Source organism: Capnocytophaga sp. HP1101 (assembly GCF_054772415.1).
This window is the reverse complement of the sequence record NZ_BPUU01000022.1, coordinates 1-57,671: the sequence shown is the minus strand read 5'-3', so window position 1 is coordinate 57,671 and position 57,671 is coordinate 1. Positions and strand designations below refer to the sequence as shown.

The following is a 57,671-nucleotide window of genomic DNA, read 5'->3' as shown; positions in this document are numbered from 1 at the left end:
ATTGCCGAAGCCTTAGTACCTTTTAAAAAAGAATTAGCCGTAATCGTCGCTCGTAATGTCAATGACGAAATACGCACCTACCCCGTAGTAGAAATGGAGTTTCACCCCGAAGCCAACCAAGTGGAATACGTGCTTTGTCCTGCCCGCATTGATGAAACTGTCGCTCAAAAAGCGCGTACCGTTGCAGTGCAAGTAGCCCAAGCCTTTGAAGTAGTAGGGCTTTTAGCCGTTGAACTCTTTCAAACACAAACCGATGAGATTTTGGTAAATGAAGTCGCCCCTCGCCCTCATAACTCAGGACATTATAGCATTGAGGCTGCTTATACCAATCAGTTTGAACAACACCTGCGTGCTATCTTAAACCTGCCCTTAGGAAATACCGAAAATAAGGTCGCTGGTGTAATGGTAAATCTGGTAGGGGCTGAGGGCTATCAAGGAAAAGTCGTCTATGAAAATATCGAACAGATAATGGCAATGGAAGGCGTAACCCCCCATATCTATGGCAAAAAAGAAACACGCCCGTTTAGGAAGATGGGACACGTAACTATTGTAAACACCAATCTAAATAAAGCGCGTCAAATAGCCGAACAGGTGAAAAATACCATACGCGTAATCGCCTAATATATACACCACCTCATATTTCCATCTCTGAGAGGGTTAGTAGGTATGATAGCAGTCTTATATTCCCCCTCTCTGAGGGGATGATGACCATCTCATATTCCCCCTTTGGAGGGGGTTAGGGGGAGGTTAAAATAATCTTAACTCTCGCTTTTACCTTTATTCATTAATTCAATGGGAAGCAAAAACAAACTCAAACGCTTTGAAGAAAATAAAACCTTCGCCAATGTAATCCAGCCCTCTCGTGAAGAGCTCCTCGCTGGTAATTTCGCCTATAAAGGTCATTGGAACGAACGCTTTTTTAAGAATAATCACCCTATCGTCTTAGAGTTGGGCTGTGGTAAAGGCGAATACTCAGTAGGTTTAGCCAAACGTCACCCGCAGAAGAATTTCATAGGCATTGATATCAAAGGCGCTCGCTTTTGGCGAGGGGCTAAAACCGCTATCGATGAAAATATTGAAAATGTAGCCTTTTTGCGCACTCAAATAGAGCTCATCGAATACTGCTTTGCCCCTGGTGAAGTAAGTGAAATATGGATTACCTTCCCCGATCCGCAAATCAAATACAAGCGCACTAAGCATCGCCTTACCAACGCCGATTTTCTCACCCGCTATCAGCGCATTCTCGCTCCTGAAGGGTATATCCATCTCAAAACCGATAGTGAGTTTATGCACGGTTATACTTTAGGCTTATTACACGGTGCAGGGCATAAGGTACTCTATGCCAATCACAATATCTATAACAGCGATGGCGTTCCTGAAGAAGTAACCGAGATTAAAACCTTTTATGAGCAATTCTATTTGGAGCAAAACAAACCCATTACCTATATTCGTTTTCAAGTATAAGATGAAAGTGAGAGTTAGCATTGAGTAACCTAAAAAATCACTTTTGCATCACTGCACTCCCCCTCAGAGAGGGTAGTCAGCGAGTTGGCACAGCTGAGTATGTGTATCAGGGGGAGGTTTCCAATATATAAGATATATAGTTAAACACAATAATATCCAATGAAAAAACTTATTTTCCTTACATACACTTGTCTCATCATCTTGGTGTCCTTCGCAATCATCTCTTGCAACAAAAACAATAACTCTGAGGATACTCCGCCAAACGATGACCCTAAAAAGGAAGAACCCACAAAAGGTGACGCTTCTTTATTAGCCTATACCAAGCCTTTCTATCTCTTTACTGAAACTAAGGCTTATGAAATGACTAAACAAGAAACAGACCCTTACCTAAAGAAACTTTTCTATCAAATAGCTGCCACTCCCACCGCCGAGTGGTTTGAAGGTGTAAAAGAGTACGACAACAGCACCTTAAAACGCCTTGTCGAAGGCGCAAAGGCGCAACAAAAGACTCCTATCATTACACTCTATGGCATTCCTTACAGAGATTGTGGCTCGTATTCATCTGGTGGTCATCAAACTGCTGCTTCTTATAAAGCGTGGATAAATCGCACCAGTGCTATTATTGGCAAGACCCCTATAATAGTAATCGTTGAACCCGATGCCCACAACTTCTGCTTAAAGAAAGGCTGGAAATATAACGATGCTAAGTATAAAGAACGCGCCTAACTCCTCACTTATGTAGGCAAAACCTTTGCTAACAATAACCCTAATGCCTTGCTGTATTTGCATATCGGCGGAACAGAACTAAAACAAGAAGAAGCTGCCCAAGCCGTAATTGATGGTGGCATTCAGTATATGCGCGGCTTTGTTACCAATGTCGCCGACCATAGAGGTACTCCTCGGGCTGAAAAATGGGGCGAAGAGTTTGTGCAAACACTCCAGAAAAAGGGCTTAGGTACAAAATACTACGTGATAGATACCTCCCGCAATGGTATTGATAGCCCTAAACAAACTAATAAAGCTTATTATTACAGCTGTAACAATTTCAATGCGGCTTTAGGAGTGCGCCCTACTACTCAAACCAATGCTCAGCACGCCGACGCTTATCTGTGGATTAAACACCCTGGTCTATCCGATGGCTCTTGTGCCAATGGCGACCCTGAGGCTGGCTCTTGGTATCCCGCAGTAGCAAAATCATTAGTGCAAAAAGCCCTTGAAAAAGGGACTATCCAAGAGTGGAAAGTCCCTAATAACTTTTAAAGATTTATGTATAATTTATCTTACTAACACACTAAACAACTATGTTATACTCTCAAATTATAGGCGAAGGCACTCCCTTCATTATCCTGCACGGCTTCCTCGGAATGTCCGATAACTGGCGCACACTGGGGCTCAAATATGCCGACGCCGGCTTTCAAGTGCATTTGGTAGACCAACGCAATCACGGTCGTAGCTTTCATAGCCCCGATTTCAGCTATCCACTAATGGCACAAGATTTGCTTGCCTACGCCAGTGCTCACGGGTTGAGCGCTTTTCATCTGATGGGGCATTCTATGGGAGGCAAAACAGCAATGCTTTTCGCTACTGAGTACCCCGATAGAGTGCTATCGCTCATCGTAGCCGATATGTCGCCTAAATTCTTTCCTGAGCACCACGAAGCTTGTTTGAAAGGCTTAGCGTCCTTAAATTTCGATGCGATACATTCACGCACCGAAGCCGATAAAGCCCTGTCAGCCTATGTGAGCGATATGGGAGTGCGACAATTCCTACTGAAAAACCTTTATTGGGAAACTAAAGAACGTTTAGGCTTGCGCCTGAATCTCCCTGCTTTAATTGAAAATGAAAGCGAGATAGGTGCCGAACTCCCCGATAGTAACGTGTACGAAGGTAAAACACTCTTCCTAAAAGGAGAGTACTCCGAATATGTGATGCCCGAAGACGAAACCCTTATTCGCACTCACTTCCCACACGCTATCATCGATACAGTGAGCAATGCCGGTCACTGGTTGCACGCCCAAAATCCCACTGAATTTTACACTAAAACCATACATTTCCTATGCGATACCTTATAAGCTTATTCATCTCAGCAGCCCTTGTTTTTGTATTGGGCTACCTAAATGTAGGTGCTCATATCGAGAGCTTCTTCACAGCCCTCATCGTAGCCTTTGTGCTCTCACTGCTCAATGGCATTGTACGCCCTATATTAGAGTTCATTGCCTTCCCTATTACCTTTATAACCTTCGGACTCTTTCTGTTCATCATCAACACCGTGATTGTGCTCCTTGCAAGTAAATTAGTAGGGGGCTTCGTCGTTCACGGCTTCTGGGGCGGACTGATGTTCAGCACTTGCCTTTCATTAGCTCAGGCATTAGCCCTTGCTCCTTTTGAAAAGGCTAAGTAAAAAACTAATTCCCGTCACTACACTCCCCCTCTACGAGGAAGTCTGCGAGAGCAGAGTATGTGAATAGAGGGAGAGGTTTCATCACTTTCCGTCACTACACTCCCCTTCTACCAGAGGACTAAGCGGAGGTAACCTCCTCTTTTTCTCCATCATTCCTTCGGCTTTTGTTCGTTCATTATTCATCTGCCCGTGTGGCTCGTACTATCTTTTGTTCGTCTTTGCATCGCTACAATTCCCCCTTTGGAGGAAGTCTGCGAGAGCAGAGTATGTGAAAAGGGGGAGGTTTCCGTCGCATCTCTCCCTATTGCCTATGGCCTAAGCCCTATTGCCCCTTTCTTTTCTTTCGCCTCAAAACCCTGTTTTCAGCATTTTTGGCATTATTGTATTACAGTATTAATTAATTACTTATATACCCTTTGTATAACAATCGTCCAAGATTCGTATAAGCTTCCTATAAGCTTTGTATAAGCTAAGCATAGTTACCAACAAGATATTTTACAGACAAAAAACACTTTTTCAAATTTCTTATACTTTCCTTTTCTTACCTTTACAAAATTCCTATCTCATACAACCCTCAACTAAAATCCTCATCTTTAAAGCCCACTAAATACACCTTTTCCTTAGCACGCGTGATAGCCGTATAAAGCCACCGCAAGTAACCTTCATCTATGGCGTCATCGGGTAAGTAAGGCTTCTCCACAAACACAGCGTCCCATTGCCCACCTTGACTCTTATGACAGGTAATCGCATACGAAAACTTCACCTGCAAAGCATTAAAATAAACATTTTCTTTCACCTTCTGATATCTTTTATAAGCCGTAGGCTCATCAGCGTAATCAGCAAGTACTTCCTCATACAACTGGTTGCTTTCAGCCGGTGATAACGCAGGAGCTTCACTATTCAAAGTGTCTAATAATATAACCGTATCAAATGCAGGTACTTCGGGGTAATCAATCAGCTGGACACATACTTCTGCAAAGCGGAAACCATAAGCTTCCGTAAAATCATAAAGCTGTAATACCTCTATGGTATCACCATTGGCAATAAAGCTCACCTGCGAATTATCCTTACACCAAAAATAATTATTCTTAACCACCATTAGCAAGTCGCCCGCAGCAATCTCGTCTTCAACATCTAAAATCACCCTGCGTATCTGGTTATTCCAAGCCACCGCACGCTTGTTAGAGCGCACTATCACCGTAGTTTCTTCTGAACCATAATCGTCGTACGCCTCACCGATGGCGTCTTGTATTTCAGCCCCGTCAGTAAGCCGTATCACATCAGGGTGATTGTTTATCTTAAAAACAAAAGGCTTTTCAACATCTGAAGAAAAAATATGCTTGCGCAAACGGGTAGCATTGCGCAATATCCCCGACTTCCGTCGTTGGCGCACCACCTCAGTAAGCGTAACCGTAAGCACTTCTTTTTGAAATTGATATTCTAAATAAGGGATATTTAGCGCAGGGCTTTCAAGAGTATTTACTGGGGGCAACTGTGCAGTATCACCTATAAGTAATAGCTTGCAATCCTTCCCCGAATACACAAAGCGCATTAGGTCATTTAATAATGAAGGGCGCTCAAATAGCTGATAATCGTTATCAGCAATCATCGAAGCCTCATCTACTATAAATAAAGTGTTTTGGAGTTTATTGGCACGCAGTTTGAAGGATACATCAGTACCATCAGCTTTAGAGTAATAAATATATTTGTGAATAGTGAAAGCCTGCCTTTGGGTGAAATAAGTCATCACTTTAGCCGCCCTACCCGTGGGTGCTAATAACACCGCTTGGTGATTTATGAGCGACAAAGTGCGAATAAGACAGTTAGTGATAGAAGTTTTTCCAGTTCCTGCAAAACCTTTTAGTAAAAAAAGTTTATCAGAAGCATCCACTGAGAATAGATACTCCGTAATCTTTTGTAAAGCAATATCTTGCGAAGGAGTAGGCTTGTGTTTAAAAGCACTAATAAGAGCGTTAAAAAAGGCTTTTTCAGTCATATTAAAAACAGTTCAGAGAGCAAAATTATAAAAAAAAGTTAAAATAATTTTTTTGTTTCAAAAAAAGATTGTAGTTTTGCGCAATACCAGTCAAGAAAGTTATTATTAATTTATAGAATTAAAACGATGAAAAGAATTGTAACTATTGCATTTTGGGCATTAGGTTTAGTATTTTGCTACCTAATTTACAGGTCTGTTACAGGACCTATTGAGTTCAACAAAATAAAAGAAGAACGCTACACCGAGGTAATTAAGAAACTAAAAGACATCCGTGCAGCGCAAGATGCTTATTTGAGGCTCAACGGCAAATATGCCGATAATTTCGATGAGCTTACTAAGTTCATTGAAACCGCACAATTTACTATTACTTCACAACGCGACACAAGCTGGAATGCTTTCGATGAGACTTTTAAAATTACGGTAATGCGCCAAGGTGTAGTTATTGATACTTTGGGGCACGTATCAGTAAAAGATTCATTGTTTAAAAACGATACTCGCTATGAGCATTTGCGCGATTTGCCTGCTATCAACGGTAAAATTCCTGGTCAGTTTGTAATGAAAACAGGAGAAATTACCGACAAAAACAATGTGAAGTCTTCTGTGTTCGAAGTTTCTGTACCTAAAAAAGTGGTACTACAAGGTCTTGATGAAGACTTAGTAGAAAAAGAAACTCTAAAAACATCAGTAGAAGATGTAAGAGGTCCTAATATTAAAGTAGGTTCACTCGAAGAGCTTACTGTAAACGGTAACTGGCCAACTTCTTATGACGCAAAAATTGCAAAGCAATAATCAGTTGAAAACGTACTTTAAGGAATTGTCCATTCAAATAAACTTGGATGGACTTTCTTTTTGTGTGTTCAACCCTGTACTCCTGTGTGTAGAGGCTATCTATAATTTCCCTATCAACTTCAACTATAAAAACAAAGAAGATATTGATAGGCAAATCTATTTTGTGATACAAAGTGAAGACGACCTCCGCCAAGACTTCGATACCATAAGGGTTTTACACAACACCCCTTCATTTGCTTTTATCCCACAACCTCTTTACGGCGGTAAAAACGAAATGCTGGAATACCTCAAATACAGTATAGATGTATCCGAGGCGGAACCCTATACCGTAGAAATTGATAGAATCATATCAATTGAAACGGTGAATGCTTATTTGCCTAATACGGTAGTGAACAATGCACTACTATCTTACTACGGCAGGTTCGACTACCAACACTTTGCTACCTCACTACTACGTATGTTCCTCAAACATTACTCTTCACACGCCTTCGAGGTGATGTATATCTATGCTGAAGTGGGCTCTTTTTACTTCGTGGTGTTTAGAGGTAAAAAACTGTATTACTTCAACAGGTTTAACTATGAAACTATTGAAGACTTCTTGTATTACATTCTCTTCTCTATTGAACAATTAGATATTGATACTGAACGAGTACCCCTTTATATCACAGGAGAAGTAGACCCTACTGCTCTGTTCTATAGTAAGGTGAGGCGTTATGTGAGGTATATTTACCTCCTCAAATACCATAAGGAACACTTTGCTGCGGGAATGGACGAAGAACTCATTCGTAGGAATTTTGTGCTCACCCAATCTTTTTAAACTGTTACTATGAATTTTTCTAATATATTACGCGATACTTTTAAACTCTATCAAAGCACCTTTGGGCTACATCTTTTGGGCTCTCTTATTCTATTTGCTGTAGTGTTTATAGTATACGCCTCACTTATTACTACTATCTTCGGAATGCCCTTAGAGAATATTGTTGCTTTGCAAGATGACCCCGAGAAACTTATCGTTTTAGCCAGTAGCCGAAGTTTTGTTATTAAATTTTGGTTCTTCTCTTTGCTTATAGACGGTATCATTACCCCTCTTACAGCAGGTTTTTACAGAAATTATGTGGCGGTAATTCGGGGTGAACGCACTACTTTAGGCAACTTATTCGCTTATTATCACGCTCCTGAAACAAGTGCTATTTTAAGCCACGTTATTCTGCAGATGTGCCTTAAAACACTCCTATTAGTAGGTTTTTCTACCATAGGAATGAACTCATTAGGACTTGCCTTTACCACTATCATCTCGTTAGTATTTGTGCTCACTATCCCGATTATTATTTTCGAGAGCAAACCTCTTTTTAAGGCTATGGGTGAGAGCTACCGAAGAATAATGCTCGCTCCTTTCACTGCCCTTATCGTTACTTTCTTGGGTTGTGTTTTTGTGTTTGCCGGATTATTTTCTTTTGGTATAGGCATTGTGATTACCTTCCCTCTGCTTTTTGCAGGTATCTTTAGTATATACCTCTCAACAGGTAGAAGGTAAGGGGTAAAAGATGAAAGAGAATATACTGTTTTAAAATCTATTATAATTATGTCATTATCTAATATTTTAAATCGCGCAAGTAAATTGTACACCAATACTTTGTCACATCATATAATGGGCACTTTTCTGGCTATTGTGGTGATAAGTGTGCTTTATGTTCTTTTCTTACCCGTAATTTTAGGAAAAGGAATGGGTGATTTTCTCGAGATTATGAGATACCCCCACTACTATGAGAATTTGATGACAACCCCCGCTGTACAAATGAAAATGACGGTGCTTGCTGTACTCATCGTTTGTATAATAACACCGCTATCAGCAGGGTTTTATGAGAACTTCAGAAATTTAGACCGAGGAGAAGCTGCTTCAGCTAACAATCTTTTTGTTCATTACGCTTCGCCTTACACGGGGCGTTTATTAGCCTATGCTATTTTAGCAAGCTTACTCAATTCAGTAATTTCATATTTGGCAATTCTCGTAGGGGTTCCTGTACTGAACTTAGTGATTAACATCTTCATTTCTATGCTACTAACATTTACAATACCGATTATTGTTTTTGAAAATCAACCGCTTTTTAAAGCTATAGAAAGTAGCTGTGTGCGCATTATGAATAACTTTGGTATTGTTTTCCTCAGTTTGCTCATTGGCAGTATTCTGGCTTCGTTAGGAGTTTTGGTTTGCGGTATAGGGCTTATCTTCTCGTTTCCTTATATTTATGCTACGATTTACGCTGCCTATACAGATGAAATAAGAAAAACACAGTCGAAAATTAATAAAACAAATATATGAAAAAAGTAATGCTTTTAGGGCTCTTAACATTGGGCTCTTTTACACTGAATAGTTGTGATGAATTGCAACAGGCTATGGGCAACACTACCCAAGGCGGTAGCGGTTTTAACGTAGCAAGCGGACTAAAACAAGCCCTTGAAATGGGTGTGAGTAGCGGGGTGGATTTACTGAGCAAAGACGGCGGATACTTTAAAGACCAAGCGGTACGGATTCTCTTGCCTGAAGAACTTCAGAAGGTCGATAAAACCTTGCGTTCTATTGGGTTAGGCTCTTTAGCCGACCAAGGGTTAAAAGTGCTAAACGAAGCCGCTGAAAACGCTGTAAGTCAGGCGAAACCTATCTTTTTATCGGCAATACGAAATATGACCTTTACCGATGCGATGAACATCTTAAAAGGAGACAATACCGCAGCGACTACTTATCTAAAGAACAGCACTTACAGTTCGTTGGAGAATGCTTTTGCGCCTAAAGTGCAAGCCTCGCTTAGCGAAGTGGGCGCTGATAAAGTATGGGAGAACATCATCAATAAGTATAACCAAATACCGCTGGTAAAGCCTATTGAACCGAACCTTACTAAATACGTTACTCAGCAGGCTATCAACGGTTTGTTTGTGAAGGTGGGCGATAAGGAGAAGGAAATACGCACGAACATCTCGGCACGCACGACTCCACTACTGAAATCGGTGTTTGCGATGCAGGATAATAAATAATAAAAAATCCCTTTCTCACAGAGAAAGGGATTTTTGTTGTTTAAATGTTAATGTTTATTAAATAGCTAATTTTTCTTCAAAATAGTATTGCTATATCTTTTAAATCTCTTAAAAATACAAAACACTGATATACAACATATTTTTTTACTTCTTATCTTTTAACTCTTACCTACTTTAACCGAAGCTAAGACGAACCTAAGGCGAAGGTAAACCGAAGCTAAGGCGAAGATAAGAGGTTATTATACTGAATATCAATAGGAGAAAAGGTGCTTTTGGATTATTGAATAAAAAATGTTAAAGTTGTAGCAAAATGCATAATTGTATCAACTTTGCCAAAGGTCGTAGCACGACGAGCTGTTAGTTACGTCAACTTTGCCAAAGTTTGGAACTTTGGCAAAGTATGTAATGGGGAGTTGAAACCTTGCCGAAGGTGTCGTAGCACGGTGCGAGGTCGTAGCACGGTGCGAGGTCGTAGCACGGTGCGAGCCGCACGGGCAGTTAGTCGTAGCACGACGGGCGAAAAACAAGATATTCTTATATTTTTAACAAAGATTTAACGTTTATAATTTGCCTGTTTGAGATTGTTTCCTTTCCTTTGCAGTATTAGTAACAATAAAAACAAACTCAATGAAAAAATTAATCGTATTTTTCAGTAGTGCTTTCTTGCTGGCTGGTTGCCAAAAAGAAGACGCACCGTTTCAAGAAAATGAAGTTTCCTTAGAGGAAGCGCAAGCACTGGTAAACACCTAAGCAGGGGGCGATAACCAGTTTAAAGAGGCGTTTACCCCGCAGTGGGAGAGCTTTACGCAACAAGGGCTTAACGAGGAACAACAGCCGTATGCCTCTGTAAAGATTACCTTTAGCAAATACCCCAAGCTAAACAGCGTGTTTGTGATTACCAAGACAGGAGAGGGTGTGAACGGAAGGATTGCTATTGAGTTGCCTAAAATAGCCCCTCCAGAAAAAGAGGCAACACAAAAAGAACATCAGCATTCTCATACGGCTCGTTTTGGTTATTCTTGGGAAGAATTCGAATATGGCTTCTATGATGATAAAATAAACGAGTTAATTGTTGATATAATTCTTAGGGATAAATATAAAAAATGTGTAATTTGTAAAGGAGCGATTTATGATACAACGAATATGGAACAGATGATTCGTCGTTTTAAAAAGATTCCTGTAGCAGGAAATGTTTTCTACCCTAATTTATGTGATACCTGTACACTTTTTACATTAGAAATCGTGCCTTTAGAAGAAGTAGAACTTAAAGGAGAGAGAAGACAAGAGTATTATTATATAAATAATTTTACTCCGATTGAAACATTTAAAATATTAGAAATATTATCAGATCCTTTGGTTACTGAGGGTGCTACAGGTATCCCTCCCTGGAGAGGAAAGAATGAGGGAGGCGGTGGAAATATTCCTATTCCTGAAGAATATATAAGATATAATTGGGATGTTCCTGACCGTATGAAAGACATTATAAAGAATTTAAGTTCTTTTAATAGTCAAGGAATGCCTATCCCGTATGTAAGTAAGAATGACAGTCATCTTACACCTTTTATATTGAACTTGTTTAGACCTTCTACTGCTTATCATATTACTTTTAGAGTAGGACAACTCACCTCGCAATCTGATTATGATTCTGGTCAATTTACTAATGGTTATACCACTAAAATACCAGGAATTACCAATTATGATATTACCTTAGATGAAAGTCTACTAAGAGAAGGATCTGACCTTGCCGTTGCTCAAACAATTATACACGAGACTTTACACGCCTATATGCTGATGCAATTAGATAGAATGAAAATTGAACACCAATATAATGATATGGGTCAAAGGCTATTATTATTGTATCAAAATATTAAGAAAAAAGATACTAACATAACACAACATAAACTAATGACTGAACTTATAGACGCAATGGCAGAGTCGTTAGCACGATATGACCGTGGACAACATACAATGGACTATTACAAACAAATGGCGTGGGGAGGATTACAAGAAACAGATGAGTATAAAGCCCTACCTAGAAAGGAAAGAGAGCAAATTGAAAAAATTTGGAAATATGAGCGTACTAAAAATAAACCATAAAATAATTTTTCTCTTGATACTTTTCTTAATGAGTTGCCGTACTTCAAAAATAGACTCTAACACGGAAAAGATAGCTAATGAAGGTGAGGATTATATCATTGAGAAGTATAAAATGAGAAAAAGACAGACAGGGGGTGCCTATCTTACCTTTGATGTAACGACAAAAGGGTTTGAAATTCCAGCTAAATACTTTTACCTTTCAGTAAATGGCATTTCTTTCGACTTTCCAAACGATAAAAACACATTAGCTTTAAGTGTAGAAAGTGGCAATGTATATAAGGCAAGCATCGCTACACTTGGCTATAAAACAATTTATATCAACAGTATAAAGCCTCGTCAAAGTGATTCTATTGTTGTAAAAGCTCGTTTGTTTGAGGAAGAAAATGTTATTCTGTATTAAATAATCTTACTCCCCACTTACAAGTGGGGAGATTTTTAAATACCTGATATGAAAATCTTACCAATAAAAAAAACTCTTCTCTTTTTTGCATTACTTACGCTCATAAGCTGTTACCATTCCCAACCCCATATAAAGGTACTTGACGGTAAAGGGAGAAAAGCTGTTTTGGGTGAAGACTACACCATTGAAAAGTATAAAAGTAAACAAGTAGCAACACAAATTACTTTTCAAATAGTTGATGATTTAGGGAAAGAACCTGATACTCCCTTTTATATAGAATACAACGGAATGCTTTTTTTTGATAAACCGATTGTTACTTTTAGAGTTTTCAGTGATAGAAAATATAATTTTAGTGTAGGTTCTCGCACTTCTCAAACTATAGAGATATCAAACATTACACCTCAGTTAGGCGATTCTATTATTGTAAAAGTAGAGGTTGTAAATGAGGGGGAAATGGCTCACAAAAAAATACGCTTCAAAAAAAGGTAAGAATAGACAATTTATGACAATAGCTTATAGCTATGTCATCTCATAACACAGCATAAATTAGCAATGGCAGAATCATTAGCTTTATACGACCTTAATAGACAAAGTCAAGAATATTACCGTTTTATTATCGTGGGCAGGTTTGCAAGATACTCCAGAGTACAAAGCATTACCTCAAAAAGAAAAAGATAAAATCCAACAAATCATCAACAATGAACGCTTTAAGAATTGAAATTAGTATATTGTTCCTTTTTCTATCAACTCTAATGGGGTGTGCCTCTTATCAAATAGACCCCTATCAAGAAAAAATAGCTAAAGAGGGAGACGATTATATCATTGAAAGATATAAGACAAAAGCGGCGAGTGTGCTTACTTTTAAAGTAGTAATTCCTTATAAAGATGAAGAAGTTATTCCTTATGCTTTTCATATAAGAATCAATGGGTTACGTTTTACTTATAAAAAAACTGAAATGGTAAGTTTTTATGTTTCTAATAATCAAAAATATGATATTATGATCAATACTCTTAATTATAAGACACTGAGAAATATAAGAATCAAACCACAGTATAATGATTCTTTAGTTATAAAAGCCTATATGAAAGAAGGAATTACTGTGTTTTAGTTAATACACTCAATAAAGTATTGCAGGTAAATTAAAGAGGTTATAATGATGTTATAGCCTCTTTAAAAGTTATAACATATGAACGTGAAAGGAAATCTTAGTTATTTTTGTAAGTAGTCTACTAATATTTTTTAGTGGTTGTAACTCTCTAAAAAGGCAAATAGACCCTACACAAGAAAAAAATAGCTAAAGAAGGAGATTTAATAGTGCTTAATGCGTATTTAAAAGATACCTTGTGGAGTGAGTAAATACAATATACTTTGTCAAAAGTCTTAGGACTTTGACAAAGTTTGTGATATACGGTTTTTAACTAACAACACATAACTTAGCGCTCCCACGGCTATACAAATTGCCATTGCGAAGACCATAGGCCTTTCAGTATTGATAGTGAAGAGGGAAAGCACAGCGCCTATCACTGAACCAATGCCAAAACGCAACATTCCTGTGAGGGAATTGGCTGTACCCGCAACTTCGGGGTACATATCCAAAATGGCGGCATTGGCACTGCTGGACACTACGGATACTAAGCCTACAAACATCGCTACTCCTGCTACCGTTGCCCATAATCCTAAATGAAAAATACCGCAGACCACGAGCCACGCGCCTGCAATCAACTGAATGGTAAGCCCCATTCGCAACGACTTCTCAACACCTATCTTCGTCACAAACTTGCCATTGAGCGAGGTGGCGGTCATCATTACAATCACATTCAAAAGGAAGAAATACCCAAAATGCTGAGGGGCTACCCCAAAGAGTTTGGTATACACTATAGAGCCTGAGGTGAGAAAGCAAAACATTCCTGAATACGACAGCGAATTACACAAAATATACCCCACGACCAACTTGCTGCTCAGCAATCGCTTGTAGGTGCGGAGCACACTGCCTATTTTGAGCGGAACACGCTTGGGGGCGGGTAAAGTTTCGGGAATTTTGAAGCATACCAAAAGCGCACAACAGAGTCCTAAGCCGGCGAGTACGTAGAAGATCACGTGCCAATGAAACCAGTCGGTGAGGTGACCCCCGAGTACGGGTGCGATGAGGGGTGCAATCATTGTAACGATCATAATCATCGACATTTGGCGGGCAAACTCGTTCTTGGCAAAAAGGTCGCGCAAGAGGGCACCGGTTACCACTGCAGGTGAGGCGCCGAAAAACCCTTGTACAAAACGCAAAAGGTAAAAGTGCTCAATGTGTTGCACTTGGGTAATCCCCAAGGAAATGACTGCCGAAATGAGTATCCCGATGAGGATAATCGATTTACGACCGTAGCTGTCGGAGAGGGGCCCCCAGAAGAGCTGTCCGAAGGCAAAGCCAAAGGTAAAAAGCGCCAAAGTGGTTTGGATGCTCTCCTGAGATACGTGTAAATCATTGGCAATGTTCAAGAAGGCGGGTAGATACATATCTATCGCCAAGGGGGTGAGCATCGAGAGGATGCCCATTATGAGGACGAATAAAAAATCGGGTTTGGGTTCGTGATGTTGTTGCATTTCTCTTCAAGAAATTAAATTAAAAAAGAAGTGTGGCAAGCCACAGAAATTAAGCAAAATTTAATAAGAAAATTAAACAAAAATAGAGCAATAGACTTTGTCAAAGTCTTGGGACTTTGACAAAGTGTGTGACGCAAAAGTGACTTTTTTAGAAGTTCTTTATTCTATTTCTTAGGATTCCTAATACGTTCAATTTCCTTTAAAATCTCTTGGTAGTGAAGATGGTTGATGGATGATGAGGATTCTTTGGCAAGGGCATCTTTGGCAAATGCCTCAATAGTGTTCAAATGTTGCAAGGCAAAAAGGCGCACATCCGATACTTTTTGAATGGAAGCACCTACAGTAGCTTTCCCGTCTTTGCTCTCGGGCTCGTTGATGAGCTTATCGAGTTGTGAGAGGTACAAGCGTTCTGCCCCACGGCGGTAGGTGTTTTGGCGCTCATCGGTGCTGTTGAGGGGTTTCCACACGGCTTTAAACACATCGGCTAAATACTCGTTCAGCGGATAAGGATTTGAGGAGCTCAACGACTGGTTGTAGAGTGTATATAGGATAGCATCGCCTAACAATATACTGAGGGTGAGGCTTTGCATACTGAGGATGTTCTTATCGGGGGTAGCGCCGGTTTTCTCTACAATAGCTTGTGGGTACAACCACAAAGGGGCTTCAAAGAGCTCTCGGTCAATGTACGCAATGGCTTCTTTTACCCTTTCTTTGGGGACTTCTTTATACACTTCTTTATCGCCTACAATGCCTACATAGCGGTTGCCAATGTACTTCAACACGTGTCGCAAATAGCGGAAATACTGCTGATAGGCAGCGGTTTGCATTTCGTTGAGATGTTCGTATTTATCGTTGTCTTGTTTTGTCCACTCGGGGAGGTGTTGCACGATATAGCGAAGATTCTTCAGCGCATACGTATTGGCTTTCATCACATTATCCGATAGATCTTCGGTTTGTGCGCGCGGGTCTTCCCCACGACCTTCACCTCCGAACCACAAGCGGGGTTCAGCTTTGAGTCTTTGGGTCACCAAATTAGCCAAAGCGTTTTGTTCGGCATATTCGTCTTTATACTTATTGCCATAATAGCGATAACCCCATTCAATCGCCCATTTATCATAGATACCAATGCGCGGATAGAGCCCCTTGATGCCGATATTGTCCTCAGGCTGTGCTACATAGTTGAAGCGGGCGTAATCCATAATCGATACGGTGTGACCGTTGGCTTCTACCCATTTTTTATCGCGGAGTTTCTCAACAGGCGTCTGACTGCTGGCACCCATATTGTGGCGCAAGCCCAGAGTGTGCCCCACTTCGTGTGAGGAGACAAAGCGGATGAGGTCGCCCATCAACTCTTCGCTGAGCTCCATAGAGCGGGCGCGCTTATCCACGGCAGCTACTTGAATCATATACCATTGCTGGAGGAGCTTCATCACACTGTGATACCACCCGATGTGGCTTTCGATGATTTCCCCACTGCGAGGGTCGGCGATATTAGGTCCATAAGCATTACTTATTTCGGAAGGGAGGTAACGAATGACGTTGAAACGCGCATCTTCGAGGCTCATTGAGGGGTCGTTAGGCCAAGGTTTAGCGACGATAGCGTCCTTGAATCCCGCTTGTTCAAAAGCTACATTCCAATCGTTTACACCTAAGATGAGGTACTTTTGCCATTGCTTAGGCGTGGCAGGGTCAATATAAAAAACGATTTGCTTTTTGGGGCGCACCAACTGACCGCTGAGGTACTTTTTCACGTCCTCTTTGCGGGGTTCTAAGCGGAAGCGGTGAATGTAGTACTCGGTTTCAGTGCGCTGTTGCTTATCGTTGAACTTGATGAATTTACTGGCGAAATACCCCACACGAGGGTCGAACAAACGCTTCTGCATCGGTTCTTTGGGGAGCAATACCATAGAGACGTTCAGCTCTAAGCTTACTGCCCCTGTGCGATTAGCGGACGGAATGGTGCTGGGGGAAGCGTTATAGGTTTTGAGACTGTTCACCTCGACATTGATAAGATAAGGGCGGATATCTTCTACAAACGAGCGATCATTAGCAACCCCGCCTATCTTCTTATCGGTTTTCATTTTTGCCGGTAGTGAAGTGATGGTGTTATCTCCCTTGAAGAAATCGGTGATATCAATGAGTTGGTTTTTGTTCTTAGGGTTGCGACCAATGACGGTGAATGAGGCTACCACAGGGTTGGCGCTGGAATTGGCGACTGCCACTGCGATATTGCTTTCATCGTTTGCTTCTTGCAAGTTCAAAAAAGAGCGCAACAAAAGGGTTTTCTCGTCGCGTTGCTCGAAATACACCGTTTGCTCATTCACCTTTTCGCCCGCATAGAGTCCGAAGTTCTGAGGGGCTGCTTTTAGGCGTGTTACGCACAAGAAATAGCGATTCAGCAGACTATCGGGCACTTCAAAGTACCATTTGTCTTCAATTTTTCGCACCGTAAAGAGTCCGTTGCGTTCCAAGCCTTTTTTCTTGAGGAGTTTGTCATACGCTTCTGCCCGTTTTTCTTCGGGGGTCTTTTCGGGTTTTTCAGCGGTTTTGGTTTTGGTAGTATCTTTGGCAATAGTATCTTTTACGGCAGGGGTTTTCTGCGCAAAAGAAAAAGCCGTGAAGGCTAATAGGAATGTTATGAGTAATGTTTTTTTCATTAGGTGTTAGAGTTCAGGTGTCATACCTGTGGGACGAATCAGAAATGTGGGACGAATCAGAAAAAAGAACTATCAAAGTGCTAGTAAAACTTTGCTACCGGCACAGGAGGAAACTTTTTTCTGGAAATTATTAAATAGTTAAATATAACAAGATTTAGTCATTATAAACTCGTTCCATTTTTACGATGTACTTATACATAAATGTATCAAAGTTAATTTTCTTTTTATTAAAGGAAATTCTACGGACTCCTCCTCCGGGATGTACAGAACCTCCTTCTGCACTTGCATAGATAATAATATCGTTTTTGATACCAATAACTATGGCTATATGTACTTCATCAAAACCTATCAAATCTCCTACTCGGATATTATCAATTCCTTCCTTTAAGCTAACTTTGTAAGTATTAGGAAAAACTGCATAATTCTTTGCATAAGTTTTTTCTAATAAATTTACATCTGTTACTGCTTCTCCATTATAAAGAGCCCAACCTACAAATGAAGAACAATTGAGTCCGTTTTCAAAAGTATCGCCTAAATTCTTTACTGTATGACGAGGGTAACGGGGATGTGTTTCTACTAAAGTTCCCCAAGGTTTATGAGTTGCTCCTCCCTCTTCAAAAGGTCTTAGGAAAAGTCCTTTTTTGGTAAATCTTGCGATGTATTTTTGTTTCATTTCTGAAGTTTTCCATTCATAGGCATACGGAATAGCGTATTTCATACTTACTAAAAAAGCTGCTGCTGCAACAGTTTTGTTGCGAGCTCCTTGTGTGTTTGCCAAAGTAGTAGCAAAAGTTTTTTCGGCTTCTGCGATTTCTTCTGAGGTAAATTGAGCTTGCCCTAATCTCAACCGGCTGTCTTTTTTGTTATAATCAAAAGAAAAATTAATGTCAGCATCTTGAACTGTTACTGTGTCATTATCTTTACTACAATTTGTAAGTACAAGAGCTATGACTCCTACGGACAATAAATGATAAATTTTTTTCATTTTGTATAGTAATTTAGATATCTTTTTTATAACACTTACAAAAGCTAAGTGTTTATTATTTAGCTTTATGATTTTATTCAGTCATTATAGACTTTTTCCATTTTTACAATATACTTGTATGTGAATGTGTCTAAATTTGTAGTTTGTTTATCAAAATAACGATATCGAAGGCCTTCTCCTGGATGTACAGAGCCTCCTTCTGCACTGGCATATATAATGTGGTTACCTTTCACGCCAATAACCATTGCGATATGAGCCTTATTAAAGCCAATCAAATCACCTACTCGTATATTGTCAATTCCTTGTTTCAAGGTTACTGTATAGGCATTGGGGAACTCTGGATAGTTGGCTGCAATATATTTATTTAGTGTATTGACATCTATTCCTTCTACTGCGCCACCATTATAAAGAGCCCAAGTTACAAAAGATGAGCAGTTCAATCCGTTTTCGTAATTATCTCCTAACCCTTTTACTTGGGAACGATCGAACTTTGGATGTGTTGGGACTAATTTTCCCCAAGGCTTATGAGTGCCATTAGCATCTTTAATTTCATTTAAGAAAAGTCCTTTTTTAGTGTATCTTCCTACATAATCATAAATTCCATCACTCATATAATACCGATGAGCATACGGAATGGCATACTTCATACTCACTAAAAAAGTTGCTGCTGCAACAGTTTTGTTGCGAGCTCCTTGTGCGTTTGCCAAAGTAGTAGCAAAAGCTTTTTCGGCTTCTGCGATTTCTTCTGAGGTAAATTGAGCTTGCCCTAATCTCAACCTGCTGTCTTTTTTGGTATAATCAAAAGAGAAATTAATGTCAGCATCTTGAACTGTAACTGTGTCATTATCTTTACTACAATTTGTAAGTACAAGAGCTATGACTCCCACGGACAATAAATGATAATTTTTTTTCATTTTGTATATTTTAAGATTAAAGTAATTTAAAAGTAAAGGTTCCTAAAAGAGGTTCCGTCTGGGTTTAGTATAACATCTTTAAATTTATTAGTAGTAGTGTTTGTGGCAATTGCGTATGTGTCGCAACAGATATTTTCTTGTAGCGAAAGTACGAAAGCTCAACTATAACATTACAAAAAACATATACTTTTAATAGGGTGTTTTACTTTTGAGTGCAAAGTTACGAAGTAATTAGCAAATGAGCAAATTTTAGGTGTTAGTTAGAAACGAAAATAATTCACTTTCTCGTAGAGTGGCCGGCGGTTGGACGGTTAGGCTAAGTTTTGATATGGGATTTTTCAGGTTTTTTTTGGTTAGATTGAATAAGCGAAATGATAAGGTAGGGGGGGGTCGGAAGAAAGCGAAAGTTTTCAGAAGGCATTTTTTAGGTAAAAGATAAAAGGTAAAAGGTAAAATGGGTATGGTTAGCTTATACAAAGCTTATAGGATGCTTATACGAATCTTGGACGATTGTTATACAAAAGGTGTATAATTAATTGATTAATAATGTAATACAATAATACTAAAAATGCCAAAAACAGGGTTTCGAGGCGAAAGAAAGAGAAGAGGTGATAGGCATTAGGCCATAGGCAATAGGGGAGATGCGACGAGGGACGAAGGACGAGGGACAAATTACGAAGGACGAATTACGAGAGGCGAATGACGAAGAAAACCTCCCCCTAGCCCCCTCAGGGAGGGGGAACTGTAGTGACGGGAAAAGAGGGATAAACATCCCCCCTACCCCCTTCAAAGGGGGAGATGCGACGGAGAGGATGCAAGAAATAAAGGCAGTAGAGGTTGATAACATCCTCCTATTCACTTATTACGCAATTGCGGACAACCTCCAAAGGGGGAACTGTAGCGACGGAAAAAGAGGGATAAACATCCCCCTATTCACATACTCCGCTCTCGCGGACTTCCTTCAAAGGGGGAGATGCGATGGGGGACGAAGGACGAGGGACGAGAAAACCTCCCCCTAACCCCCTCAGGGAGGGGGAACTGTAGTGACGGAAAAGTGAGAAAAGCCTTCCCCCTATTCACATACTCTGCTATCGCAGCGCACATACTCAGCTGTGCCAGCTCGCTGACTACCCTCAGGGAGAGGGAATGTGTGAGGGTTATCATAACTGACTATAGCACCTATGCTATTATTTTTTAAGTCTTGTTTTATATTAATAAGCTTGCTAAATGAAAAATTATTTATACTTTTGCGCTTTGGGAAAAACTAAATAAAAATCGTATTACTGTATGATTATTGATAAAATAAAAGAGCACATCGCTAAGATAGAGGATTTTAGTGCAAAGACTAAAGAAGAACTGGAACAATTCCGGATTCAGTATCTCGGTAAAAAAGGGGTACTTAACGACTTTTTTGCTGCTTTTAAAGAAGTGCCTAACGAGGATAAAAAGACTTTTGGGCAGGTGGTGAACGAGCTGAAACAAAAAGCGGAAGCTAAAGTGCAAGAATGGCGTGACCGCTTAGAAGAACGCACAGAAAGCAAGGGTGTATACGGTGACCTTAGTCGTCCTGCGACTCCTACCCCTATTGGGGCACGTCACCCTATTTCATTAGTAAAGAATGAGATTGTAGGTATCTTTGCTAATATAGGTTTTGACGTATCGGACGGACCTGAAATGGAAGACGATTGGCACAACTTTACTGCTCTTAACCTTCCTGAATATCACCCAGCCAGGGATATGCAAGACACGTTTTTCATACAAACAAATCCTGATATCTTGTTGCGCACCCACACCAGCTCGGTACAAATACGCTATATGGAAGCTCATCAGCCGCCTATACGGACGATTTCACCGGGTAGAGTATTCCGCAACGAGGCTATTTCGGCACGTTCGCACTGTTTGTTTCACCAAGTAGAGGGCTTATATATCGACAAAAATGTATCGTTTGCTGACCTAAAACAAACCTTGTTGTACTTTACTAAGCAGATGTTTGGCAAATCGCGCATACGTTTGCGTCCGTCGTACTTCCCGTTTACGGAGCCGAGTGCTGAGGTGGATATCTACTGGGGATTGAACAACGAGGTGGATTACCGCATTACTAAGGGTACTGGTTGGCTCGAGATTATGGGCTGTGGTATGACTGACCCTAACGTGCTTAAGAACTGTGGCATTGACAGTGAAAAATACAGTGGCTTCGCTTTTGGTATGGGGGTGGAGCGCATTGCGATGCTTTTGTACCAAATAGGGGATATACGTATGTTCTATGAGAACGATATGCGTTTCTTGGAACAGTTTAAGAGTGCGCTCTGAGTGCGAGGTGCGAGCCGCACGGGCAGGTTAATTAGAGAATGAGATAATGTGAGAATGTGAGAATGAGAAAATGTGCAGAAACCTCCCCCTTAGCCCCCTCAGGGAGGGGGAATGTGTGACGGAAAAAACTTTCTTGAGAGAAACATCCCCCTAACCCCCTTCAAAGGGGGAATGTGTGACGCTCATCGTACACAGGCAAACATACGGACAGGCATACAAACGGGGACATACGGACGGGGCATATGGACATTATGCTTTATTAGATACTGATAACTGAAAAATAATGCTAAACCTTAAAAATATATTCTTTGCCTATGAAGGGCAAGAGCCTATACTGCAAGACATTTCTTTTGAACTGGCACAAGGCGAACACCTTGCGCTGATGGGGGAAAGTGGTTGTGGGAAAAGTACCTTGCTAAAAGCTATTTACGGACTTATTGATGTGCAAGGAGGTGAAATATACTTCAACGATGAACGTGTATGGGGACCTTCACGACAGTTAGTACCAGGGTTTAAGGCGATGAAATACCTCGCACAGGACTTTGGATTAGGCCCTTATCACACTGTAGCTGAGAACGTGGGAAAGTTTATTTCGAACCTTGATTTAGCATACAAAAAAGAGCGCGTAATGGAGCTACTCACCTTGGTGGGAATGGAGCGTTTTGCGCCCCTAAAAGCCTTAAACCTCAGCGGAGGAGAAAAACAGCGCGTGGCGTTGGCAATGGCATTGGCACAAGAGCCTCAATTGTTATTGCTTGACGAGCCATTTAGTCAGGTGGACAACTTTAGGAAGAGTGAGCTACAGCGCACCCTCTTTGCGTATTTGAAAGCACAGAATATTAGCTGTATTGTGGCTACACACGACGGGAAGGACGCGCTTTCACACTCTGATAAAACCCTTATAATGCGCAACGGGAAGGTATTGTTTTTCAGCAATACGCTTTCGGTTTATTTTCAAAATACGGATTATTACACTGCCTCACTTTTTGGAGAAGTGTGTTGGCATAACGGAAAACTCTTCAAGCCTCAGCAGATTATTATTACTTCAACCTCTGACTGGGAAGCTACCGTACAACACTCTTATTTTCAAGGTATACAATACCTCATAGAAGCTACTTCGGGAGAAGGAAAAGTGTACTTTTACAATGACACGCCCATAGAGAAAGGAGAAAGGGTGTGGCTGGAAGCGCAATAGATGAGGCTGAGTACATATACAGCAATATTTTTCTTCTTATAGAGATATATTAATCATAGTTATATCTTTTCTAATGATTTCTTTAATAGAAGGATTGACTATGAGGAAGACTTACATACGCTTATTCTACATTTGTATTGTTCTTTTCAAAAATATTTGTACCTTTGCACCATAACAATACTTACAAAGTATGGAAAAGATTAAAGAATTCTTTAAAAACTCAGGAAAGAAACTTGCTTGGCAATTTGCATTTGCCATAGGGGTATGCATTATATTAGTTTGGTGCGTATTACAACTCTTGCGCATCTATACAGGGCACGGAGAGTATATTACTGTACCTAATTTGAGCAAGAAAACGCTTACTGAAGTGGGGGTGATATTAGACAAACAACAGTTGCGCTATGAGGTACTGGATTCGACAGAATACGACCCTAAATATCCGCCGTTATCGGTAATCAGTCAGACGCCTGAGGCTACCGAGAGAGTAAAGAAGAACCGCAAGATATATCTTAATATTAATCCGTCGGGCTATCATAAAGTAACGGTGCCTAAGGTAATACAAGTAACGCGCCGGAACGCTGTGGCGACTTTGCAATCGGTAGGGCTTGCTATTGGTAGGGTTACTTATGTGAATGATATAGGGAAGGATATGGTATTGGAAATGCAACACGACGGAAAGCCGGTACAACCTGGTGATAAACTTATAAAAACCTCACGTATAGACCTTGTATGTGGCAATGGTTTAGAAGCTCGGGATACTATCCCCACTGAAATACCTATTGAAGAACTGATGGGGGATTAGTGCGAGCCGCACGGGCGGTGTGAGTCACACAGGCGGTGCGAGCAATGCACGCGGTGCAAGCCACACGAGCAATTAATTGAAAGGTAAAAGACAGAAAGATGTTAGTACATAGGGCTATTATAAATTTAAACTTTGGTAAAGGTCGTAGCACGAGACGCTATTAGAAGCTTTGGTAAAGTTTGTGGCGGAAATGTAAGGTAATGCGTGATATAGACGAGATAGAAGAATTAGATGATTTAGAACCAGACGAAGAGGGAGCTCCTTCTCTTTACGAGCATTACTCCTTTACGGCGGGCAAGGGGCAAGAACCTTTGCGCGTGGATAAGTTCTTGATGAACTTTGTAGAGAACGCCACCCGCAACAAGGTGCAACAAGCAGCCAAACAGGGGAATATTTTTGTGAATGGTGAGCCTGTGAAGTCTAATTACCGTGTGAAAGCTAACGACGAAGTGAAGGTACTTTTTCCTCACCCTCCTCACGAGGATTTGTTAGTACCTGAAAACATTCCTCTAAACATAGTGTATGAAGATAACAGTCTGCTGGTAGTGAATAAGCCTGCGGGTATGGTAGTACACCCTGGTCACGGCAATTACAGTGGGACGCTCATCAATGCATTGGTATATCATTTTGAGAACTTGCCTAACAACAGCAGTAATCGTCCTGGGTTAGTACATCGGATTGATAAGGACACCAGTGGACTTTTGGTAGTGGCTAAAACCGAAGAGGCGATGTTACACCTCACCCAACAGTTTTTTAATAAAACTACTCAGCGCGAATATATAGCGTTAGTTTGGGGTAATATAGAAGAAGATGAAGGAACGGTGCGTGGGCATATTGGGCGGCACTTAAAAGACCGCCTACAAATGGACGTTTTCCCTGATGGTTCTCACGGCAAGGAAGCGGTGACCCATTACAAGGTGTTAGAACGCTTTGGCTATGTAACACTCATCTCTTGCAAGTTAGAAACAGGGCGTACTCATCAGATAAGGGTACATTTAAAACACATAGGGCATACTCTTTTCAACGATGAACGTTATGGAGGCGACAAGATTCTGAAAGGAACAACTTTTGCCAAATACAAGCAGTTTGTGGAGAACTGTTTTGCGGTATTACCTCGCCAAGCCTTACACGCTAAAACTTTAGGGTTTGAACACCCTGTTACTCACAAGTACCTCAGCTTTGATAGTGAACTTCCTGAGGATATGCAACAGTGTATTGAGAAATGGAGGAATTATAAGAGGTCGATGGTAAGTGAATAAGGAAATAATAAGGGAGATAAAGTATAGAAAACATAAAATTGAGGATATAAAAAACAGCGGTATGAATGCTTATTCATACCGCTGTTTTTTGTTAGTATATATTGTTACTTATTACTTAGGCTAAACAGATAACGTATTCCTGCAAAGGCTTGTACGCCTTGTGAAGGATAATACAGCCATTTTTTATAGTGCTCACTGGTGAGGTTGTTGGCTTTTAAGAACACTTGCCAATGTTTGTTGAAAGTGTAATCGACGTGGAAGTTGATATCAAAATAACCTTCTAAAGAGAGCTTCTCGGGAATAGGATTAGCAACGGTTACATAATCGAGGTCATAGCGCTTTCCTACATAGAAGAAGTCGAAGCCAGCAAATAGATTAGGTAATATTCTAAAATCAGTGAAAAGAGATACGCGTGTGCTGGGCAAGTTCCAAGCGGTCTTGTCTTTTTGTACACGGGCGTTATAATTGTTATATCTTCCTTCAAAAGTGAAAGAGAAAACGTCTTTTATATTCCCTCCGATAGAAGCCAAAAGTTCCATATCGTTTACTTCGTCATACACTACCTTAAAAGAGTTGTTATATTGATAAGGTAGTATTTCGGTAGCGATAGTAGGTGTCTCGGAATTGGTAGTGAACAGAGGCATTTCTTTATACTGACGATAGCTACCTTGTACACGATAAAGCAAATCGGAGGTTACTTTTCCTTTAAGGGCTACAAACGCATCAGCTTGTACATTGGTAGGCTTTATTTCCTGCATAGGAGAAAGATAAGGGTTCTGTTTGGTGAGTTTCTCCACTGTGTTTTGTTGCATAATACCGCGTATACCTGCGTGCAATATGGCATCAGCAGTTAGCGGATAAGAAGCCTCTACATCGGGATAAGCCTTGAACTTGCTTTCTTCGGACTGGTTTGCATCTACATACATCAAGGCAACGCCTAATTTTAAGCTCAAATCCTCAATAGACAAATGGTAAGAAGGATTTACCCCGAAGAGCATCCAACGGTTATTGAGTTCATTTATCAAGTTGTTTTGACGAGTAAAGCTACCATTGTAATAATCGAGAATTACATTGGCACGGAATTTTTGGTCATCGGTAATAGGAACTTCGAAGGTGGGTTGAGCTTTTACGTTTAGCTCTTTACTATCGAAATGGTCGTAGAGCCCACGCACGCTGAAGTCGAGACCTTTGAAGTAAGGGTTAGACCATTGGAGGTAACCCCCTACGCCATAGTCGAAATAGGTTTGGTGCACATCGTCTACTTTGCTAATTAAATCTTGCCTTGTATAAGAAGCGGGACGAATACCATACCAATTGTATAAACGGCGACCTATATCAGCATTGAGCCCCCAGAGTACATCTTGGTTTTGAAAATCATAACGCAACTCGGCTGATGAGAGTGCATAATTAGTATCGGTGTATACCTCGTCCATATCATCAGTAGCTGAGATGTGATTCAGTAAGAAAGAAGCGTTACTGTTATCAGTTACAGGGAGGGTGATATTGGCATCGGCATAAAAAGTATTGAGCATACCGAAGCCTCCACCGATATAAGAATCTAAATAGTCTTCGCGAATTACCTTTGGTTTTACTGAAGCCGCTTTTCCTTTGTCGGGAACAAAAGTAGAGGCTACCGGTACTGAATAGATGGTATAGTTGATTTGCTTTTTCTTAACGGTAAGCGAATCTTTTACGTTTGCATCTTCACGCTTCTTCTCGGCGTCGGCAATCGTAGGAGCATATGATTTTACCACATCTACCACTTTGGTAGAGAGACTGTCCTTACGGCTTTGGGCTACTGCCATTGTTGAGGCAGAGAACAAAAGCATTGTTAGAATATGGGTAACTTGTTTAGTCATAACTTTCTTTTATGTTTTAAACCTCCCCCTTACCCCCTCACGGAGGGGGAACTGGTGACGGTCATCATACTTTTTATTTTACTGATGAATTACTTTTAGCGGCTTCGGCTTTTACTACTGCGAGTTCTTTCTTGGCTTCAGCTACTATTTCAGGAAACTCTTTAAAGTTCTTTATTACACTTTCTAAGACGTAGGAGGCTTGATAAGCATCTTTGAGTCCGTAGAAGTTCTTAGCCATTACGATAAGGCTCTTAGCGGCAAACTCTTTGTGTCCGCCATAGTCTTTGGCAATCTTCTGCACTACGTCATTAGAGGCTTTATAATTGCCGTCTTTATTTTTAAAGTAAGCATCGTAATACAAGGCTTCGGCAGCAAGACTACCGGTAGCGGTTTTCTGTACCTCTTGGTAATACTTGCGGGCTTGGGTTTCATTGCCTGCCTGACTATAAGCACGAGCCAACACTATATAAGCGTCGTTTTTGATACGGTTATCGATAGATTTTTCTTCTAATACCTTATTAGCATACTCGATAGCTTTATCGTACAGTTTTTCGTTATAGCACACACGCATTAGGTTGCTTTGTGCATAGGTTTTGTTCTGTGCGATAGTAGCGGTGCGTTCGAGGTCTTCGAGATAAGGTTTAGCTTTTAGATAGCTACCTGCCTCAAGAAGGATTTGGCACACACGCGTAAGCGATTGCTCACCGTATTCATTAGAACCGCTCTTGGTTACATTTTCATAATGCGTAAGAGCTTTGGACTTCTGTCCGTTAGCAAAATACATTTGCGCCAAGTAAAACTCAGCATTGGTGCGCCGCATACCATTAGGGAACTCTTTAAGGTATCTTTCAAAACCTGAGATAGCCTCTTTGGTATTGTTTTGCATATACTGGCGTTCGGCAGCTTCATAAGTAGCACCTTCGAGCTCAAGGTCGGTTACCTCTACATATCCTAAGCCCTTAGCCCAAGAAGCGTATTCGTTTACGTTGCCCATATCTACATAAATGAGTTTCGCAGAAGCAACGGCTTGTGAGGCTTCATTGGTATTAGGATAGTCTTTAGCAATGGCTTTGAAGAGGGTTAGGGCTTTTTGGTTTTCATTTCTATTATAATACACTAAACCTTCGCGGAGCATTGCACGGGGCACCAGCACATTACCTTTATACTCTTTGGCAAGTTGCTGATAGTATTGCAATCCTTTTTGGGTATTTCCTTTAGATACATAAGCATTTCCTAATTCAAACAAAGCATTAGGGCGCAGATTAGAGCTTTTGTAGTTCTTAACGAAACGCTCTAAGTCTTCAATCTTGCTATTGAGGCGGTCTACAAACCCATAACTAATAGCTTTTTGATAGGCAGCATAATCTTGGTCGGAGGTCTTGGCTTCGATGAGCTTATTATAGCCTTCCATTGCAGGCCAGTATTTACCTGTTACGAAGTAAGAATCGGCGAGACGGAGCATTGCGTCGTGCTTCCAAACGTTGTTTTTAGGGCTCTGTTTGAGGTACTTCTCAAAATTAGCGATAGCACCTGCATAGTTCTTTTGGTTAAAGTTAGCATAAGCTAAACCGTAGAAGCCTTTGGCATACTCCTCGGTTTTAGGAGCTACTGAACTATTGAGGAACTGAGTGAAATAAGATTCAGCTTTTTTATAATCCTTGAGCTGATAAGCTGTTTCACCTGCCCAATAGGTAGCACGAGCTGCAAGTGCAGAACTACCACCCATCGCTTTTTGGAGGTAATTTAAAGCCTCGTTGTATTGCAATTCATTAAAAAGTTCTAATCCGCGGTAGAAGGCTACCTTTTTATAGGTTTCTTTGTCCTTAGGATCATTTGATTTTTCTAACAGACTGATAGCGGCTTGATAGTTACCAGATGAAATATACGAATCGACTAAGAGCGATTGTATTTCGTCTTTATGGTCGTTAGGATAAGCTGAAGCGTAAGCCTGCAACACGCTGGGCACACTCTCGTAAGGGTTCCCGATTTCATAACTAAGGCGTGCGTAGTTTAGGTGAGCGTCTTTTTTAATTTGCTTATCGAAGTCCATTTGAGAGGCATTGCGAAAAGCGTTAAGTGCCTCTTGTTTTTGGTTGGTTTTCAAATAGCACTCAGCTAAATGATAATACGCGTTTTGAGCAACACTATCATTACCTCCTACGATTTTGTTGAACTGCTCGATAGCCGCTTTATAGTCGTTATTTTTGTAATAAGCGTATCCCAGATAGTAATAATCGGTATTGGAGAAGCGTCCTTTTTTACCTTTATAATTTTGCAAGTAAGGGATAGCTTCTTTGTATTTCTTGAGGTTGAAGTAGCTTTCGCCTATAATCTTATTGAGCTCAGATACTTCTTGAGCATTCTTGGTTGTGGCAAGCTGTTTTTGTCCTTCGGTAATAGCTTCTTGATAAAGGGCTTGTTTGAAGTACATATTGGCTTGGAAATACGATACGTTCTTGGTGAGAGAAGCGTCTTCTTGTTGTACTTCACGGAAGTAGCTTTCAGCCTTTGAATAATCGTCCTTATCATAGGCGATATATCCTAAGTAATACTTGGCATTAGCACCGTATTCTTTGGTGTTTTGCACCGACTCAAAATAGGGTTTAGATTCGGCTTGTTTGCCGGTTTGGAAGAGGCAGAAGCCTTTTTGGAAGTTGTATTTGGCTTTATCGCTACTGCTTATGCTTTGGTCATCGATTGCCTCGTACCAAGCGAGAGCATCTTCGTAGTTACCCTGTTGATAATATATGTTAGCCATTTGCAGATAAGCCTCAGAGCTCAAGGGAGAGTCGGGGTGATTGACGATAAAGTTATTCACCAGGGCATCAGCTCCGTCTTGATTAAGGATAGCGGCAATCGTGGCTACGTAATACTCACTTTGGGTTTGGATAGCTCTATCGGGATTGGAGGTTTGTTCTTTGCGGAACAAGTTCTGAGCAGGCTGATAGAGCTTGCGATTGTAGAGTTCCACCGCCTTTTGATATTGGCTTTGTGGGTGGGTAATCATTTCAGTTTCTTGTGCCCATAGCAGAGGGCTGAACGCCATCAGGGAGAGCACTGAAAAAAGTGTTTTTTTCATAATGCTTTAATTTTAATACCAATCAAGGGTTGAATAACTAAGATTATAAACATCCCCCTCTCACATACTCCGCTCTCGCGGACTTCCTTCAAAGGGGAATACCTCCCCCTATTCACATACTCTGCTCTCGCAGACTACCTCCAAAGGGGGAATTAGGGACGCAAAAGCGACTATGATGTTGTAAATCAGAGACAATCTTTTAAACCCTTGATTTACATTATTAGATGTTAGGATATAATAGATGGGGCAAAGATATGAAATAATTATGAAATACGAATAAAAAGGGGAAGAAATATCTAAAATTGGGTGCGAGGTCGTAGCACGACAGGCTGTAAGGGAGAGATTGGTTGGAGGTGGTCGGACGAGTAGGACAAATCGGACATTTCAGACTTGTTGGAGAAAGTCTTAAAAACTTTGAGGAGTCTGAAGGAGATAACCTCCCCCTAATTCACTTACTCCGCTATCGCGGACAACCCTCTCTGAGGGGGAATATGTGATGGAAAATGGGATATTGGTGCTGTAGAAAAAAAACAAAGCGTTTCGGAAGAGAGTTTTTAGGTAAAAGATAAAAGATGAGCTGTGAGAAAGGTATGGTTAGCTTATACAAAGCTTATAGGATGCTTATACGAATCTTGGACGATTGTTACACAAAGGGTGTATAAGTAATTGATTAATACTGTAATACAATAATACTAAAAATGCTGAAAATAGGGTTTCGAGGCGAAAGAAAGGGGAAGAGGTGTTAAGCATTAGGCCATAGGCATTAGGGGAAAATATGACAAAAACCTCCCCCTAGCCCCCTCCAAAGGGGGAATTAGTGACGGAAAGGAGATAGTAAGGCACACGGGCAGGTGGAAAATTAGAGCAATGGACATTAGGGGGAAATGCGACGGAAAAAAGAGAGAAACCTCCCCCTAATACACATACTCAGCTGTGCCAGCTCGCTGACTACCCTCGTGGAGGAGGAATTAGTGACGGGAAAAGAGGGAGTAAGAATGTTTGAACCTCCCCCTAGCCCCCCTCCAAAGGGGGGGTGTAGTGACGGAAAGACGAATAAATGACGAATGACGAGGGAAAAATGGAGAATTTTTCAACTTTGCCAAAGGTCGTTGCACGACTGGCTATTGAAACTTTGGCAAAGTGTGTGAGGCAAAGGAGACTTTTCAGAGGGTTGTTTAATTATAACTATTTAGTTTTAGGCTTTTTGCAGAATGATATTTGTTAGGAAAATTGCTTATTGACAAAATATTCGTATCTTTGCCCCTTAAAAGTATTAGCTAATATATAGAAGAATGAATAGACAGGAAATTATAGACCTCACTACCCGTATTTTTGTAGAGGAATTTGAGGTAGATGGCAGTGTGATTGTGCCTGAGGCGAACTTCCGCGAATCGTTGGGCTTAGACAGTCTTGACTATGTGGATTTAGTGGTGCTGATTGAACAAGAATTTGGAGTAAAATTGGTGGAAGCTGATTTTAAACCTATCGTAACCTTCAACGACTTTTATACTACCTTAGAAAACAAAGTGAATGCACGCTAACGACGACAGCAAGACCAAATGGCAAGGGAAATCTAAAGGTACGGTACTGGGCTACCGTATCTTTGTATTTCTTATGAAACACTTAGGTATTTATGCGGCTTATACTTTGCTTGTGTTTGTAGCGTTCTACTACTTTTTGTGCGAGTGGCGCTCTAATGGCTATATGTATTACTATTTCCGTCATCGCTTGGGCTATGCTCCTGTGAAAGCAGTAGTGAGTTTATACTTGAGTTACTTTACTTTCGGACAAACGATTATCGATAAGATTGCTATCTTGGCGGGCTTGGAAGAGAAATTTACTTATGAGTTTGATGGGGCAGAAAGCTTGCATAAACTATTAGACGAACAACAGAGCGGGGTACTTATTTCGGCACACATAGGCAACTTTGAAATTGCAGAACCTTTTTTTAGGAAAATAGACATCAACTTGAAGATTAGTACCGTAGCTACCGATATGGAACGCTCGGTAATTAAGGAATATTTGGAGACGATTTCGAAGAACCACCCTTCCAATCAGTTTATTTATGTGGAAGAGGATATGTCGCATATTTTTAAAATCAACGAGGCTATTGCAGACAGCAAGATAGTGTGCTTTACGGGAGACCGGTATTTTAAGGGTACACGCTCACTGAAAGGAACGCTTTTGGGCGCTGAAGCTACGTTCCCAGCAGGTCCGTTTTTGATTGCTTCACGGTTGAAAGTGCCGGTGTTATTTGTGTATGTGATGAAGGAAAGTAGGCTACATTATCACCTCTATGCGCGAGTAGCAGAGGTGAAAGCGCGCGATGCCCAGTCGCTACTGAATGCCTATACCGAAAATATGGAGTTGATGCTCCAAAAATACCCGCTACAATGGTTTAACTATTTTGACTTTTGGGACGAACAATGAAACGCATACTCGTAGTATATTACACCCAAACGGGGCAACTCAAAGAGATTATTGATAGTGTATTAGCGCCACTTACGGACGTTACTATTGATTTTTTGCCTATTGATACGGCTAAGCCCTTTGCTTTTCCGTGGACGAGTGACAGCTTTTTTGACGCTTTCCCAGAGTCGTATCTGCAAGTTCCTCAACCGTTACAACCTTTTACTCTCCCCCATACCGATTACGATTTGGTGATTTTGGGCTACCAAGTATGGTATCTGTCGCCTTCTATTCCGTTCAATTCGTTTTTGCAACACCCCGAGGCCAAAAAGCTCCTCAAAGGCAAACCTGTCATCACCATTTCAGGCACACGCAATATGTGGGTGATGGCACAACAGAAAGTGAAAAAACTCTTAGCTGACTGCGGGGCGCATTTGGTGGGCAACATCGCTCTTACTGATAGACACCACAACTTGGTGAGTGTGCTCTCTATTGTGGAGTGGCTTTTTACGGGCGACAAGAACAAGCGTTATCTCGGCTTTTTCCCAAAAGCAGGCGTTTCCGACAAAGATATACAAGGCGCGAGCGTATACGGACAACTTATTGCCAACCACCTACAAACAGGTGATTACACAGGTTTGCAACAAGAAATTGTAGCCCACAGTGGCGTGCATTACAAGCGCTTTCTCGTTTCGGCAGAGAAGAAAGGTAACCGAATATTTGGTATCTGGGCAAAAATCATTTACGGCAGCAAGCGACGCAAATTCTTGCTCAAATGCTTAAAATACTATCTCTACATCGCTATTTTTATACTGATGCCCATTGTGTGGCTACTGTATTGGCTCACCTACCCATTGTTCTTTTGGAAAGTAGAGAGCGACAAGAAAAAATTCACAATGAACAATTGATAATTGAGAATTAGGGTAGCATTGCAAACTTTGGCAAAGTTGAAAAGGTAGTAAAATCGCTTTTGCATTGCGTTGTAAGGGCAAAGTCAGCGAGCTGACGCAACTGAGTATGTGAGGCGATTCGCCCCTACGTAGCTGATTCACATTTGTAGTATCTTTTTATGAATTATCTAAATAAACTAAAACAAAAGGGAAGATTTAAATATTCTTTAGGAGCTAATCGTGAAGAGATTAAGTATATAGAAGATGAATTAGGAATATTACTCCCTGAGGCATATATAGATTTCTTATCAGAATGTGGCTCGTGTACTTATGCAGATGCTTATATCAATGGTATTTATAAGAAGGAAACATCACTTTCTTACCCTATTATAGAGCTTACAAAGCAATTAAGAGAAGAATTACATCTCTCTGACGACTTTATTGTATTGCGTTATGAAATAGATGAATTTCTAATTTTATATAAAGTTTCTAAGACTGTCCGTTTGAAAGACTCTAAGGTTTTTGGGGCAGAAGTCTTCTGTAACGAGGAAGACACATTTGAAATTGATACCCCAACACCTATGTTTAATTCTTTTAATGAATATTTTGAAGACTTTTTAGAGCTGGGTAGTAACACTAATCAAAATTAAACTAGAAGAAACTGGATAGTAAAGAGCGACAAGAAAAAATTCAGAATGAACAATTAAAGAAAATATGGAATATATTGAATTTGAAAATGAGTTTAAAGCCTTTATGAAGAAAGAAGGTTTGAAAGCTTATAGAAATTATATTACTTGGTTACGCTTTATAGCTAAAGAGGGATTTAGTATCAGTAAAGATTTAGTTGATAATGATACTATTATAAATCATCTTGAAAAGAATAAATCGAAGAGAAGCATATATCTGAATGAAAACAACAATGATTATTCTGATTTTAAAGCTGCTCTCAATAAGTACAGAAAGTTCATTGCTGAGAAATCTGATTTAGTTAATGATATAGAAGCAATTAAAAAAGATGAATTTATTTCTAAAACAGAGAAAGAGCAATTAATATCTGCAAGAATAGGACAAGGAAATTATAGAAAAAAATTAATAACCCTTTGGGAGAAATGTGCTGTTTCTGAATGTGAAATAACTGAATTATTAATAGCATCACATATAAAACCTTGGAGTAAATCTACTAATAAAGAAAAGTTAGACCCTTATAATGGACTCTTACTATTGCCTAATTATGATAAATTATTTGATAAAGGACTTATTTCTTTTGAAGATAATGGTAAAATAATTATTTCTCCTTTAGTAGAAGAAAAAGCGTATAAAGTTTTAGGAATTAGTACCAATGACAGACTTTTTAAGGTTTACCCAAAAAACACACCTTACTTAGAAGAACATAGAAGAACAGTATTTCATCAAGAATAATATAACTTATAATAAAGATGGAACAACAAGATACCTCTGAAAATAACATTCTACAAATAGAACCGCACGACAACAACGTACTGACAGTCGATATGTTGCTCGACAGTTACGAGAAGTACGGCATTGGATGGCTACAACAAACAATGGACGGTTTCTTGGCGGCGAGGCGTTCAAGAGAGTTTATGAGTTCTTTGACCGAAGAGCAGAGGACAGAGTATGTAAGGAAGCAAGCCGAGAGATTAGGAATGTTGTAGTAGTTGTTTTTGATAACAAATTGTCAATTATTAATTATCAATTGTATATGAACGTATATATCACTAAAACCTCCAAATATTTACCTAATGAACCCATTGGCAATGAGCAAATGGAGACTTTCTTAGGACTCATTAACGAAAATGCTTCCAAAGCGCGCCGTATCGTGCTACGCAACAACGGTATCCAAACGCGTTACTATGCCATTGATGAGCAGGGCAACCTTACTCATAATAACGCTCAGCTCACTGCCTTAGCGGTGCAAACGCTGTTGAACGGCTCTTTGCCTTGGGATAGCGTGGAAGTGCTCTCCTGTGGCACCTCTACCCCCGATGTGCTCCTCCCCTCACACGCAGCAATGGTACACGGCGTTTTGGGCGGACATTCGGTAGAGTTAAACTCTTCATCAGGGGTGTGCAACTCAGGGATGAATGCGCTGAAGTTTGGATATTTGTCCGTAAAATCGGGAAATAGTGCCAATGCGGTATGCACGGGTTCTGAACGGGTATCGGCGTGGTTGCGCTCCGATAAATACGAAAACGAGCTTCAACTTTTGGCTGAATTGGAAGAACACCCCGTGATTGCCTTTAAAAAAGACTTCTTGCGCTTTATGCTCTCCGATGGGGCTGGAGCGTTTTTGTTAGAAAACAAACCCCGCGAAGGCGCTTTACAAATAGAATGGATGGACGCTTATTCGTATGCTCATCAATTAGAAGCTTGTATGTACGCCGGTGGTGATAAGTTGCCTAATGGTGAAATCAAAGCTTGGAGCGAATACCCTCCTGAAGCGTGGCTCAGCGAATCCATTTTTGCGATTAAACAAGATGTGAAGCTCCTCAATGAGAATATTTTAGTAAAAGGCGCTGAGAGTATGCAATCGGCATTAGCCAAACACAATCTCTCCCCTGATGCCATCACCTATTTCTTGCCACATATTTCGTCTTGTTATTTCAAGGAACGCTTGTACGAAGCGCTCAAAGCGGTAGGCATAACCATTCCGTTAGAGCGTTGGTTTATGAACCTCACCGAAGTAGGTAATGTAGGGTCGGCATCCCCTTATTTAATGCTCGATGCGCTAATGCAGTCGGGTAAACTCAAAACAGGCGATACGATCTTGCTTTCCGTACCCGAAAGCGGGCGTTTTTCGTATTCGTATGCTTTCCTAAAAGTAGTGTAGTCACACACTTTGTCAAAGTCCTTAGACTTTGACAAAGTCTATTCACAACAACTTATGACTTTACCCATTACAGATAACAACATTCTCTCCCTCATTCCGCAGCGTGCACCTATTGTAATGGTAGATGCGCTTTGGGAGTACACCCCTACTACGGGCGTGGCGGGACTCACCATCACCCCCGAAAACCTCTTTGTGCAACAAGGTGTATTCTTGGAAAGCGGACTTGTAGAGCATATCGCCCAGAGCATTGCCCTGCACAAAGGCTATTACTATTACCTCAACGGCAAGCCCGCGCCTATGGGCTATATAGGGGCTATTAAGAACATCGAGATATACGCCCTACCCCAAGTAGGCGAAATGCTCAAAACCCATATCACGATCCTACAAGAGTTTATGGATGTTACTCTGGTGAAAATGCAAACCTACTCAGGCGACACCCTTATCGCTCAAGGCGAAATGAAAACCGTCCTTGCCCCTACTAACACCTAATACCTAAAACCTAACACCTAAACCCTAAAAATGAATATTTCCATTCACAAATATCTCCCCCACCGTCCACCGATGCAAATGGTCGATACCATCACCGACATTAGCAATACGCACGTAGTTACTGAGTTTGTGATAAAGCCCACTTGCATATTCGTGGAAGAAGGTAAGTTTGCCGAAGTAGGTCTCATTGAGAATATGGCGCAAACCTGTTCGGCGATTGTGGGGCAGTTTCTCTTTGGCATCGAAGATTCGTCCAACTATGTAATAGGCTACATCAGTGCGATCAAGCGCTTGGAAATATTTGATTTGCCCGAGGTTGGAAAGATTGTTCGCAGTGAAGCCGAATTGCTATCGCGCTTTGATACTGATGATTATCACCTCTGCTCGATGCGTTGCAATGCCTTTGCGGGCGAAGTGCATTTGGCTACAGCCGAATTGAATTTAGTGATTAAAAACTTAACGGAATGAGAGAAAACGAAGTGCCCCAAGAAACCGGCGCGTTGCGCGACATCAAAGAACTCTATTACGTAACCGATGAGCAAGGAAATTACACCACCCACCTCAGTTCGGGTTGGGAGGTGAAGAACATCGCCTTAGAAGCCTCCCTCAGCCACCTGCAAGAGCAGATTGACGAGGCAAAAGCCGAGGTGCTCGCAGGGCGCAAGAGCCCTATAGTGTATTATATGCTGCTCAACCGTATGGATTGGGCTGTGCTCGCCGATGCAATGCACCGCTGGCAATGGGTGATCAAGCGCCACGCCAAACCTTCTGTATTCAAAAAACTCTCGGCTAAAACCCTACAACAATACGCTGAGGTTTTCAATATTAGTGTGGAAGAACTGTGCGAAATGAGCAAATAAGAGTTCTCTTTCCTATATAGCTCTCCCATTTGCGAAAAGCTTCTTATTTTCTCGAGGGGCGCAGGATAGTAGTACTCATAAAAGCGATGAAAGACACAAAGGGAGGGAATGCGCCACAGCAGCCTCTATACAAAAGCTTTGTAATGTACCTATGTGATATAGCACGTAGTCTACTTAGAAGAAAAAGCGTCCAAACGATTTAAATAATGTTTTTTAGTGTGATATTTGTAACATTGCATTACTTATTTTGTAACAAGAGTAGCGTTTTTTAGCGAGAGTGTTTTTTACGAAAGGAAGCGTATATCTATCTTTTGTTTTCGTTTTGGACAAAGAAGCGCCAATTTTATTGTAGAAACAGAAAGAAAAGGGTGTTTTTTACAAGGAATTAGGCATATAAACTTCTTAAAGACAACCAATAAAAAAGTTAGTTATAAATTTGGAACTTAACAGAAATCTTTTCTACCTTTGCATCAGTTTATAAAATAATATTAGCAGATGAGATTAACTAAAGTATCTTTCGCACTATTTTTAATGTTGATAGTGCAAGGCTTCTCGTGGGCGCAGGAACGAGAAGTGACAGGAACGGTACGCGATGCCAACGGAACAGAAATGTTGGGCGTAGCCATAATAGTGAAAGGAGAGCAACACGGTGTTCAGACCGACTTTAACGGTCGTTACAGCATCAGAGTTGCTCCAGGTAAGACCTTAGAGTTCTCATTCTTAGGGATGAAAACCCAAAGTCACAGAGTAGGCACTTCAGGGCGTATTGATGTAGTAATGCAAGAAGAAGCGCAAGTGATTGATGAGGTAGAAGTAGTAGGGTATGTGACTGTAAAGAGAGACCAATATGTAGGTTCTGCTTCATCTATTGACAAAGAAGCCTTAAAGAAAAAAAGTGTTTCCAATGTTTCACAAGCCTTAACTGGTGAAGCTGCAGGAGTACGTGTGATTAATACTTCAGGACAACCAGGAGAGAATGCTACTATTCGTATTCGTGGGTTTGGCTCTGTAAACGGAAACCGTGCTCCTCTATATGTATTAGATGGAGTGCCCTTTGATGGAAATTTATCCTCTATTAATCCCGACGATATTGAAAGTATGGTAGTACTAAAAGATGCTACTTCCACTTCGGTGTATGGTTCACGTGGAGCTAATGGGGTGGTACTCATCACTACTAAAAAAGGGAAAGTCGATAATTCTCGCGTTCAAATAGAATCGAAAATAGGCTTTAATATGCGCTTGCTACCTCGTTATGAGACTATAAATAATCCTGAACGCTATATAGAATTAGGTTGGGAGGCAATGCTCTATAGAGGAGCTCTTACACAGGCAAGCAACCCTACCCGTTTTGCAGCACAATATGCGAGTCCTGAAGATTATGCTAATAAAAATCTTTTTGGGACAATAGGTATTAGCCCTGATTACAATATATGGAATGTTACAGGTACAAACTTGATTGACCCTTCCACAGGCAAAATACGTGAAGGAGTAACTCGCCGTTACGCCCCTGAAGATTGGGCTGATTACGCTTTTCAAACTTCTATTCGTTCTGAATACAATGTGAATATGAGTGGGGGTAGTGGCAAGACCACATATTATGCCGGGATTGGTTATCTAAAAGATGATGGTTATATAGTAAACTCTGGCTTTGAACGTTATACAGGACGTTTAAACGTTTCTTATCAAGCTAAACCGTGGTTAAAAGGTGAAATGAATTTAGGATATGCCCATACACAAACCAAATCGAATGGACAAGAAGAAAATACTAATAGCATTTTTTGGTTTACCGATAATATACCTTCTATTTATCCATTGTTTTTACGTGATGCTAATGGTAATAAAATAGCGGATCCCTACTACGGAGGGTATCAGTTTGACTTTGGAGATAGCGAAAATGCAAGGGGATTTGGGGCTCTTACCAATGCCATTGGGCAGGCTACTTATGATAAAAGAAATAGAACTCGTAATGAGCTTAGTGGAAATTTTTTCTTAAAAGCAGATATTGTAAAAGGATTGAGTTTTGAAACTCGTTTAGGAGGACAATATTACAATAATAATTATGATGATTATACCAATCCTTATTATGGTTCGGCTAAATCAAATTATGGTTCATTAGATAAAGAAAGAAGAGACTTCTTAAACTATACTTTCTTACAACTATTACGTTATACAGAGCAGTTTAATAAGCATAATGTACAGGCCTTTGTAGCTCACGAAAGTACATCATATGATTATAAAACATTAGAGGCTTCTAAAAGTGGTTTAATAGACCCAAAAGGGACTGAGTTGAACAATGCTACTAAAATGACAGCATTAAATTCTTATATTTACAATTATCGCTTAGAAAGTTATTTCGGCCAATTTTTATATGATTATGATGGTAAATATTTGCTTTCTACCTCTGCTCGCCGTGACGGTTCCTCACGTTTCTTAAACGATAAATGGGGTACGTTTTTGTCTGCTGGTTTAGGTTGGGTAGTTAGTAAAGAAAACTTCTTAAAAGAAAAAGAATGGTTACCCTATCTTAAACTCAAAGCAAGTTATGGTACGGTAGGCGATCAATCAGTAGTTTCTGGTGAAAATGCAAGTGAGTTAAATACAGGATATTATCCAGGTTATGACGTATATGATTTAGGTAGTTTTATGGGACTTCCTGCTGCTATATTTAATAAAGTAGGCTATCCTAATCTTACTTGGGAAAAGTCAAAAATATTCCAAGTAGGAACTGAGTTTACCTTACTTAAATCAAGGGCAATTGATGTGCAAGTAGATTACTATCATAAAGCTACTTCCGATCTTATTTTCGATAGTCGTTTGGCTCCATCTACAGGTAATGGTATTTACAAAGTAAATGATGGGCTTCTTATCAATCAAGGTTTTGAATTTAATGTAATGGCACATCTCTTCAATAAAGGAGATTTTCATTTAGATATAGGAGTAAACGGTGAAATACTCAAAAATAAACTTTCTAAAATGCCTTTTGATAAAACCACACAAAAAGAAAAAGTATTAGACCTAGCTGTTGCTGGTTTTGGAAGAGCTAAAAATCATTCTTTGTATGATTTTTATATGCGTGAATGGGTAGGAGTAAATTCTCAAACAGGAGCTGGCCAGTGGAAAATGTATTGGTATGACAAAAATGGTGACGGACAGTATACTACTAGTGATAATCCTGAAATTGAAGAATCAATTGCCTCATTGTACGATTATCAAGAATTATATCCTAATAACACTATACACGAAAGTGTTACTGAAGATTACTCAAAAGCTACTCAAAATTTTGTAGGCAAATCTGCGATACCTGATATACGTGGTGCTATTACACTTAGAGCGGGCTATAAAGGATTATCACTTAGCACTCAGCTCTTGTACAGTATAGGAGGATATGCTTACGATGGTTCTTATGCTGGTTTAATGCATAACGATCAAATAGGTACTAATAATTGGCATAAAGATATTGAAAACCATTGGCAGAAACCAGGAGATATAACTGATGTACCAAGAATATCTAGTAGATATAGTACAGATACCAACTTTAATAGCCGTTCTTCACGCTTTCTTACTAAGTCTGATTATCTAGTGCTCAATAATGTTACTTTAGGATATGATTTACCTAAGGAAGTTTGTAACGGAATAGGCTTTGAAGGATTGACTTTTACACTTACTGGCGATAATCTGTGGATTAAAACAGCTCGTAAGGGTCTGAATCCTACTACTTCCGAAACAGGGAATTCTAGTGCTTATCGATACTCACCTTTATCAACTTTCACCTTGGGTGTAAGAGCTACTTTTTAAAATTTAGTTTATTATGAAAAAGAATATAACACTCAGTATATTATGTTTGGTAGGGCTTATGTTTACAGCCTGCCAAAAGGACTTTTTAAATACAAGTCCTACCGAAACACTACCTGATGCTCCCGCTCAAACAAGACTCAATGGGCTGTATTTGATGATGGATCAACCAGGAACAGGGGGTACTACAAATCACGATGATTTTGGTCAAAAAAGTTATGATATTTATATGGATATGCTTTCTGGCGACATGGCAATGATTCAACCTAAATACGGTTGGTATCAAGATGTGGCAAATTTAGAAGCTTGTTCAGACTATACTTATACTATAAATTATGAACCTTGGCGTTATTATTACAGGATGATATACGAAGCCAATAAGAGTATAGCGCAACTTTCTTCTCCTCAAAAAGACGAAGAAAAATATATCTTAGCACAAGAACGAGCTATGCGTGCCTATGCTTATTTTTATTTGATGCAACTTTTTACCACTAAGTATGAACCTGATTCTAATACTAATTCTATTCCTTTGTATACTGAAGCGGATGTTGTAGCTAAAGGAAAAGCTAAACAATCTGAAATATATGCCCTAATGGTACAAGATTTAGAATTTGCGGTTGCTAACTTAGAAGGTTTTGAGCGTGACAATAAAGGTATGATAGATAAGTACGTAGCTAAAGGTTTGTTGGCTTACGTATATGGGGCAATGGGAGAAACTCAAAAAGTGGCTGATTTAGCTTTAGATATTGTAAATAACAGTGGTTACCCTCTTACTACTCGTGAACAAACTGTTTACGATGAGACTACCAAAAAAGGAGGAGGCTTTAATGACTTGAATATAACAAGTTGGATGTGGGGTTTTGATATCATTGCTGAAAATGGAGTGAGCTTAAGAACTTGGTGGGGACATATGGATTTGTTCACTTACAGCTATATGGCAGTAGGAAGTATCAAAGGAATAGATAGTAATCTATTGGCACAAATAAGACCTAATGATATTCGCAAAAAACAATTTGATGAACAAAATCGCCCCACAGGTAAGTTTTTTGCCCCTGAAAGAAAAGTAGCAGGGCAAAGAGAAGTACTTACGGATAATATTTTTATGCGTGTAGATGAGTTTTACTTATTAGCAGCAGAAGCCTTAACCAAATTAAACCGAGATACTGAAGCAAAAGCAATTTATAAGAGGCTATTAACCTTACGTTATCCTGAGGCTACTGCTACAGCAGATGTTGCCTATGTAGATGCCTTAACAAATACACAATTGTTAGACGATATCTACCTCAATACTCGTATTGAGTTATGGGGGGAAGGAAAATCTTACCTCTCACTTAAACGCAATCATAGAAGTGTAACCAGAGGAGCTAATCACTATGAAAAAGCGGGTGAAACATTCTCTTATGATAGTCCCCAAATCACCTTAAAAATACCTCAAAATGAGATGAACAATAACTATCCCTTAGCCAACCCATAATAGTTAAACGTTTTTCTTACATAAAAAAGAGAGCCCTTAAGATTAAGGGCTCTCTTTTATATAAACAATTTCTCTCACTTCCCTATTGCTTGACTATAAAGCTTTTCCACTTTATTCCAGTCTATTACGTTAAAGAAATTAGTAATATAGTCACCGCGTTTGTTTTGGTATTTTAAGTAATACGCGTGTTCCCACACGTCCATTGCAAGAATAGGAGTCCCCGAAACCTCCAAGTTAGGCATCAAAGGGTTATCTTGGTTGGCTGTGCTTACTACTTCTAATTTTCCGTCTTTCACCACTAACCAAGCCCAACCAGAGCCAAAGCGTTTAGCCCCAGCATCAGCAAACACCTTCTTAAAGTTCTCAAAGCTACCAAAGTCGCGAGTAATAGCCTCAGCTAAGGCACCCTGTGGCTGTCCACCCCCTTTAGGCGAAATTATCTCAAAATACATATTGTGGTTGTAATAGCCCCCCGCATTATTGCGCAAAGTAGCGTTGCTCATATCCAAAGAGCGAAGCACCTCTTCAATGCTTTGGTTGGCTTGCGGTTTCCCTTCCACAGCCTTGTTTAGGTTGTTGAGGTAGCCTACATAATGCTTCGAGAAATGAATGTACATCGTTTCAGCATCAATATAGCTGTCCACAGCGTTATAGTCATACTTCAAGGGTACAATTTTAAAAGCCCCCTCATTAGCCTTTACGTCCAACGGACTCCCGTATTTACTAACAGTAGCTGTTACTGTTTTCTTAGGGCTTTTACCCTTTTTTTGCTGAGCATAAAGACCGCTTGTAGTGAATGCTGTAGCAAGTGCCATAGCACCCAGAGTGATTGTGTTTTTCAATGTCATAAATATAATATTAATAATTCATTTATACGATGAGTATGTAGGTGATTAAGGAGAAACCTCCTTTTTTGAGGGCGCAAAGGTAGTGATAATTTGTAAATGAACAAATGAAATACCACCACTTCCTCTATCACCTCTGCACTACCCTAACAAGATTCTATATATTATTTATTGTAGAAAACAGACAAATTTCAGCTATATACAGCTTTTCCTCTCAGACTATTATTAATAGTATTAATGAAATCACTGCTACAGCAAGAGAGATAAATGTAAACTTGTGACCTATGTATTGCGAAATGAGCGCACACATAAGATTGTAATACACGCACAGCATTGCAGCAATGCTGAGAACTAAAAATATCCCTTGGAACACTCCAGCTTCTTTGTGCAACACCTCAGAGAATAAAAATTCCATTCCCAACAGTGTCAGCGAGCTAAATACCCCAAAAGCGAGAATTAATGAGAGCACAAAAAACACTAATATTGATGGGTAGTTTTGCCTAAAGCACCTGTCAAACTCTTTGTCGTTTTTGTGAATATGCCGAAAATTGAAATGCAATTTTAAATCGGGAATGGTTTCATTAAGAAAATTTTTTATATTATCGTCCAATACAATATGTGGGTTGATGCGCAATATATCCTTGAACAATTGCTGATAGGTCTTGCCTTCACACGTCATAAAAGGCAAACGCACTTCTTTACCTTCTCTGCACTTAACAAAATAAAAATAGCGCATCGCACCTCTCTCCACTATATAATCATAAGCAATAGAAGTGATAGTGCTTATAGGCACTCGTTTTTTAATAAATAGATTGTTCTCAATAAGCATTTCGTTGTCCATCAAAAAGCTGTATTGCTTGATGCCTAAACTAAAAAACCTTACTACTGTACTTGCTTTATACCATCTCATATAACTCACAATTGATAATTGACAATATCATTTATAATATAAACATCATAGCTCAATGTTTACCTTATATCTATCATCAATTAGTATAAAATTAGTGTTGTGTTTCTTTGCAAGAGCTAAAAACTGTGCATTATCATCTAAAACACTTTCTTTTGTACACCAACTATCATCTAAACGCTTTTCTATGACATTTGCATATTTCTTTATATCATCAAAGTGAGTTTTAATATAGTTTTCACTCATTACAAGGCAATAATATCTAATATCATCAAGATATTCTTTTGTAAAATCTTTCTCCCAGTCAAAAGGAATATATGCCCCTTCAATGATAAGATTTTGTTTGTTTTCTATGGCTGTCTTAATCATTTCACGAATAATAGGCCACATATGATCTGTAAGTTCTTTATCATTTTCTAAGGTAAGCTTAGTATAACCACTGCGAATCAATCCCATTTTTAAGTGATCTATCGATAGATATGGGTATTTATATTTTTCCAATAGCTTTTGAGCTAAAAAAGTCTTACCTGTATGTGACGCTCCAGTAATTAAAACAATCATTTTTATACCTCATTTACCTCTGATAAAACCGCACCCAATCAATATACATTCTCACCGGTTTATCAAACGGCTTTACTTCGCCTACCCATTCACCTCCTAATTGCATATCGATAATCAAATAAAAAGGCAAATCAAACGGAAATTGCTTTTCGCCTTCCTTTCCTGGCATACGTGAATAGACAAAAGAAGGCAGGCCATTTACGTAAAAACGTATCACATCTCCTTCAAAATCCACCGCATAAGTGTTGTAGTCATCAGGGTTGATAGGAAAAGAAGTAGAGCTTCTTGGTCCAAACTTCTTCTTATTAGTAAACGGCGAATGCACGGTGTGATACACAAAAGGGTCGTAGTTTAAGCGTTCCACAAGGTCTATCTCTCCTCCTTCTTCAGGCCATTTAGTGTCTTTGGTAACCAACCATATAGCGGGCCACGCTCCTTGCGTGCCTTCTAACTTGCAGCGTACTTCTATCTTTCCTTTTTGGAAAAACTTTTTTTCTTTAGTCCAAACTCCTGCTGTAAGGTAAGGCGAAGGGTCTTTGCTTAAATCCTTATTGGTCACCCCCAAGAGTATCATCTTCCCGTCCTTCATCTCAAACAAGCTCGGGTCATCGCTCATTGTATTGCAACAACCTCCGTCTCCCCAACGATTCATTTTCGTCCACACACCTGTCGAGAAAATATCATTCCTGTCGAAATTATCTTCCCATACTAATTTCCAAGGTTTCTCGCTAACTTCTTCCTTTTTTGAACAACCCCAGCTCACAAGAGCCATCGTAAATAGTAATAATGTAACCGATTTCATATTCATACAATTTAATTCATTATTTCATTCTTCATATATCTATCTAAAAGCGCTAAAAACTCTTTGCGAGGTATTTCTTCTGCTCCCAACCGCTCTAAATACTCACTGTAGATTTGGCAATCCACCAAAGCAATATCAGGGTGCGCTTGCAAGAAGGTGATAAATCCGTATTGTGAGGTATTAGGTCGCTTGCTAAACATACTCTCTCCACAAAACATTTTACCCATTTTTAGCCCATATAAACCTCCTATCAGCTCCTCACCTTCCCACACCTCTACCGACTGCCCTATCCCTCTTTTATGCAAGTCTGTATAAGCTTCTATCAGCTCCGGGTGAATCCACGTGCCGTCTTGCCCTTTGCGAGTGATGGTAGCACACTGTCGCATCACCTCAGTAAAACAACAGTTATAAGTAACGCGATAAGGCGCTTCGCGTAACATTTTACGCATATGCTTCCCGATATGTAGTTTCTCTCGGAAAAGCACAAAGCGTGGGTCAGGACACCACCAAATAACAGGCTCGCCTTCGTTATACCACGGGAAAATACCCTCTGAATACGCCTCAATAAGTCGTTCAGCAGTAAGGCTTCCTCCTAAAGCAACAATTCCTTCCTCCGAAGCCGTATCGGGGGAAGGAAAAGGTGTTTTATGGTTTGTTATAAATATCATCCTTTAGAATGGCAAATCGTCTTCCTCAGTAGGGGCTGATGCTCCTTGTGCAGGATCTGGCGCTCCAAAAGCCTGCTGAGGGACTTGCGGTGGATACTGAGGAGGTGCCTGTTGGTATTGTGGAGGCGCTTGCTGGTATTGCGGAGGCGCTTGCTGATACTGTGGCTGTGCATATCCTTGCGGTGGATAAGCCGCTTGCCCCTGTGGTGGATATTGCCCTTGTGGTGGAGGATACGCCCCTTGCGCCACTTCGGCATTTTCAATACGCCATCCTTGTAAGTTTACAATATACTTCGTCTCTCCTTGTGGATTTACCCACTCACGACCACGTATATTGAAACTAATGCGCACCAATTGCCCTACCTGAAAGTTGTCTAACAACGCACATTTCTCTTGTACAAAATCAAAAGGGATATACTGAGGGTATTGCTCTTCAGTAGAAATCACCACATCACGACGCTGAAAGCCGTTTTGCCCTACCGTTTGCGTAGGATTAATCTTTATAATTCGTCCTTGAATTTCCATATCGGTATCTTATTTATTGGTTATTCTAAAATATCATTTGTAACGGCAAAGATACTAATTTTTTACTTATCAGCAATACTTCTACCGAAAAATATTGCAAAACATTCTTCTCTCCCACCAAAAGCATTCTACTTGCAACTCTTGGTGTAATCATCTACCAACCGTATCATTCCTTCTTTCGTCTTAGTGTCGTATTTAGTAACATCTAACGAAGTACAATTGATATATTTAGCTAATATCTTCTGTATTTTATCCACACTCTTCGAACCAAAAGTCGCCTTATCTCCCAAATATACCGCTTTGTCAGCTCCCTTAATCTTTAAATAGTAATCCTCAGGATATTTACTGTGCGCCAACACGTAATTACCGCTGTTATCATACAGAATTTCAAAGAACTGAGCAGCCCCCGAAAGTGCGTTTAACTGTGAGCCTCCGTGACCAAAAAAGCCGTCTTCTGCACTCTTCGAACCTATAAAACAACGCTCGCCTATGCAGAATTTCACTCCGTCCTTAGCTTTAAAATAAGCGTCTTTCTCACCTTCTTTTTTGAGTTTTACCGTCGTCCCATACGAAGTGAGGTCTGATACATTCTTCTCTTTGCCAAGTATCGCATCTACCGACTGGAACTCAAGCGTAATAAGCCCCTCTTTCTTATCCCCTTTAGCATCTATCACATAACCCGGAACATCGTAAATATTTACCGTTTGCTTTTTGGCTTCCTCCACCATTTCTTTATTTTGCTGGTCGATAGCGTTCTTTTTATTTTCTAAGTATTGATTAAAAGCCTCGGCCATATCGCCAAACGGATAGCCATTCGCATAAAGTCTATTCACAATTCTTTTGTCAGCCACCGCTATTTTGGTAAGCGGAACAAATACCGGGAACTCTTTTTGGTCGTAGGTTTTTATAACAAAATAATCTTCATTATTATACGAATGATGATGCGCCGTAGCCACTACGTGACCTTTAACATCTGCTACTGTAAAATCAGTAATAACAATACCCCCATCTCCGTTTTGCACTTTGCGCACAATAACACCTATTTTCTTGCCGTTTTTAAGAATCGCATCTCCTTGTACCGAAATCTTATCAGCCGTAGCCAAATTATCTTCCGTTTGGATAGTATTTCGCTCTTGTTCAAACACAGCGTCCCATTTCTCTGAGAAAGGGCGATCGGTTTGCTCAAAAAAAGCCGTTACCACCGCAGGGTCAATACCCTTTTCAGTCAGCATTCCAGTCCCCGATTTAAACACACAGTCAAGCAAATATTTTTCACCAGAAAAAGTAAACTTCAATTTATCCGGAATTGCCACTTCCCGAATCACCCCATTAGCATTAGAAAACTCTATCCATCGGTGAGGCGCCAAATTCCCCTGCGCCGTTTCAGCAGTAAGCACCACCTTGTACAGCAAATTATTCGAAAGGTCACTCATCTGGTATTTCCCGTCCTTTTTCTCAAATTTAGCAACAGGAGTCCCATTTGATAGAAGTTCACCCTTCTTTACTTTGAAATCTTGCGCACAAACACTCATTACCGAAAGTACGCCTACTAAAAACAAACATTTCATCTTATTCATCTCGAAAAAACAATTAAATTACGACTGCAAAAGTAGTAAAAATAGGAATATGCACAAGATACCTAAGATAAAAAACCTATTTTTCAATAAAACTAAGCTATCTCCGCAGAATAACCGCCTCCACATCACCCCCTTTATACACCCCCCTATGTTCACTTTATCTTCACTTTGCCTTCACCATTCATTCGTTCATCGTTCATCTTTTGTGCCACTACAATTCCCCCTTTAGAGATAGCCAGCGAGAGCAGAGTATGTGAGAATAGGGGGAAGTTTTGTTCGTTCATTTTTTGCCTACCCGCCTGTCGTGCTACGGCTACCAGTGTGGCTCGCACTGCCTTCCCGTCGCTACTCCTCTACCTTTGAAAGTTGCCCGCAATAGCTGGGTAACTGAATAAAGAGGAAGTTCCCCCTCCACGAGGTAGTCAGCGAGCTGGCACAGCTGAGTATGTGTATTAGGGGGATGTTTATCCCTCTTTTCCCGTCACTAATTCCCCCTTTGGAGGGGGTTAGGGGGAGGTTCAAACATTCTTACTCCCTCTTTTCCCGTCACTAATTCCCCCCTTTAGAGGTAGTCAGCAATTGTGATGTAAGTGAATAGAGGGATATTATCAATCTCTACTGTCTTTATTTCTATCACTTTCTCCATTGCATCTCCCCCCTTGAGGGAAGTCCGCGAGAGCGGAGTATGTGAGAGGGGGGATGTTATCCCACCTTTTCCCGTCGCTTTTCCGTCTCTCCTCCTCCGCCATTCGTTCCTCGTCCCTCGTCGCATCTCCCCCTAATGCCTATGGCCTAATGTCTATTGCCCCTTCTCTTTCTTTCGTCTCGAAACCCTGTTTTTAGTATTATTGGCATTGTTGTATTACGGTATTAATCAACTACTTATACACCCTTTGTATAACAATCGTCCAAGATTCGTATAAGCTTCCTATAAGCTTTGTATAAGCTCCGCATACCCATTTTACCTTTTACCTTTTATCTTTTACCTAAAAACTTCTTTCCGAATCCCTTCGTTTCCTTTCGAAAGTTCCTCTCCCCTAACCTACCCTACTCGTCCTACTTGTCCAAACCCTCCGAGCCTCTTCGAACCTCTCCGAGATTCTCCAAAAACTCCCAGCCCTCCAAAAACTCTGATTAACCAACCCGCCTAAGTTGTCTAAACTGTTCTCCCCGTCTCAACCGTCTCAACCGTCTGAACCGTCTCAATCGTCTCAACCGTCCAAACTTCTCTCTGAGTTCTTCGCCTCACGTCATCTACTTTTCTAAGTATTGACTCTCCTTTCAAATCTTATAGCTTCGCTGATAACAACAATGTAGGGGCGAATGGCAATTCGCCCGATATTGTAGTGAATTGCTTTCAAATTTTGTAGTTTTGCGACTTGATAACAACCTTGCGGACATAGATAGTTGCCCACGCATCGTTGTGAATTGCTTTTAAATTTTGTAGTTTTGCGATTGATAACAACTTTTAATTTTATCGATTTAACACTTGTTTTGTTGTGAATTGCTTTCAAATTTTGTAGTTTTGCGACTGATAACAACAAGCGATGATTAACACTTACTTAGGTATCAGTTGTGAATTGCTTTCAAATTTTGTAGTTTTGCGATTAATAACAACTTTGATTTTTTGAGTTATGCTTCAAAGCATGTTGTGAATTGCTTTCAAATTTTGTAGTTTTGCGATTGATAACAACTGCGCACGCTCTACAGCGAGCCTTACGAGCGTTGTGAATTGCTTTCAAATTTTGTAGTTTTGCGATTGATAACAACTAAAACATTTCTGTAAGATGTTGCCGCTCCGTTGTGAATTGCTTTCAAATTTTGTAGTTTTGCGATTGATAACAACCACCGTCAGGTTCTTCATCTTCAAGATACTGTTGTGAATTGCTTTCAAATTTTGTAGTTTTGCGATTGATAACAACTGCAAAGGGTCAATTTCTCCCTTGAGCCCTGTTGTGAATTGCTTTCAAATTTTGTAGTTTTGCGATTGATAACAACTATAACGACGATAGGTGGAGGAGTTAGAACGTTGTGAATTGCTTTCAAATTTTGTAGTTTTGCGATTGATAACAACGAATGGAAGGGACTGTGATGATAGACTTTTGTTGTGAATTGCTTTCAAATTTTGTAGTTTTGCGATTGATAACAACAAAAACAAGCTAATGTATGGCAAACCCTCCGTTGTGAATTGCTTTCAAATTTTGTAGTTTTGCGATTGATAACAACCTCAATCTTTTAAGTAGTTTATTATCAATCGATTTTCCTGAAAAATAGCATTAAAAAACCTCCTCTTTTTCCTTATAAACTAAGGATAAAGAGGAGGTTTTTACTTTCCTGTCTTCTTAAAAAAGTTCTAACTGCACATAAGTTTCTGGAGCTTTCGCCTCTTTTTGGCAATAAAAGAACTCTGTGTCCCCAAACTGTTTGTCAGTTAAACACATTACTGCTATAGTACCATATTGTGGCAGATTCTGCTTTACGCGATTGATGTGTACTTGTGCATTTTCCCTACTGGGGCAATGCCTTATGTACATCGAAAACTGGAAAAGCGTAAAACCGTCCTTTATCAGCTTATCACGAAAAACCTGTGCTTCTTTACGCATTTTTTTGGTTTCCATTGGCAAATCATATAATACTAATACCCACATAATTCTATAAGCGTTGTATCGATCGGCTACTGTCATAACTCAGGATAAGATATTTGTCGTTTTTCTCCACTATAACACTTGTACAATGAGGAAGCCGTGCTCTTTACAGCTACTATCAGCGGACGAACATTCTTCTCTATTAGCACATCGCGGGTTGCCATTTGCAAAATATGCGCCTTGCTCTCCTTGTTCAGCTCTTCTACTTCAAGATGTGCTGTAAGCCATTCCATTACCAATAAATCTACAATGGGTCGGTAAGGTTCCATTATATCACTTGCCAAGCAATAAGGGTTGTACTTATTGCGGTGAAAAATGCCTAACGCTAATAACAAACCTGTATCAACTAAGGCTCGAGCTACAATACTGAGCAAAACTCCATACCCAAAATTGAAGAACTGATTGGGATATTCGCCAAACCTATCTCTGAGAAAATCGCAATCAATAAGGTACTTCCAATAATGTTGCGCTGCGATGCCTTCCATATTGGTAGTATCCCCTGATTTTACTTCTTTTAGATACTCATACATTGGTTCGGCATACTTGCTCAAACGCTCTAACACCTTAGCTTGATTTTGGATTTTGCATTCTATCGTCTGCTTCCAAAGTTGCTTTTTAAGAGGTTCGCTCACTTCTAATTGTGTTTTTACGCGTTCAGAATATTGGGTATTACCTGCAAAGGGAAGCATTGCTGCCAAAGGTAGATGTTTCTCATCACAACTAATAAGCACTACATTGTTCTTCATCAGTTCTTGTAGCAACTGATGTGAAAGTGTGATTTGGTAATGGTCGAGCATTAGTAGCCCTAAATCCTCAATAGGCACACTTCCTTTCTCAGCTTTAGTCTCGGGATCGGCAATTTTAAGCTGCTTGTCCTTTAGCTTCAAATAAGCTGGATTGCCAATGTAAATAGAGCGGTACAACATATTTAAACAGTGCTTAAATGTTTTTTAAAAAGAGTTATGCTCTTGTGACATTCCCTAAACGGTCTACTTTTAGCTTAATACAGAATTCTTTTATTCTTATTCTTCCATCAATAGTAACCTCTAATTTATTCATACTACCTAATTCACCTATTTTAGATTTGTCATCATAGCTTTTTATAAGAGAGGCTATAGTAGATTTTACAAAATGGCATTCATTTCTCGTAAAACTCACTACCTTATAGACTCTTTCTTTTTGTTCTTTACTAAGATTGCTAAAATCTATTAGCTCTACAGCTTCGCCTTCCATAGGCACGTATACTAAATCATTAGGTGATAAGTGAAAAAGTAGTTTTTCGCCTTTCTCATTATGCTCAGGTACAGATGAAAGACCTTGTTTTTGGCGTTCGATCACTTCATTAAGAGGAATAGTTGCATAAGTGCGTTTTTCTTTACCTTGATAAACTCCAAAAAAGAGATTAGTTCCTTTGGCGGCTTCTACATATTTGGTAGCTTTAGTACCTACTTCTCCAAGAGGAAATTTGCTTCCTTCTTCAAAAATACGCACTTTATAAATAGGTTGATGTTTTTTCCCATCATTGTATTGGGCAATATTTTTGTTGAGCTCTTCCAATCCTTCAGGTGAAAATGCTACTTCTGGACTTCCTTTGTGTTTGAGATAGTTAAGTAGTATTTTCTGAATCCCTGTGTCGGTAATGCTATTAATGACTTTTTCGGTAAAAGTGCCATCTACTGTTTTTCGTGTAGCAGTAAGTACTTTCCCTTTAGCGAGTTTTTTGTTCAAAGCAATTTTACCTGAAACAGTTTCTTTATGCAAAGGTTTGCGTATAGCCCAGTTAGTACCCTCTTGTTTGACTTTGCCTTTCACAAGCTTACCATTCTTGTCTACCCATTTTTCATAATAATTGGTAGCCTTATTAATCACTCGTAAGTTTTGTTTGAAGCTTACCACTATATGTTCGAGAGCTTCTCTTGCTTCTTGAGTGAAAGTAGCCCAAGGTTTCTTGAAAATCCATTCATAATTTTCCTCAGATCCGTCGTTATACTTTTTATCACAGAGCTTTCTACGTAACTTTTCGCGATACTCTTGTTTTTCTTTTTTATCTTTACTCTTATCCAAAGAGTGTTGGTTGTTCATATAGTTGATATGCTCTCGGGAAGCACAAGCAATCACTATTGCATCCATAGCGTGATGACGATGGTCTATGCGTTTCTTTTGAAAACCTTTGCTATACTCCATTGGAACTGTGGGCAGATACTTTTGGTACCTGTCGTTATATGAAGTAAACAATTGTGTTTGAGTGAGTTCATTCATTCGCTCAAAACGAGGGAAAATAAGCTCATTCCACACATCATTAAGTCCCCAATCTTGTTTGAGAGCAGTGGTAATTTTACCTGTACAAGGTATTACATTTTTAGAGTTTACGCCCTCATCTTTTTCATCAGAGCGCACTATTTTAGAGAGAATTTCAGCAATATACTTGCTAATATAGCGCGTATCATTCATTTGGCGTGCAATCATTTTCTCTGGGATTTCGTCTAAGAGCAGTTTTTTCTGTTTTTGTGAATTGCCAGCATAGCGTTTTTTCACAAAGTCATTATACTGTTCTTCGGTGAAAATAGTTACCTCTTTATTGCCCGCTACACGCACTTTTTGACCGTGATGATTTTGTATAAACTCTAACCCTAACTGATTATCTTTAAGTCTATTCACTGCCGATTCGCATATCACTTTATTAGAAAAACTATCATCGTAATAGCGACTTTTAGGGATGATGTGTTCAATCTCGTAATCATCGGTAAACAGTCTTGTAAGAGAGATTACTTCACCCGTGTAAGGTGATCTATATTTTTGTTCTAACCACAGTTTATAGCGTTGTAATTCTGTTTTTGAAGGCTCAGCTTTTTTGCGGATTTTTTGAATATCCTCCTCTATTTCATCAGTAGTGCTGAAGGCACCTTCCTCATAGATTTTGAGTAAATCCTGTTGCATAAGGGAATGTGGACGCACGTTCTGTATGCTTGCATCTTCTTTTAATTCAGCAAGCAACTTTTTGATACGCAAGTTAGTATTCTCGTTCTCTTGATTTTGTTTAGACTCTTTTTCTCTTTGTTGAGCTGTTTTCTTGAGTTCTCTACCGAGTTCTATGTGTATTTCGTCAAAGAAATTTTCTTGTCCGCCACCGTATTGTTGCCAAATATCCCTTACCACGCGTAAAGTTTCAGTAACTACTTGCTCAACAATGGGATTGCGAAGAGAATGCTGTTTAAATTCTTTTAAATACGCTTCTAAATCGCTTACTGAAGTCCATTTTTCTACATCAGTAGCTTCGGCGTGGCGATTATAGACTACATACTGAGCTAACCAAAGAGGTAACCCTTGAAAGTTTGCTTCGGTATTAAGCTGATATTTCTCTGCTTTCTCTCTAATAATGGTACGTATTTCATCATTAGCTACGCCATTGATGAGATCGTCTATACGTTTTTGTGTAAGAGAGTCGATGTTGTTAAAGTTCCAATGGCTACCAAATCGCATCAAAGGGAGTAGTTTTTTAATTGCTTTTTCAGAAAAACTACCATATTCATTAGGATAAGGTTTTATTTTTTTAAAATTCTCTACAAAAGATGCTTCGTCCAAGTGATATTCTTGAGCAAATTTCTTTAATGCCTTTTCGTATTCATTTTTATCTTTTACTGAATAGAGCAAATGCCACAAGCGATAAGTTACCTCAAAAGTAAGAAAATCAGCAGGAAGATTTGTTACTTTTTCTAAACACCGCTGAAGTTCATAGCGAGTTTCATTCATTGGGTACTTTTTGGAGGAGTTATCCGCCACGTCATATACATAATTCCAGCGATAGGTAGCAAGCCATTTTTTAAGTTCACTTTTCAGTGCTTTTTCTTTAGTTTGAGGGTATTTTTGAGACAGAAAGTAATGTAAAAGTCCCTCGTTATCAATTTCTTTTTGTTCCATCAAAAAGTTAAAAAGAGCCTCATAGTCTTTTGGATTTTCGATGAACTGAGCAGTTACATCACGGTCGGTTTCTATTTCGTAAATGCTAAGATTTTGTAACCATTGAAGCACCCTAAACTCTTGATAATAAGGATTCGATTTAGCACATACTTTCAGAGGAGCCTGTTTGCGTTCCTTAGTTTCTTTATCTATATATGAACGACTTTCTAAGGTACAGTTGGCAATAGTCGATTTTTGGCTACGCAACGGACGTTGGTAAAAAAGAATATCTTCTACCAATAGATGTACGAAATCTTTTGAGAATAAGGTTTGTTGCTGAGTTTCGTTGTTGCGATATAGCTCTCTTACACAGTCGGCTAACAAGTCTTCAGTAAATAATTCAGGTTGGAGTGCAATTTGTTTGGCTAAAATAGCTTTGAGTTCATCCTTGTAATATTTTCTTTCAATAGTGCGGACTAATTTGCCTTTTATCTTTTGGTTGGGATTTTGCAAGAGGTGGTCGTAGATGTAGGTTCCAACAGTTTTGTTAGAAAAATCGATATCGTGTTCAGTTTTCTTTTTGAGCAAATTCCAATCATTTTCATCAGGAGCTCTAAAAGAACGTTTTTCTTTACCGTCCTTATCTAACTTCACGGAGCCATCGTCGTTGAGGTCGGTAGTGACAATAAAGTCACGTGTTTTACCTTTCCAATCGTCTAATGGGATTTTACTTGTTCGGCGGTATATCCAACCATTTTCTAAATGAATAGCATACCAAATTTCTCCTTTTTTGTTAGGAGCCTCAGGCACTACATCTACTATATTTAGGGAATAAAAAGCAATCTCTTTATTAGGATTTTCAATTTCTTCCTCACCTCGCAGCTGGTAGTAGCCTCTTTTCTGATTGAAGTTAAGGAGAATCCAAGCTAATTCTTCTTTAGTAATTTTTTGAGAAAGAGCTTTTTTGCGAAGGTAGTAAATCGTCCAATCATAAGGAATTTTAGATTCTTCACCATTAGATTTTTGGAAGAACAACTGAGGTTGGTGTTTTCTGAAATCAGCCACCATCTCGTTGAAACTATTTGTAAAGAGAAATTTACCTTGGTGATAAGCTATTTTAGGCTCAGCCTCTCCAATAAACTTACCATATCTCTTGGTGAAATCTATTTGGTTATCATAGTGAGTAGGCAAAAAGCCTAATAGGTGAAGTACTCTATGAAGTCGCTCACGTCGGAGTAAATGTCGTTCTCTCAAACGGCGCATTCCCCGATGAGTAGTTCGGTCAGCCGTTTGAGAAACAGTGGTTCCTTCCTCAAAATTGCTTAACATTTTTGAATCCATAGGAATAATTCTACTCCCAGCAGCAATAATCTTTCCTAGTTTGTTTTCAAAATCTTGCTGTACAAGACTCCAACCCACAGAGTTTGAGCCTAAATCTAATCCAAGTATGCGTTTCATTGGTTTGTCATTTTGATTGAGCAAAGATAGTAAAAATGCTAAAACAAAGAAAATATTTTTAGTTTTTTTTTGATAATTAAAAAATAGTGCATACCTTTGTCGCACAATTTGAAAGCAATTCACAATAAGGATTATTCCGTTGTGAAAACACTCAAGGAAGCCTCACAACTATTATTGCTGCTGGGGTTTTCTTTTTTTATTCCTTATTTTTAGTGTCAATGAAGATGGTTACAGGGCCGTCATTGCAGAGGGAGACTTGCATCATAGCACCAAATTGACCTGTAGGCACAGGTTTGTTAAGAAGAGTTTCTACTTGTTTTACAAATGCCTCATAGATAGGAATCGCTACTTCGGGGCACGCTGCCTTAATATAGCTGGGACGGTTGCCTTTTTTGGTAGCGGCGTGTAAGGTAAATTGCGACACGATGAGCACCTGTCCATCTATGTCCTTTACCGAGAGGTTCATTACACTATTTTTGTCCTCAAAAACGCGTAAATTCACTATTTTAGCCGATAGCCATTCTATATCTTCCTTAGTATCGGCGTCTTCAACGCCTACTAATACGAGTAAACCTTTGGCTATAGAGGCTACCGTTTCTTTATCAATATCCACGGATGCGTGGGTTACTTTTTGAATGAGTGCTCTCATATTATTTTTAAAATTTAAATTCTCCCAAATTCAATACATTTTCCAAAAGAGACACAGATCACCCATTCCATTGTTTTATTAAAGAAATAGTGGTGCTCAGGTATATTGTTCAAAATAGCTATAATAACCTTATTTAAATCTTTAAAAGGAAATATATATGTTAAATTTGTTAAGTTATCACCTAAATAAATTACTTTTTCATCAAGGACTAACACAGTTGTTTGTATATCATCTATAAAAGACAAAATCTTATCTGTTTCATCATTTTTAAAGTCAAGCATTTTATACTCATTAAGGGCTTTAAAATCAATTCTACTACCTACAAAAGGAAAAGTTACATTGACATATTCAACGTAAAAATCAGAGTCTACAATTTGAAGTTCTTCATCTTTAATATGTTTTCGGAGTATTTTAGTAAGTTCTAAGTCATAGTAATTCGCTTTCATAAAGTTATTTCTTTAAAATGATAGGGGATGGGAGGTGATGTCTGAAAATCTCGGAGAGGCTCTGAGAAACTCTCAAACAAAAAAAGAGCAACTCGT

The 57,671-nt window shown here is 39.7% G+C and carries 50 protein-coding genes, 1 pseudogene and 1 CRISPR repeat array (1 of these 52 running past the window's edge); of the genes and pseudogenes, 31 read left to right on the top strand and 20 right to left on the bottom strand.

The genetic code is table 11. The annotated features are described in order from the left end of the window. The 5 genes and pseudogenes from RCZ04_RS11375 to RCZ04_RS11355 form a co-directional block, all read left to right on the top strand. Window positions 1-621: the 3' portion of a 5-(carboxyamino)imidazole ribonucleotide synthase gene (locus RCZ04_RS11375; protein WP_460486160.1), read on the top strand. The gene continues 534 nt to the left of window position 1, outside the view; 621 of the gene's 1,155 nt are visible here — the last part of the coding sequence; its start codon lies off the left edge, out of view; the stop codon is at window positions 619-621. Window positions 622-792: 171 nt separating this feature from the next. After that, on the top strand, window positions 793-1,464 hold the full coding sequence (gene trmB, locus RCZ04_RS11370; protein WP_460486159.1) for a tRNA (guanine(46)-N(7))-methyltransferase TrmB: 672 nt from the start codon (window positions 793-795) through the stop codon (window positions 1,462-1,464). A 159-nt stretch (window positions 1,465-1,623) separates the two neighbouring features. After that, window positions 1,624-2,724 (top strand): annotated as a pseudogene (locus RCZ04_RS11365) (glycoside hydrolase family 6 protein). Between the two features lie 41 nt (window positions 2,725-2,765). Then, window positions 2,766-3,536: an alpha/beta fold hydrolase gene (locus RCZ04_RS11360; RefSeq protein WP_460486158.1), complete on the top strand. Its 771-nt coding sequence runs from the start codon at window positions 2,766-2,768 to the stop codon at window positions 3,534-3,536. Continuing rightward, entirely contained in the window at window positions 3,521-3,865 is a 345-nt protein-coding gene (locus RCZ04_RS11355; protein ID WP_460486157.1) for a phage holin family protein, read from the top strand. The genes RCZ04_RS11360 and RCZ04_RS11355 overlap by 16 nt, the downstream gene beginning before the upstream one ends. Before the next feature lie 574 nt (window positions 3,866-4,439). Here the strand turns inward: RCZ04_RS11355 and RCZ04_RS11350 are convergent. Beyond that, on the bottom strand, window positions 4,440-5,861 hold the full coding sequence (locus RCZ04_RS11350; protein ID WP_460486156.1) for an ATP-dependent DNA helicase: 1,422 nt from the start codon (window positions 5,859-5,861) through the stop codon (window positions 4,440-4,442). A gap of 126 nt (window positions 5,862-5,987) precedes the next feature. Between RCZ04_RS11350 and RCZ04_RS11345 the strand changes: the two genes are divergently transcribed. The 10 genes from RCZ04_RS11345 to RCZ04_RS11300 all read left to right on the top strand — a co-directional run bounded on the left by RCZ04_RS11345 (window position 5,988) and on the right by RCZ04_RS11300 (window position 13,286). Next, the gene (locus RCZ04_RS11345; RefSeq protein ID WP_460486155.1) at window positions 5,988-6,650 is read left to right on the top strand and encodes a hypothetical protein; all 663 of its coding nucleotides are present in this window, start codon (window positions 5,988-5,990) and stop codon (window positions 6,648-6,650) included. After that, window positions 6,625-7,467, top strand: coding sequence for a DUF3822 family protein (locus RCZ04_RS11340; protein WP_460486154.1), 843 nt, complete (start codon window positions 6,625-6,627; stop codon window positions 7,465-7,467). Before RCZ04_RS11345 ends, RCZ04_RS11340 begins: the two co-directional genes overlap by 26 nt. 9 nt (window positions 7,468-7,476) lie before the next feature. Further along, window positions 7,477-8,184 carry a DUF2189 domain-containing protein gene (locus tag RCZ04_RS11335; RefSeq protein WP_460486153.1) on the top strand — a complete coding sequence of 236 codons (708 nt, stop codon included), beginning with the start codon at window positions 7,477-7,479 and terminating at the stop codon, window positions 8,182-8,184. A 48-nt stretch (window positions 8,185-8,232) separates the two neighbouring features. Continuing rightward, a complete protein-coding gene (locus RCZ04_RS11330) occupies window positions 8,233-8,970 on the top strand; it encodes a DUF975 family protein (protein WP_460486152.1) in 738 nt (245 codons plus the stop codon). Continuing rightward, window positions 8,967-9,680 carry a DUF4197 domain-containing protein gene (locus tag RCZ04_RS11325; protein WP_460486151.1) on the top strand — a complete coding sequence of 238 codons (714 nt, stop codon included), beginning with the start codon at window positions 8,967-8,969 and terminating at the stop codon, window positions 9,678-9,680. The genes RCZ04_RS11330 and RCZ04_RS11325 overlap by 4 nt, the downstream gene beginning before the upstream one ends. 627 nt (window positions 9,681-10,307) lie before the next feature. After that, window positions 10,308-10,430: a lipoprotein gene (locus tag RCZ04_RS11320; RefSeq protein ID WP_460486150.1), complete on the top strand. Its 123-nt coding sequence runs from the start codon at window positions 10,308-10,310 to the stop codon at window positions 10,428-10,430. A gap of 141 nt (window positions 10,431-10,571) precedes the next feature. After that, window positions 10,572-11,777: a hypothetical protein gene (locus RCZ04_RS11315; RefSeq protein WP_460486149.1), complete on the top strand. Its 1,206-nt coding sequence runs from the start codon at window positions 10,572-10,574 to the stop codon at window positions 11,775-11,777. Then, entirely contained in the window at window positions 11,752-12,177 is a 426-nt protein-coding gene (locus RCZ04_RS11310) for a hypothetical protein (RefSeq protein WP_460486148.1), read from the top strand. The genes RCZ04_RS11315 and RCZ04_RS11310 overlap by 26 nt, the downstream gene beginning before the upstream one ends. A 48-nt stretch (window positions 12,178-12,225) precedes the next feature. Next, window positions 12,226-12,666 carry a hypothetical protein gene (locus RCZ04_RS11305; protein WP_460486147.1) on the top strand — a complete coding sequence of 147 codons (441 nt, stop codon included), beginning with the start codon at window positions 12,226-12,228 and terminating at the stop codon, window positions 12,664-12,666. Window positions 12,667-12,875: 209 nt separating this feature from the next. After that, window positions 12,876-13,286, top strand: coding sequence for a hypothetical protein (locus RCZ04_RS11300; protein WP_460486146.1), 411 nt, complete (start codon window positions 12,876-12,878; stop codon window positions 13,284-13,286). 272 nt (window positions 13,287-13,558) lie between these two features. Here RCZ04_RS11300 and RCZ04_RS11295 read toward each other — a convergent pair whose 3' ends face one another. The 4 genes from RCZ04_RS11295 to RCZ04_RS11280 all read right to left on the bottom strand — a co-directional run bounded on the left by RCZ04_RS11295 (window position 13,559) and on the right by RCZ04_RS11280 (window position 19,329). Continuing rightward, window positions 13,559-14,773, bottom strand: a complete 1,215-nt coding sequence (locus RCZ04_RS11295) for a Bcr/CflA family multidrug efflux MFS transporter (protein ID WP_460486145.1) — start codon at window positions 14,771-14,773, stop codon at window positions 13,559-13,561. Window positions 14,774-14,937: 164 nt separating this feature from the next. Continuing rightward, window positions 14,938-17,430 (bottom strand): zinc-dependent metalloprotease, encoded by a 2,493-nt coding sequence (locus RCZ04_RS11290; protein ID WP_460486144.1) that lies wholly within the window; start codon window positions 17,428-17,430, stop codon window positions 14,938-14,940. Between the two features lie 154 nt (window positions 17,431-17,584). Further along, entirely contained in the window at window positions 17,585-18,415 is an 831-nt protein-coding gene (locus tag RCZ04_RS11285; RefSeq protein WP_460486143.1) for a hypothetical protein, read from the bottom strand. Window positions 18,416-18,492: 77 nt separating this feature from the next. Continuing rightward, on the bottom strand, window positions 18,493-19,329 hold the full coding sequence (locus RCZ04_RS11280) for a hypothetical protein (RefSeq protein WP_460486142.1): 837 nt from the start codon (window positions 19,327-19,329) through the stop codon (window positions 18,493-18,495). 1,287 nt (window positions 19,330-20,616) lie between these two features. Here RCZ04_RS11280 and pheS point away from each other — a divergent pair. The 4 genes from pheS to RCZ04_RS11260 all read left to right on the top strand — a co-directional run bounded on the left by pheS (window position 20,617) and on the right by RCZ04_RS11260 (window position 24,895). Then, the gene (pheS, locus tag RCZ04_RS11275; RefSeq protein WP_460486141.1) at window positions 20,617-21,639 is read left to right on the top strand and encodes a phenylalanine--tRNA ligase subunit alpha; all 1,023 of its coding nucleotides are present in this window, start codon (window positions 20,617-20,619) and stop codon (window positions 21,637-21,639) included. A gap of 283 nt (window positions 21,640-21,922) precedes the next feature. Beyond that, window positions 21,923-22,834: an ABC transporter ATP-binding protein gene (locus tag RCZ04_RS11270; RefSeq protein ID WP_460486140.1), complete on the top strand. Its 912-nt coding sequence runs from the start codon at window positions 21,923-21,925 to the stop codon at window positions 22,832-22,834. 190 nt (window positions 22,835-23,024) lie between these two features. Then, window positions 23,025-23,636, top strand: coding sequence for a PASTA domain-containing protein (locus tag RCZ04_RS11265; RefSeq protein ID WP_460486139.1), 612 nt, complete (start codon window positions 23,025-23,027; stop codon window positions 23,634-23,636). Window positions 23,637-23,836: 200 nt separating this feature from the next. Continuing rightward, entirely contained in the window at window positions 23,837-24,895 is a 1,059-nt protein-coding gene (locus tag RCZ04_RS11260; protein WP_460486138.1) for an RluA family pseudouridine synthase, read from the top strand. Between the two features lie 104 nt (window positions 24,896-24,999). Here the strand turns inward: RCZ04_RS11260 and RCZ04_RS11255 are convergent, their stop codons facing one another. After that, a complete protein-coding gene (locus tag RCZ04_RS11255) occupies window positions 25,000-26,754 on the bottom strand; it encodes a TonB-dependent receptor (protein ID WP_460486137.1) in 1,755 nt (584 codons plus the stop codon). Window positions 26,755-26,827: 73 nt separating this feature from the next. Continuing rightward, window positions 26,828-29,833, bottom strand: a complete 3,006-nt coding sequence (locus RCZ04_RS11250; RefSeq protein ID WP_460486136.1) for a tetratricopeptide repeat protein — start codon at window positions 29,831-29,833, stop codon at window positions 26,828-26,830. 1,292 nt (window positions 29,834-31,125) lie between these two features. On the opposite strand from RCZ04_RS11250, the gene RCZ04_RS11245 reads away from it, so the two are divergent. The 12 genes from RCZ04_RS11245 (at window position 31,126) to RCZ04_RS11190 (ending at window position 42,595) form a co-directional block, all read left to right on the top strand. Next, window positions 31,126-31,374 carry an acyl carrier protein gene (locus tag RCZ04_RS11245; protein WP_460486135.1) on the top strand — a complete coding sequence of 83 codons (249 nt, stop codon included), beginning with the start codon at window positions 31,126-31,128 and terminating at the stop codon, window positions 31,372-31,374. Further along, entirely contained in the window at window positions 31,364-32,263 is a 900-nt protein-coding gene (locus RCZ04_RS11240; RefSeq protein WP_460486134.1) for an LpxL/LpxP family acyltransferase, read from the top strand. The genes RCZ04_RS11245 and RCZ04_RS11240 overlap by 11 nt, the downstream gene beginning before the upstream one ends. Beyond that, window positions 32,260-33,150: a flavodoxin family protein gene (locus tag RCZ04_RS11235; protein WP_460486133.1), complete on the top strand. Its 891-nt coding sequence runs from the start codon at window positions 32,260-32,262 to the stop codon at window positions 33,148-33,150. The genes RCZ04_RS11240 and RCZ04_RS11235 overlap by 4 nt, the downstream gene beginning before the upstream one ends. A 161-nt stretch (window positions 33,151-33,311) precedes the next feature. Further along, window positions 33,312-33,782: an SMI1/KNR4 family protein gene (locus RCZ04_RS11230; protein ID WP_460486132.1), complete on the top strand. Its 471-nt coding sequence runs from the start codon at window positions 33,312-33,314 to the stop codon at window positions 33,780-33,782. 64 nt (window positions 33,783-33,846) lie between these two features. After that, complete coding sequence (locus RCZ04_RS11225) at window positions 33,847-34,551, top strand: HNH endonuclease (protein ID WP_460486131.1); 705 nt, start codon at window positions 33,847-33,849, stop codon at window positions 34,549-34,551. A 17-nt stretch (window positions 34,552-34,568) separates the two neighbouring features. Further along, the gene (locus RCZ04_RS11220; protein ID WP_460486130.1) at window positions 34,569-34,805 is read left to right on the top strand and encodes a hypothetical protein; all 237 of its coding nucleotides are present in this window, start codon (window positions 34,569-34,571) and stop codon (window positions 34,803-34,805) included. Between the two features lie 47 nt (window positions 34,806-34,852). Next, on the top strand, window positions 34,853-35,980 hold the full coding sequence (locus tag RCZ04_RS11215) for a beta-ketoacyl-ACP synthase III (RefSeq protein WP_460486129.1): 1,128 nt from the start codon (window positions 34,853-34,855) through the stop codon (window positions 35,978-35,980). 54 nt (window positions 35,981-36,034) lie between these two features. Next, entirely contained in the window at window positions 36,035-36,469 is a 435-nt protein-coding gene (locus RCZ04_RS11210; protein WP_460486128.1) for a hypothetical protein, read from the top strand. A gap of 30 nt (window positions 36,470-36,499) precedes the next feature. Next, on the top strand, window positions 36,500-36,937 hold the full coding sequence (locus tag RCZ04_RS11205; protein ID WP_460486127.1) for an acyl carrier protein: 438 nt from the start codon (window positions 36,500-36,502) through the stop codon (window positions 36,935-36,937). After that, a complete protein-coding gene (locus RCZ04_RS11200; protein ID WP_460486126.1) occupies window positions 36,934-37,329 on the top strand; it encodes a hypothetical protein in 396 nt (131 codons plus the stop codon). The genes RCZ04_RS11205 and RCZ04_RS11200 overlap by 4 nt, the downstream gene beginning before the upstream one ends. A 495-nt stretch (window positions 37,330-37,824) precedes the next feature. After that, on the top strand, window positions 37,825-41,124 hold the full coding sequence (locus RCZ04_RS11195) for a SusC/RagA family TonB-linked outer membrane protein (protein ID WP_460486125.1): 3,300 nt from the start codon (window positions 37,825-37,827) through the stop codon (window positions 41,122-41,124). A gap of 13 nt (window positions 41,125-41,137) precedes the next feature. Beyond that, complete coding sequence (locus RCZ04_RS11190) at window positions 41,138-42,595, top strand: RagB/SusD family nutrient uptake outer membrane protein (protein ID WP_460486124.1); 1,458 nt, start codon at window positions 41,138-41,140, stop codon at window positions 42,593-42,595. A 74-nt stretch (window positions 42,596-42,669) separates the two neighbouring features. Here RCZ04_RS11190 and RCZ04_RS11185 read toward each other — a convergent pair whose 3' ends face one another. The 13 genes from RCZ04_RS11185 to RCZ04_RS11125 form a co-directional block, all read right to left on the bottom strand. Then, window positions 42,670-43,443: a superoxide dismutase gene (locus RCZ04_RS11185; RefSeq protein WP_460486123.1), complete on the bottom strand. Its 774-nt coding sequence runs from the start codon at window positions 43,441-43,443 to the stop codon at window positions 42,670-42,672. A 211-nt stretch (window positions 43,444-43,654) separates the two neighbouring features. Next, window positions 43,655-44,350: a hypothetical protein gene (locus tag RCZ04_RS11180; protein WP_460486122.1), complete on the bottom strand. Its 696-nt coding sequence runs from the start codon at window positions 44,348-44,350 to the stop codon at window positions 43,655-43,657. Between the two features lie 45 nt (window positions 44,351-44,395). Next, complete coding sequence (locus RCZ04_RS11175) at window positions 44,396-44,908, bottom strand: zeta toxin family protein (protein ID WP_460486121.1); 513 nt, start codon at window positions 44,906-44,908, stop codon at window positions 44,396-44,398. A 13-nt stretch (window positions 44,909-44,921) separates the two neighbouring features. Then, window positions 44,922-45,716 carry a glycoside hydrolase family 16 protein gene (locus RCZ04_RS11170; protein WP_460486120.1) on the bottom strand — a complete coding sequence of 265 codons (795 nt, stop codon included), beginning with the start codon at window positions 45,714-45,716 and terminating at the stop codon, window positions 44,922-44,924. 5 nt (window positions 45,717-45,721) lie between these two features. Further along, window positions 45,722-46,378, bottom strand: coding sequence for a leucyl/phenylalanyl-tRNA--protein transferase (gene aat / locus RCZ04_RS11165; RefSeq protein WP_460486119.1), 657 nt, complete (start codon window positions 46,376-46,378; stop codon window positions 45,722-45,724). 3 nt (window positions 46,379-46,381) lie between these two features. Then, a complete protein-coding gene (locus tag RCZ04_RS11160) occupies window positions 46,382-46,903 on the bottom strand; it encodes a DUF3127 domain-containing protein (protein ID WP_460486118.1) in 522 nt (173 codons plus the stop codon). Between the two features lie 128 nt (window positions 46,904-47,031). Next, entirely contained in the window at window positions 47,032-48,480 is a 1,449-nt protein-coding gene (locus RCZ04_RS11155; protein ID WP_460486117.1) for a hypothetical protein, read from the bottom strand. 152 nt (window positions 48,481-48,632) lie between these two features. Beyond that, the gene (locus tag RCZ04_RS11150) at window positions 48,633-48,764 is read right to left on the bottom strand and encodes a hypothetical protein (protein WP_460486116.1); all 132 of its coding nucleotides are present in this window, start codon (window positions 48,762-48,764) and stop codon (window positions 48,633-48,635) included. A 1,059-nt stretch (window positions 48,765-49,823) separates the two neighbouring features. Next, window positions 49,824-50,706: direct repeats of the CRISPR family, unit length 46 nt; unit sequence GTTGTGAATTGCTTTCAAATTTTGTAGTTTTGCGATTGATAACAAC. Between the two features lie 116 nt (window positions 50,707-50,822). Further along, a complete protein-coding gene (gene cas2 / locus RCZ04_RS11145; RefSeq protein WP_460486115.1) occupies window positions 50,823-51,164 on the bottom strand; it encodes a CRISPR-associated endonuclease Cas2 in 342 nt (113 codons plus the stop codon). Next, window positions 51,161-52,051 (bottom strand): CRISPR-associated endonuclease Cas1, encoded by an 891-nt coding sequence (gene cas1 / locus RCZ04_RS11140; RefSeq protein WP_460486114.1) that lies wholly within the window; start codon window positions 52,049-52,051, stop codon window positions 51,161-51,163. The genes cas2 and cas1 overlap by 4 nt, the downstream gene beginning before the upstream one ends. A gap of 34 nt (window positions 52,052-52,085) precedes the next feature. After that, complete coding sequence (cas9, locus tag RCZ04_RS11135; protein ID WP_460486113.1) at window positions 52,086-56,480, bottom strand: type II CRISPR RNA-guided endonuclease Cas9; 4,395 nt, start codon at window positions 56,478-56,480, stop codon at window positions 52,086-52,088. Between the two features lie 196 nt (window positions 56,481-56,676). Next, complete coding sequence (dtd, locus tag RCZ04_RS11130) at window positions 56,677-57,129, bottom strand: D-aminoacyl-tRNA deacylase (RefSeq protein WP_460486112.1); 453 nt, start codon at window positions 57,127-57,129, stop codon at window positions 56,677-56,679. A gap of 14 nt (window positions 57,130-57,143) precedes the next feature. Continuing rightward, window positions 57,144-57,575: a hypothetical protein gene (locus tag RCZ04_RS11125; protein WP_460486111.1), complete on the bottom strand. Its 432-nt coding sequence runs from the start codon at window positions 57,573-57,575 to the stop codon at window positions 57,144-57,146. Between the last annotated feature and the right edge of the window lie 96 nt (window positions 57,576-57,671).

Excerpts from the sequence above, each read along its gene's own strand:
- trmB (WP_460486159.1), top strand. The coding sequence starts at position 793 with ATGGGAAGCAAAAACAAACTCAAACGCTTTGAAGAAAATAAAACCTTC.
- RCZ04_RS11360 (WP_460486158.1), top strand. The coding sequence starts at position 2,766 with ATGTTATACTCTCAAATTATAGGCGAAGGCACTCCCTTCATTATCCTG.
- RCZ04_RS11355 (WP_460486157.1), top strand. The coding sequence starts at position 3,521 with ATGCGATACCTTATAAGCTTATTCATCTCAGCAGCCCTTGTTTTTGTA.
- RCZ04_RS11350 (WP_460486156.1), bottom strand. The coding sequence starts at position 5,861 with ATGACTGAAAAAGCCTTTTTTAACGCTCTTATTAGTGCTTTTAAACAC.
- RCZ04_RS11345 (WP_460486155.1), top strand. The coding sequence starts at position 5,988 with ATGAAAAGAATTGTAACTATTGCATTTTGGGCATTAGGTTTAGTATTT.
- RCZ04_RS11340 (WP_460486154.1), top strand. The coding sequence starts at position 6,625 with ATGACGCAAAAATTGCAAAGCAATAATCAGTTGAAAACGTACTTTAAG.
- RCZ04_RS11335 (WP_460486153.1), top strand. The coding sequence starts at position 7,477 with ATGAATTTTTCTAATATATTACGCGATACTTTTAAACTCTATCAAAGC.
- RCZ04_RS11330 (WP_460486152.1), top strand. The coding sequence starts at position 8,233 with ATGTCATTATCTAATATTTTAAATCGCGCAAGTAAATTGTACACCAAT.
- RCZ04_RS11325 (WP_460486151.1), top strand. The coding sequence starts at position 8,967 with ATGAAAAAAGTAATGCTTTTAGGGCTCTTAACATTGGGCTCTTTTACA.
- RCZ04_RS11320 (WP_460486150.1), top strand. The coding sequence starts at position 10,308 with ATGAAAAAATTAATCGTATTTTTCAGTAGTGCTTTCTTGCTGGCTGGT.
- RCZ04_RS11310 (WP_460486148.1), top strand. The coding sequence starts at position 11,752 with ATGAGCGTACTAAAAATAAACCATAAAATAATTTTTCTCTTGATACTT.
- RCZ04_RS11305 (WP_460486147.1), top strand. The coding sequence starts at position 12,226 with ATGAAAATCTTACCAATAAAAAAAACTCTTCTCTTTTTTGCATTACTT.
- RCZ04_RS11300 (WP_460486146.1), top strand. The coding sequence starts at position 12,876 with ATGAACGCTTTAAGAATTGAAATTAGTATATTGTTCCTTTTTCTATCA.
- RCZ04_RS11295 (WP_460486145.1), bottom strand. The coding sequence starts at position 14,773 with ATGCAACAACATCACGAACCCAAACCCGATTTTTTATTCGTCCTCATA.
- RCZ04_RS11290 (WP_460486144.1), bottom strand. The coding sequence starts at position 17,430 with ATGAAAAAAACATTACTCATAACATTCCTATTAGCCTTCACGGCTTTT.
- RCZ04_RS11285 (WP_460486143.1), bottom strand. The coding sequence starts at position 18,415 with ATGAAAAAAATTTATCATTTATTGTCCGTAGGAGTCATAGCTCTTGTA.
- RCZ04_RS11280 (WP_460486142.1), bottom strand. The coding sequence starts at position 19,329 with ATGAAAAAAAATTATCATTTATTGTCCGTGGGAGTCATAGCTCTTGTA.
- pheS (WP_460486141.1), top strand. The coding sequence starts at position 20,617 with ATGATTATTGATAAAATAAAAGAGCACATCGCTAAGATAGAGGATTTT.
- RCZ04_RS11270 (WP_460486140.1), top strand. The coding sequence starts at position 21,923 with ATGCTAAACCTTAAAAATATATTCTTTGCCTATGAAGGGCAAGAGCCT.
- RCZ04_RS11265 (WP_460486139.1), top strand. The coding sequence starts at position 23,025 with ATGGAAAAGATTAAAGAATTCTTTAAAAACTCAGGAAAGAAACTTGCT.
- RCZ04_RS11260 (WP_460486138.1), top strand. The coding sequence starts at position 23,837 with ATGCGTGATATAGACGAGATAGAAGAATTAGATGATTTAGAACCAGAC.
- RCZ04_RS11255 (WP_460486137.1), bottom strand. The coding sequence starts at position 26,754 with ATGACTAAACAAGTTACCCATATTCTAACAATGCTTTTGTTCTCTGCC.
- RCZ04_RS11250 (WP_460486136.1), bottom strand. The coding sequence starts at position 29,833 with ATGAAAAAAACACTTTTTTCAGTGCTCTCCCTGATGGCGTTCAGCCCT.
- RCZ04_RS11245 (WP_460486135.1), top strand. The coding sequence starts at position 31,126 with ATGAATAGACAGGAAATTATAGACCTCACTACCCGTATTTTTGTAGAG.
- RCZ04_RS11240 (WP_460486134.1), top strand. The coding sequence starts at position 31,364 with ATGCACGCTAACGACGACAGCAAGACCAAATGGCAAGGGAAATCTAAA.
- RCZ04_RS11235 (WP_460486133.1), top strand. The coding sequence starts at position 32,260 with ATGAAACGCATACTCGTAGTATATTACACCCAAACGGGGCAACTCAAA.
- RCZ04_RS11230 (WP_460486132.1), top strand. The coding sequence starts at position 33,312 with ATGAATTATCTAAATAAACTAAAACAAAAGGGAAGATTTAAATATTCT.
- RCZ04_RS11225 (WP_460486131.1), top strand. The coding sequence starts at position 33,847 with ATGGAATATATTGAATTTGAAAATGAGTTTAAAGCCTTTATGAAGAAA.
- RCZ04_RS11220 (WP_460486130.1), top strand. The coding sequence starts at position 34,569 with ATGGAACAACAAGATACCTCTGAAAATAACATTCTACAAATAGAACCG.
- RCZ04_RS11215 (WP_460486129.1), top strand. The coding sequence starts at position 34,853 with ATGAACGTATATATCACTAAAACCTCCAAATATTTACCTAATGAACCC.
- RCZ04_RS11210 (WP_460486128.1), top strand. The coding sequence starts at position 36,035 with ATGACTTTACCCATTACAGATAACAACATTCTCTCCCTCATTCCGCAG.
- RCZ04_RS11205 (WP_460486127.1), top strand. The coding sequence starts at position 36,500 with ATGAATATTTCCATTCACAAATATCTCCCCCACCGTCCACCGATGCAA.
- RCZ04_RS11200 (WP_460486126.1), top strand. The coding sequence starts at position 36,934 with ATGAGAGAAAACGAAGTGCCCCAAGAAACCGGCGCGTTGCGCGACATC.
- RCZ04_RS11195 (WP_460486125.1), top strand. The coding sequence starts at position 37,825 with ATGAGATTAACTAAAGTATCTTTCGCACTATTTTTAATGTTGATAGTG.
- RCZ04_RS11190 (WP_460486124.1), top strand. The coding sequence starts at position 41,138 with ATGAAAAAGAATATAACACTCAGTATATTATGTTTGGTAGGGCTTATG.
- RCZ04_RS11185 (WP_460486123.1), bottom strand. The coding sequence starts at position 43,443 with ATGACATTGAAAAACACAATCACTCTGGGTGCTATGGCACTTGCTACA.
- RCZ04_RS11180 (WP_460486122.1), bottom strand. The coding sequence starts at position 44,350 with ATGAGATGGTATAAAGCAAGTACAGTAGTAAGGTTTTTTAGTTTAGGC.
- RCZ04_RS11175 (WP_460486121.1), bottom strand. The coding sequence starts at position 44,908 with ATGATTGTTTTAATTACTGGAGCGTCACATACAGGTAAGACTTTTTTA.
- RCZ04_RS11170 (WP_460486120.1), bottom strand. The coding sequence starts at position 45,716 with ATGAATATGAAATCGGTTACATTATTACTATTTACGATGGCTCTTGTG.
- aat (WP_460486119.1), bottom strand. The coding sequence starts at position 46,378 with ATGATATTTATAACAAACCATAAAACACCTTTTCCTTCCCCCGATACG.
- RCZ04_RS11160 (WP_460486118.1), bottom strand. The coding sequence starts at position 46,903 with ATGGAAATTCAAGGACGAATTATAAAGATTAATCCTACGCAAACGGTA.
- RCZ04_RS11155 (WP_460486117.1), bottom strand. The coding sequence starts at position 48,480 with ATGAATAAGATGAAATGTTTGTTTTTAGTAGGCGTACTTTCGGTAATG.
- RCZ04_RS11150 (WP_460486116.1), bottom strand. The coding sequence starts at position 48,764 with ATGAACGAACAAAACTTCCCCCTATTCTCACATACTCTGCTCTCGCTG.
- cas2 (WP_460486115.1), bottom strand. The coding sequence starts at position 51,164 with ATGACAGTAGCCGATCGATACAACGCTTATAGAATTATGTGGGTATTA.
- cas1 (WP_460486114.1), bottom strand. The coding sequence starts at position 52,051 with ATGTTGTACCGCTCTATTTACATTGGCAATCCAGCTTATTTGAAGCTA.
- cas9 (WP_460486113.1), bottom strand. The coding sequence starts at position 56,480 with ATGAAACGCATACTTGGATTAGATTTAGGCTCAAACTCTGTGGGTTGG.
- dtd (WP_460486112.1), bottom strand. The coding sequence starts at position 57,129 with ATGAGAGCACTCATTCAAAAAGTAACCCACGCATCCGTGGATATTGAT.
- RCZ04_RS11125 (WP_460486111.1), bottom strand. The coding sequence starts at position 57,575 with ATGAAAGCGAATTACTATGACTTAGAACTTACTAAAATACTCCGAAAA.